53 protein-coding genes (2 of these 53 cut by a window edge) are annotated in these 56,783 nt (G+C 68.8%); 27 read left to right on the plus strand and 26 right to left on the minus strand.

All coding sequences use genetic code 11. From position 1 onward, the window contains the following. Both glgX and ASF26_RS03955 read right to left on the minus strand, forming a co-directional pair. A protein-coding gene (gene glgX / locus ASF26_RS03950; protein ID WP_056250022.1) for a glycogen debranching protein GlgX crosses the window boundary here: on the minus strand, positions 1-832 show its start. It extends 1,268 nt beyond the left edge of the window; the window shows 832 of its 2,100 coding nt (coding positions 1-832); it begins with the start codon at positions 830-832; its stop codon lies beyond the left edge, outside the window. Between the two features lie 160 nt (positions 833-992). After that, positions 993-2,417 carry a trehalose-6-phosphate synthase gene (locus ASF26_RS03955; RefSeq protein WP_056250024.1) on the minus strand — a complete coding sequence of 475 codons (1,425 nt, stop codon included), beginning with the start codon at positions 2,415-2,417 and terminating at the stop codon, positions 993-995. 407 nt (positions 2,418-2,824) lie between these two features. Between ASF26_RS03955 and ASF26_RS03960 the strand changes: the two genes are divergently transcribed. The 6 genes from ASF26_RS03960 to ASF26_RS03985 all read left to right on the plus strand — a co-directional run bounded on the left by ASF26_RS03960 (position 2,825) and on the right by ASF26_RS03985 (position 6,779). Next, a complete protein-coding gene (locus ASF26_RS03960; RefSeq protein ID WP_056250025.1) occupies positions 2,825-3,334 on the plus strand; it encodes a hypothetical protein in 510 nt (169 codons plus the stop codon). A gap of 10 nt (positions 3,335-3,344) precedes the next feature. Further along, on the plus strand, positions 3,345-3,740 hold the full coding sequence (locus tag ASF26_RS03965) for a phage holin family protein (protein ID WP_018042238.1): 396 nt from the start codon (positions 3,345-3,347) through the stop codon (positions 3,738-3,740). Beyond that, entirely contained in the window at positions 3,737-4,126 is a 390-nt protein-coding gene (locus ASF26_RS03970) for a DUF3618 domain-containing protein (protein ID WP_056250028.1), read from the plus strand. The genes ASF26_RS03965 and ASF26_RS03970 overlap by 4 nt, the downstream gene beginning before the upstream one ends. An 80-nt stretch (positions 4,127-4,206) precedes the next feature. After that, positions 4,207-4,917 (plus strand): hypothetical protein, encoded by a 711-nt coding sequence (locus tag ASF26_RS03975; protein WP_056250031.1) that lies wholly within the window; start codon positions 4,207-4,209, stop codon positions 4,915-4,917. 111 nt (positions 4,918-5,028) lie between these two features. Further along, complete coding sequence (gene pxpB, locus ASF26_RS03980; protein WP_056250034.1) at positions 5,029-5,757, plus strand: 5-oxoprolinase subunit PxpB; 729 nt, start codon at positions 5,029-5,031, stop codon at positions 5,755-5,757. Continuing rightward, the gene (locus ASF26_RS03985) at positions 5,754-6,779 is read left to right on the plus strand and encodes a biotin-dependent carboxyltransferase family protein (RefSeq protein ID WP_056250036.1); all 1,026 of its coding nucleotides are present in this window, start codon (positions 5,754-5,756) and stop codon (positions 6,777-6,779) included. Before pxpB ends, ASF26_RS03985 begins: the two co-directional genes overlap by 4 nt. A gap of 232 nt (positions 6,780-7,011) precedes the next feature. Here the strand turns inward: ASF26_RS03985 and ASF26_RS03990 are convergent, their stop codons facing one another. Then, the gene (locus ASF26_RS03990; protein WP_056150188.1) at positions 7,012-7,239 is read right to left on the minus strand and encodes a hypothetical protein; all 228 of its coding nucleotides are present in this window, start codon (positions 7,237-7,239) and stop codon (positions 7,012-7,014) included. A gap of 193 nt (positions 7,240-7,432) precedes the next feature. Between ASF26_RS03990 and ASF26_RS03995 the strand changes: the two genes are divergently transcribed. After that, on the plus strand, positions 7,433-7,984 hold the full coding sequence (locus ASF26_RS03995) for an alpha/beta hydrolase (protein ID WP_018042231.1): 552 nt from the start codon (positions 7,433-7,435) through the stop codon (positions 7,982-7,984). A gap of 1 nt (position 7,985) precedes the next feature. On the opposite strand, the gene ASF26_RS04000 is transcribed toward ASF26_RS03995, so the two are convergent. The 10 genes from ASF26_RS04000 to ASF26_RS04050 all read right to left on the minus strand — a co-directional run bounded on the left by ASF26_RS04000 (position 7,986) and on the right by ASF26_RS04050 (position 17,109). Beyond that, a complete protein-coding gene (locus ASF26_RS04000) occupies positions 7,986-9,017 on the minus strand; it encodes a TIGR01620 family protein (RefSeq protein ID WP_056250038.1) in 1,032 nt (343 codons plus the stop codon). Positions 9,018-9,225: 208 nt separating this feature from the next. Continuing rightward, positions 9,226-10,665, minus strand: a complete 1,440-nt coding sequence (locus ASF26_RS04010; RefSeq protein WP_056250045.1) for a YcjX family protein — start codon at positions 10,663-10,665, stop codon at positions 9,226-9,228. A 95-nt stretch (positions 10,666-10,760) separates the two neighbouring features. Further along, positions 10,761-11,882: a hypothetical protein gene (locus tag ASF26_RS04015; RefSeq protein WP_056250047.1), complete on the minus strand. Its 1,122-nt coding sequence runs from the start codon at positions 11,880-11,882 to the stop codon at positions 10,761-10,763. A 73-nt stretch (positions 11,883-11,955) separates the two neighbouring features. Further along, entirely contained in the window at positions 11,956-12,480 is a 525-nt protein-coding gene (locus tag ASF26_RS04020; RefSeq protein ID WP_056250049.1) for a histidine phosphatase family protein, read from the minus strand. A 12-nt stretch (positions 12,481-12,492) separates the two neighbouring features. Next, complete coding sequence (locus tag ASF26_RS04025) at positions 12,493-13,473, minus strand: aldo/keto reductase (RefSeq protein ID WP_056250051.1); 981 nt, start codon at positions 13,471-13,473, stop codon at positions 12,493-12,495. Positions 13,474-13,603: 130 nt separating this feature from the next. Further along, positions 13,604-14,455, minus strand: a complete 852-nt coding sequence (locus tag ASF26_RS04030; protein ID WP_056250053.1) for a MoxR family ATPase — start codon at positions 14,453-14,455, stop codon at positions 13,604-13,606. A gap of 120 nt (positions 14,456-14,575) precedes the next feature. Continuing rightward, positions 14,576-14,977, minus strand: a complete 402-nt coding sequence (locus tag ASF26_RS04035; RefSeq protein ID WP_056250055.1) for a DUF2442 domain-containing protein — start codon at positions 14,975-14,977, stop codon at positions 14,576-14,578. A 106-nt stretch (positions 14,978-15,083) separates the two neighbouring features. Further along, complete coding sequence (locus tag ASF26_RS23315; RefSeq protein ID WP_244475818.1) at positions 15,084-15,200, minus strand: DUF4160 domain-containing protein; 117 nt, start codon at positions 15,198-15,200, stop codon at positions 15,084-15,086. Between the two features lie 65 nt (positions 15,201-15,265). Beyond that, positions 15,266-15,910: a hypothetical protein gene (locus ASF26_RS04045; RefSeq protein ID WP_056250056.1), complete on the minus strand. Its 645-nt coding sequence runs from the start codon at positions 15,908-15,910 to the stop codon at positions 15,266-15,268. After that, a complete protein-coding gene (locus ASF26_RS04050) occupies positions 15,907-17,109 on the minus strand; it encodes a hypothetical protein (RefSeq protein ID WP_056250058.1) in 1,203 nt (400 codons plus the stop codon). Before ASF26_RS04050 ends, ASF26_RS04045 begins: the two co-directional genes overlap by 4 nt. 362 nt (positions 17,110-17,471) lie before the next feature. On the opposite strand from ASF26_RS04050, the gene ASF26_RS04055 reads away from it, so the two are divergent. Next, entirely contained in the window at positions 17,472-19,325 is a 1,854-nt protein-coding gene (locus tag ASF26_RS04055) for a cation:proton antiporter (protein WP_056250163.1), read from the plus strand. Between the two features lie 261 nt (positions 19,326-19,586). Here ASF26_RS04055 and ASF26_RS04060 read toward each other — a convergent pair whose 3' ends face one another. Further along, positions 19,587-20,039, minus strand: a complete 453-nt coding sequence (locus tag ASF26_RS04060) for a hypothetical protein (RefSeq protein WP_056250059.1) — start codon at positions 20,037-20,039, stop codon at positions 19,587-19,589. Positions 20,040-20,349: 310 nt separating this feature from the next. Between ASF26_RS04060 and ASF26_RS04065 the strand changes: the two genes are divergently transcribed. Further along, on the plus strand, positions 20,350-21,525 hold the full coding sequence (locus ASF26_RS04065; protein ID WP_056250061.1) for a VWA domain-containing protein: 1,176 nt from the start codon (positions 20,350-20,352) through the stop codon (positions 21,523-21,525). Then, complete coding sequence (locus ASF26_RS04070) at positions 21,522-21,974, plus strand: VOC family protein (protein WP_082477506.1); 453 nt, start codon at positions 21,522-21,524, stop codon at positions 21,972-21,974. Before ASF26_RS04065 ends, ASF26_RS04070 begins: the two co-directional genes overlap by 4 nt. Here the strand turns inward: ASF26_RS04070 and ASF26_RS04075 are convergent. Then, entirely contained in the window at positions 21,952-22,272 is a 321-nt protein-coding gene (locus ASF26_RS04075) for a 2Fe-2S iron-sulfur cluster-binding protein (RefSeq protein WP_056250065.1), read from the minus strand. The two genes, ASF26_RS04070 and ASF26_RS04075, sit on opposite strands and share 23 nt — an antisense overlap. 157 nt (positions 22,273-22,429) lie before the next feature. Beyond that, complete coding sequence (locus ASF26_RS04080; protein WP_056250067.1) at positions 22,430-22,756, minus strand: Hpt domain-containing protein; 327 nt, start codon at positions 22,754-22,756, stop codon at positions 22,430-22,432. A gap of 292 nt (positions 22,757-23,048) precedes the next feature. Here ASF26_RS04080 and ASF26_RS04085 point away from each other — a divergent pair, with 292 nt between their 5' ends. Then, complete coding sequence (locus ASF26_RS04085; RefSeq protein WP_056250070.1) at positions 23,049-31,109, plus strand: hypothetical protein; 8,061 nt, start codon at positions 23,049-23,051, stop codon at positions 31,107-31,109. 58 nt (positions 31,110-31,167) lie between these two features. Here ASF26_RS04085 and ASF26_RS04090 read toward each other — a convergent pair whose 3' ends face one another. Then, positions 31,168-31,608, minus strand: coding sequence for a DUF1489 domain-containing protein (locus ASF26_RS04090; RefSeq protein ID WP_056250073.1), 441 nt, complete (start codon positions 31,606-31,608; stop codon positions 31,168-31,170). Between the two features lie 52 nt (positions 31,609-31,660). After that, positions 31,661-32,743 carry a hypothetical protein gene (locus ASF26_RS04095; protein ID WP_082477509.1) on the minus strand — a complete coding sequence of 361 codons (1,083 nt, stop codon included), beginning with the start codon at positions 32,741-32,743 and terminating at the stop codon, positions 31,661-31,663. Positions 32,744-32,913: 170 nt separating this feature from the next. Between ASF26_RS04095 and ASF26_RS04100 the strand changes: the two genes are divergently transcribed. The 5 genes from ASF26_RS04100 to ASF26_RS04120 all read left to right on the plus strand — a co-directional run bounded on the left by ASF26_RS04100 (position 32,914) and on the right by ASF26_RS04120 (position 38,255). Further along, complete coding sequence (locus ASF26_RS04100) at positions 32,914-34,107, plus strand: MFS transporter (RefSeq protein ID WP_056149981.1); 1,194 nt, start codon at positions 32,914-32,916, stop codon at positions 34,105-34,107. Positions 34,108-34,173: 66 nt separating this feature from the next. Continuing rightward, positions 34,174-35,343, plus strand: a complete 1,170-nt coding sequence (locus ASF26_RS04105; protein ID WP_056149984.1) for an MlaE family lipid ABC transporter permease subunit — start codon at positions 34,174-34,176, stop codon at positions 35,341-35,343. A gap of 14 nt (positions 35,344-35,357) precedes the next feature. Further along, positions 35,358-36,176: an ABC transporter ATP-binding protein gene (locus ASF26_RS04110; protein WP_056149987.1), complete on the plus strand. Its 819-nt coding sequence runs from the start codon at positions 35,358-35,360 to the stop codon at positions 36,174-36,176. Positions 36,177-36,484: 308 nt separating this feature from the next. After that, positions 36,485-37,567, plus strand: a complete 1,083-nt coding sequence (locus ASF26_RS04115; RefSeq protein ID WP_018042210.1) for an MlaD family protein — start codon at positions 36,485-36,487, stop codon at positions 37,565-37,567. Positions 37,568-37,676: 109 nt separating this feature from the next. Beyond that, positions 37,677-38,255, plus strand: coding sequence for an ABC-type transport auxiliary lipoprotein family protein (locus ASF26_RS04120; protein ID WP_018042209.1), 579 nt, complete (start codon positions 37,677-37,679; stop codon positions 38,253-38,255). A gap of 25 nt (positions 38,256-38,280) precedes the next feature. Here the strand turns inward: ASF26_RS04120 and ASF26_RS04125 are convergent, their stop codons facing one another. The 3 genes from ASF26_RS04125 to thiE form a co-directional block, all read right to left on the minus strand. Beyond that, on the minus strand, positions 38,281-38,910 hold the full coding sequence (locus ASF26_RS04125) for an XRE family transcriptional regulator (protein WP_018042207.1): 630 nt from the start codon (positions 38,908-38,910) through the stop codon (positions 38,281-38,283). 106 nt (positions 38,911-39,016) lie between these two features. After that, positions 39,017-39,823: a bifunctional hydroxymethylpyrimidine kinase/phosphomethylpyrimidine kinase gene (thiD, locus tag ASF26_RS04130; RefSeq protein WP_056250077.1), complete on the minus strand. Its 807-nt coding sequence runs from the start codon at positions 39,821-39,823 to the stop codon at positions 39,017-39,019. Positions 39,824-39,952: 129 nt separating this feature from the next. Continuing rightward, positions 39,953-40,663: a thiamine phosphate synthase gene (gene thiE / locus ASF26_RS04135; RefSeq protein WP_156462857.1), complete on the minus strand. Its 711-nt coding sequence runs from the start codon at positions 40,661-40,663 to the stop codon at positions 39,953-39,955. Between the two features lie 135 nt (positions 40,664-40,798). Between thiE and ASF26_RS04140 the strand changes: the two genes are divergently transcribed. Beyond that, positions 40,799-41,371, plus strand: coding sequence for a sugar O-acetyltransferase (locus ASF26_RS04140; RefSeq protein ID WP_056250079.1), 573 nt, complete (start codon positions 40,799-40,801; stop codon positions 41,369-41,371). 82 nt (positions 41,372-41,453) lie between these two features. Then, complete coding sequence (locus ASF26_RS04145; RefSeq protein ID WP_056250081.1) at positions 41,454-42,455, plus strand: hypothetical protein; 1,002 nt, start codon at positions 41,454-41,456, stop codon at positions 42,453-42,455. Positions 42,456-42,512: 57 nt separating this feature from the next. Here ASF26_RS04145 and ASF26_RS04150 read toward each other — a convergent pair whose 3' ends face one another. Continuing rightward, complete coding sequence (locus tag ASF26_RS04150; RefSeq protein WP_056250083.1) at positions 42,513-42,857, minus strand: MerR family transcriptional regulator; 345 nt, start codon at positions 42,855-42,857, stop codon at positions 42,513-42,515. 76 nt (positions 42,858-42,933) lie between these two features. On the opposite strand from ASF26_RS04150, the gene ASF26_RS04155 reads away from it, so the two are divergent. From ASF26_RS04155 to ASF26_RS04175, 5 genes are all read left to right on the plus strand, one after another. After that, complete coding sequence (locus ASF26_RS04155) at positions 42,934-43,746, plus strand: aminotransferase class IV family protein (protein WP_056250084.1); 813 nt, start codon at positions 42,934-42,936, stop codon at positions 43,744-43,746. Between the two features lie 193 nt (positions 43,747-43,939). Further along, entirely contained in the window at positions 43,940-44,950 is a 1,011-nt protein-coding gene (gene nadA / locus ASF26_RS04160; protein WP_056250086.1) for a quinolinate synthase NadA, read from the plus strand. Beyond that, the gene (locus ASF26_RS04165) at positions 44,947-46,488 is read left to right on the plus strand and encodes an L-aspartate oxidase (RefSeq protein WP_056250088.1); all 1,542 of its coding nucleotides are present in this window, start codon (positions 44,947-44,949) and stop codon (positions 46,486-46,488) included. Before nadA ends, ASF26_RS04165 begins: the two co-directional genes overlap by 4 nt. A 207-nt stretch (positions 46,489-46,695) precedes the next feature. Beyond that, positions 46,696-47,556 carry a carboxylating nicotinate-nucleotide diphosphorylase gene (gene nadC / locus ASF26_RS04170; RefSeq protein WP_056250090.1) on the plus strand — a complete coding sequence of 287 codons (861 nt, stop codon included), beginning with the start codon at positions 46,696-46,698 and terminating at the stop codon, positions 47,554-47,556. 274 nt (positions 47,557-47,830) lie between these two features. Further along, a complete protein-coding gene (locus ASF26_RS04175) occupies positions 47,831-48,505 on the plus strand; it encodes a L,D-transpeptidase (RefSeq protein WP_018042198.1) in 675 nt (224 codons plus the stop codon). An 85-nt stretch (positions 48,506-48,590) separates the two neighbouring features. Here the strand turns inward: ASF26_RS04175 and ASF26_RS04180 are convergent, their stop codons facing one another. Next, positions 48,591-48,938: a DUF6460 domain-containing protein gene (locus ASF26_RS04180; protein ID WP_056150012.1), complete on the minus strand. Its 348-nt coding sequence runs from the start codon at positions 48,936-48,938 to the stop codon at positions 48,591-48,593. A 252-nt stretch (positions 48,939-49,190) separates the two neighbouring features. Here ASF26_RS04180 and ASF26_RS04185 point away from each other — a divergent pair, with 252 nt between their 5' ends. The 3 genes from ASF26_RS04185 to pdeM are packed head-to-tail and all read left to right on the plus strand — an operon-like array spanning position 49,191 to position 53,503. Further along, a complete protein-coding gene (locus tag ASF26_RS04185; RefSeq protein WP_056150015.1) occupies positions 49,191-50,153 on the plus strand; it encodes an alpha/beta hydrolase in 963 nt (320 codons plus the stop codon). Positions 50,154-50,159: 6 nt separating this feature from the next. Continuing rightward, positions 50,160-52,757, plus strand: a complete 2,598-nt coding sequence (locus ASF26_RS04190; RefSeq protein WP_056250092.1) for a ligase-associated DNA damage response DEXH box helicase — start codon at positions 50,160-50,162, stop codon at positions 52,755-52,757. Between the two features lie 32 nt (positions 52,758-52,789). Next, positions 52,790-53,503, plus strand: a complete 714-nt coding sequence (pdeM, locus tag ASF26_RS04195) for a ligase-associated DNA damage response endonuclease PdeM (protein ID WP_056250094.1) — start codon at positions 52,790-52,792, stop codon at positions 53,501-53,503. Positions 53,504-53,529: 26 nt separating this feature from the next. Here pdeM and ASF26_RS04200 read toward each other — a convergent pair whose 3' ends face one another. Further along, positions 53,530-53,838, minus strand: a complete 309-nt coding sequence (locus ASF26_RS04200; RefSeq protein ID WP_056250096.1) for a hypothetical protein — start codon at positions 53,836-53,838, stop codon at positions 53,530-53,532. Between the two features lie 331 nt (positions 53,839-54,169). On the opposite strand from ASF26_RS04200, the gene ASF26_RS04205 reads away from it, so the two are divergent. Next, positions 54,170-55,636, plus strand: a complete 1,467-nt coding sequence (locus ASF26_RS04205; RefSeq protein WP_056250167.1) for an FAD-dependent monooxygenase — start codon at positions 54,170-54,172, stop codon at positions 55,634-55,636. A gap of 4 nt (positions 55,637-55,640) precedes the next feature. On the opposite strand, the gene ASF26_RS04210 is transcribed toward ASF26_RS04205, so the two are convergent. Both ASF26_RS04210 and ASF26_RS04215 read right to left on the minus strand, forming a co-directional pair. Continuing rightward, positions 55,641-56,078, minus strand: coding sequence for a DUF3429 domain-containing protein (locus tag ASF26_RS04210; protein WP_056250097.1), 438 nt, complete (start codon positions 56,076-56,078; stop codon positions 55,641-55,643). A 217-nt stretch (positions 56,079-56,295) separates the two neighbouring features. Beyond that, positions 56,296-56,783 carry the 3' end of a hypothetical protein gene (locus tag ASF26_RS04215; RefSeq protein ID WP_244475819.1) on the minus strand. It continues 3,034 nt past the right edge of the window, so only the last 488 of its 3,522 coding nucleotides appear in the window; its start codon lies beyond the right edge, outside the window; the stop codon is at positions 56,296-56,298.

The raw sequence follows: 56,783 nt of genomic DNA on the forward strand, positions 1-56,783 counted from the left end.
GATCGGCCTCGCAGGTATGGTTGTAGACGACGTCGAGGATGACCTCGATCCCGGCGGCGGCGAGTTCGCGGATCGCCGCCTTGAGGCCGCCGATCCCGGCCGCCCCGAGATAGCGCGGCTCCGGCGCGAAATAGCCCAGCGGCGAGTAGCCCCAGAAATTGACGAGCCCCTTCTCCACCAGGAACCGGTCGTCGGCGAAGGCCTGGATCGGGAGGAGCTCGATCGCCGTGACGCCCAGCTTCAGCAGGTGCTCGATGATCGCCGGATGGGCCAGGGCGGCGTAGGTGCCGCGCTCCGCCTCGGGGATGGCCGGGTGACGCTGGGTCAGCGCCTTCACGTGCGCTTCGTAGATCACCGTCTGTCCCAGGGGACGACGGATGGGCGTGATCGCGAGTTCGGGCAGGTCGGACGTCGTCACCACGCCGCGCGGCATGAAGGCCGCGCTGTCACGACGGTCGATCTGGTCCTCCCGCTGGAGGCCGCGACGGTGCCCGTAGAGGGAATCATGCCAGCGGATGCGGCCTTGGATTTCCCGCGCATAGGGGTCGAGCACCAGCTTGGCCGGATTGAAGCGATGGCCGTTGGCGGGGTCCCAGGGGCCGTGGACCCGGTAGCCGTAGAGCTGGCCAGGATACACGCCGCGCAGATAGCCGTGCCAGACGTCGTCCGTGCGGCAGGGCAGCGGGACGACATGGCTTTCATGACGCTCGCCCGGCTCGAACAGGCACAGATCGACGCCGGTGGCGTTCTCCGAGAACAGCGCGAAATTGACACCCCGGCCGTCGAAATGCGCCCCGAGAGGCCCGGGCACGCCATCGTCGATGCCGATCATAGACGTCTTTCGCAGGTGCATCGGCTCGCAGAACGCGAGCCGGAAATCGGAACGGGGCTACGCAAGAACGATACCCCGGTCTCCCGCCCGCTGCCTATCCCGGCACGCTGCCAAGGGAGACAATCAGGCCCTCCCTGTCGTACCGACAGGGAGAAAACCGCTACTCGGCGGCGGCGGCGGCCGCGCGGGGTGGCTCGCGTTCGATGGTCCGGAAATTCTCTAGATCGGTGAGGAAATTGCGCGCCCACCAATCCACGTCTTCGCGGGTCATGCGGTCGACCATGGGCTTCCAGCGCTCGATCCGCTCGCCGCGCGGCATGTAGAGCGCCGTGCGGATCGCCTCCGCCACCTCGAACCGATCGTAGGGATTGACCAGCAGGGCCTCGGGCAATTGCCGGGAGGCGCCGGCGAATTTCGACAGGACGAGGACGCCCGGATCGTCCGCCGTCTGGGCGACGATGTATTCCTTGGCGACCAGGTTCATGCCGTCGCGCATGGGCGTCACGAGGCCGACGCGGGCGGCGCGATAGAGACCCGCCAGGACGGGGCGCGGATAGGCCTTCGTCACATACTGGATCGGGGTCCAGTTGGGCTCACCGAGGGCGCCGTTGATCTCGCCGACAGTCTCGTTCACCTCGCGGCTGAGCTCTTCGTATTCCGGCACCTCGGTGCGGGATTTCGGCGTGATCTGGAGGTAGACGACGTTGCCGCGCTGGTCGGGATTCGAGGCGAAAAAGCGGTCCACCGCCTCCATCCGCTCGGGCACGCCCTTGGAGTAATCGAGCCGGTCGACGCCGATGAGGAGCTTGCGGGTGCGCAGGCCAGCCATGGTCTCACGGACGGTCTTGTTGGCGCCGGCATTCTCCGCCGCCTCCTTAAACCCAGCGACATCGATGCCGATCGGGAAACTGCGGATGCGGGTGCGGCGCCCGTCGACCATCAGCGAGCCGCCGCCGAGGGGGATCGCCCTCAACTCGTCGATGAGGTTGCGCGAGAGGTTGTGCACGTCCGGGTCGGTCTGCAGGCCGATCAGGTCGTAATCGGCGATGCCGCGCAGGAGGTCGTTGCTGGCGGGAAGCGTGTTGAACACGTCCGCGGCCGGCCAGGGGATGTGGTGGAAATAGCCGATGGGGTTGGCGATGCCGAGGCCGCGCAGCTCAGAGGCGAGCGGCAGCAGGTGATAGTCGTGGACCCAGATGATGTCGTCGGGCTCGATCAGCTTGGCGAGTGCCCGCGCGAAGATGCGATTGACGCGCTGGTAACCGGCATAATCCGAACGGGAAAACGCACCGAGACCGAGCCGATAATGCATGATTGGCCAGAGGGCGCGGTTGGCGAACCCGCTGTAATATTCCCGGTGGTCCTGAGGCGAGAGATCGACGACGGCGTACTGGACACGCCCACGATCGATGAGCTCGGGCTCCTCGGACGGATCCTCGACGACTTTGCCGCTCCACCCGAACCACAGACCTTCATAGGAGGTGAAAGCCTCCTTGACGGCGACCGCCAAGCCTCCGGCGGCAACGGATTTCCCGCTGTCCTCGGGGATGGCCACACGGTTCGATACGATGACAAGGCGTGCCACTCAGCGGGCTCCGGTCCTCAGCGTGCAGCGCGCCAGGGGCGCGCCGGACAAGACATTCCGATGTTCAACGCGCGTAACGCGACCGTGATCCGTCCGATACAGCCACGTCTGTTCATATTCCTTCAGCCAACCTAACCGACCGCGCCGCCCACGGCCAGGGCAGGCGAGGACGAATGTCGGTTCCGTAGTGGATCAACCCGACCCGTCCCCCGCCCGACGATGCCGGTCCGTCATCGGTTTTGCGACGCCGAACGGTCTTATGGGAAGGCGGCTTGGCGCGCATCGGCGGGGATGTCGCGGCCGGTCCCTCGCCCACCGTTCGACGATGAGCATTCCTTGCGGAACCGCGTCTGTTTCCATGTTGTTGAAGAGCCACAAGTGACACAGCCCACAAGTGACCGAGGAGTATGCGCGTGAACGCAAATCAACCCACTGGCCCGGCATCCGCGGCGAACGCCCCCGGGATCGGCTCCGGCGAGGCTGCTACTCCAACCGGTGATTGGCGTGCGCTGAAGGGCGATGTCGAGGGCATCGCCGACGTGGCCGTCGAGCGCGGCCGGGGCTTCGTCGCCGCCGCGCGGGCGCAGGCCACCGATTATGCCGACCGCCGGAAGGGCGACGCCGCCCAGTCGGTGAACGATATCGCCCAGGGCTTGCGGGATTCGAGCAAGTCCTTCGAGGAGCAGCCGAACATCAAGGCGTTCTTCGACAGCGCCGCCGAGGGTCTCGAACAGCTCGGCACCTCCATCGAGAACCGTAGCTTCGCCGAGTTCTACGACGAGGCGGAAGCCTTCGCCCGTCGCGCTCCCGTCGCCGTTGCCGTCGCGACTTTCGTGACCGGCTTCGTCGTCTCGCGCTTCATCAAGTCGTCGAGCATCGCGCCCCACCGCGATGCCCGCGACGCGTTCCGCAGCTAGGCCGGACGTCATGTCGAACGGCCCGCAATCCAGCATTCAAAGCCTCGTCGGCGATGCCCTGCGCGAGACCAGCGAACTCGCGCGCAAGGAGATGGCGCTCTTTCGCACCGAGATGACGAGCAACGTCCGCACGCTGTTCATCGGCCTCGCGCTGATGGTCGGCGCCGGCGTGTTCGGGGTCGTCGCCCTGTTCGTCCTCGTGGACGCGCTGGTGAAGTGGCTCGCCACGGTGGTGCATTCGGAAGCGCTGTCCGCCCTCATCGTCGGCGGCGTGCTTCTGGTGGTCGCCATCGTCTTCGCCCTGATCGGACGGAACGCCATGTCCCTCTCCACCCTGGCGCCGACCCGCACGACACGGCAGATGCGCCAGGACGCGCGCGCATTGTCGGAAAGGGTATCGGGATGAGTGAATCGTTGAACGATCTCGAAAAGGACATTGAGGCGAGCCGTGCCCGCCTCGACCAGACCATCGACCGTATCCAGGACAGGCTCTCCGTACCCAGCATCGTCGACGACATGCTGGGCAATGTCCGCCGGACACCGTTGAGCGGAGCCTATGACGGCGCCCTCGATGCGATCCGCCGCAATCCCGTTCCGGTCCTGCTCATCGCGGCCGGCATCGGCTGGCTGCTGCATCGCACCGGCAAGGATCGGCAGACGCTGACCAAGCGTCCGCTCATCGATCCCAACGGTGCGCTGCCGGTGACACCGGGCGCGGCCGGCAAGGCCTACGACCCCGACCAGCCGACCCGTCAGCCCGTGAAGGAACTGGCGGAGGAAACACAGATTTAGGCCTGCAAAGGCCGATCGAAACCTGACCGACCCGGCAGCGGCATCGCCGCTCCATCTCCCATCCGACAGGAGCCGTTTCCATGAGTCACAGCAGCATACCGGGCGAGCCCAAGAGCTCCCTTCCCGACGACATCGCCCTCGCCGCCGGCCTTCCCCATGGCGCCGCCAGCCTTCCTAATAGCGATGAGACCAACCGTTCGCTCCATGACATTTCCGACCGTGCTCGCGCCGAGACACGGGCGACGGCGGGCAGCATCCGCGACCAGGCCGGCGACCTCGCCGACGATGCCCAGGCGAAGGCCGAGGGCTATGCCGACCGCGCCAAGGCGGCCGCACTCGATGCGCGTGACACCGTGAAGGACAAGGCGGAAGCGCTGATCGACCGCGCGTCGGAGACCTATGACGACGCGCGCGGCTGGGCGTCGGACACTCACCGGTCCACCCGCCGCAGTATCGGCGAGTTCGCCGAGCGCGGAAGCCAGCGCCTCGACCGCGGCAAGACCAATGTCGAGCAGTTCGTCACCGAGAACCCGCTCCTCGTGGGCGTCGTCGGCCTCGCGGCGGGCCTGCTTCTCGGTGCCCTCCTTCCCAGGACGCGCCGCGAGGACGAAACGGTGGGGCCGTGGGCCGACGAGGTGAAGGATCAGGGCATCCGCTACGCCCGCGACTTCGCCGACCGCGGGCGTGAATTCGTGGAAAGCGCCCTCGACCCCGAGAACCTGAACGCGGCGACCCAGGGCGGTTCCGAGCCGTTCCGCAAGCCCGACGTATCGCCGGGGCGGTCGCACTGAGACCTGGTTTCCCCAAGGGGTTACAGGATGAAAGAGGGGGCGGCGCTCGACAGCGCCGCCCCTTCGTGTTGGGACTGGGGAGACGATCCGACGAGCGAGGCCTTGCGACCCGTGGCAGCCCCTCAGCCCCGCCTGCTCTGGTGCGGCGATACCGCGATCACCGTCGAGTTCGGTGAGACCATCGACCCCGAGGCCAACGCGCTGGTCCTGGCCCTCGACCGCGCCGTGCGGGATGCCGGCATACCGGGGCTCATAGAGGCCGTTCCCACCTACAGGTCGCTCACCGTCCACCTCGATCCCTGCGCGGTCGAGCCCGGCGCGCTTGAATCCGCGCTCCTCGCCCTGGTCGGTACGGTCCCCGCCGGGACGACGCCGCGCCGACTCTGGCGCCTTCCCGTGGTCTATGGCGGTGCGTTCGGCATCGACCTCGCCGATGTCGCCGCCCATCACGGGTTGAGCGCCGACGAGGTCGTATCCCGGCATGCGGCCGCCGATTACCGTGTGGCCATGAACGGCTTTCTGCCGGGCTATGCCTATCTCTCCGGCCTCGACCCGAGCCTTGCTCTCTCGCGCCGGGAGAGCCCAAGGCCGGTGACGCCGGCCGGGACCATCTCCATCGGCGGCGTGCAGGCTCTGGTGGCGAGCATCGCCGCCCCCAGCGGATGGCATCTCCTCGGCCGGACCCCCGTCCGCTCGTTCCTGCCGGGGCGCGACCCGGTCTTCCTGTTCGAGCCCGGCGACGCGATCCGCTTCCTGCCCATCGAGCCGGAAAAATGGGACGAACTCGACCGGGCCGCGGGGGCCGGGGAGCGCATCGTCGACTGCGAGACAACGCCGTGAGCGGGCGTCTCGTCATCGCGCGATGCCACGGCGCGCTCAGCCTTCAGGATGGCGGACGACGGGGCTACCAGCGCTACGGCCTCTCCGGCTCCGGCGCCATGGATCGCCTCGCCATGGCGACCGCGAATGTCCTCGTCGGCAATGCCCCCGACGCGCCGGTCCTCGAACTCGGCTTCGGCGGCGGTCGCTTCGTCGTGGAGGCGGGACGGGGTTGGTTCGCCTGTGCCGGCGCGCCCTGCACCCTGCGTATCGACGGAGCCCCCCTCACCGGCCACCGCACCGCGACTCTGGCGGAAGGCGCCGAACTCATCGTGGACCCGCCCCGTGAGGGAGCGTTCGCCTACCTCGCCGTGGCCGGCGGGTTCGAGGCGGGCGCCGTGCTCGGCAGCGTTTCGCTCCATCTCCGCGCCGGGATCGGGGGTGCCGACGGCCGGCTCTTCCAAGCGGGCGACCATCTGACCTTCGCCACTGCGGAGGGCAACACACCGGGCGACCGGACCACCGATGCCGTTCCCCTCGACCGCGACGCGCCGATCCGCGTCATGCTCGGCCCCCAGGCCGACCGCTTCCCGCAAGGCGGGATCGACACCCTGCTGGGCTCGACCTTCACCGTGTCGCACCGCGCCGACCGGATGGGGTACCAACTCGACGGCCCCGCCATCGCCCATGGCGAGGGGGGCTACAACATCGTCTCGGACGCCACCGTCATGGGTTCGATCCAGGTGCCGGGCAACGGCCTGCCCATCGTGCTGATGGCGGATCGGCAGACCACGGGCGGCTATCCGAAGATCGCCACGGTGATCTCGGCCGATCTGCGCCGCCTCGCCCAAAGCCGGCCGGGCGATCCGATCCGGTTCGAGGCCGTCACCCTGGCAACGGCGCGGGAAGCCGGCCTCCGGCGGCAGCGCGACATCGCCGACCTGCCGGGCCGCATTCGGCCGCTGGGGGGCTTCGACGCCGAGCGGCTCCTGGGGGCCAACCTCGCCGGTCACGCCGTCGATGCCCTGCGGGAAGGCCCATAGGGCGCGATCTCTTCTGTCTCGTCCCTCTGCGATGCGCGATGAACACCACCGGCTGCACGGAGCGGTTCACGGTGTGGAGCGGCCCGGGCCTGGTCCATTTCCGGAGGCCCTTCCTCATGGCCGTGTCGGGGCTGGCCGATGGTCTGGGACGGCGGTGGTCGGGCGCAGTTCTAGCCAATGAAAGCCGCGCCGGAATCGAGGGGAGCCGTCGCCCCCTCGTCTCGTTCACGCTTCACGGGGACTGCCATTCGACGCCGGCATGCTCGCGGATATCACCCGGCGCGGACCCGGTATCGGCATCGCTGACCCAGTCGCTCGGCTCGACCACATCGACGATCTCGTCGTCGGGATAGGCCGCGGCGAGAAAGACCTTGGCCTCACCTTCGGCGGCAGCCCGGACCGTGACCAACGGGCGAAAGCCCTTGGCTGCGCGGATATTGGCGATGAAGAGCTTCGTCATGTCCATCCTCCTGGGCACGCCTGAGCGCGCGACACTCGGCTAACGCGGGAAACCGTGATCCGCGCGGGCGCTCGATGAAAATGATGGGCCGCCGCCTCTCGCAGCCCGGAGGCATCTCACTCGGCGCGGTGACGCCTGCCCAATTCCCCTCACCCGTCTCGACGCCGCGCGAGCGAGCCGCTATCGGGGCAGAATGAAGCTCGCCGATTGCGACATCCTCATCCTCCCCGGCTATGCAGGCTCGGAAGACGGCCATTGGCAGGCCGGCTGGGCCGCCCGCATGGCCAATGCCCGCATCGTCGAGCAGGACGACTGGCACCATCCCGAAGCGGCATCGTGGCGCGCACGCATCGTCGAGGCGGTGGAGGCGGCGACGCGGCCGGTGATGCTCATCGCCCACAGCCTCGGCGTGGTCGCCTCCGTCCAGGCCGCGCCCGCCTTTCCCGAGGGCAAGGTGCGGGGCGCCCTCCTCGTGGCGTTCCCGGACGTGGAGCGGACGCCGGACCTGCCGTCCAGCGTCACGGATTTCGCGCCAGTGCCGCGCGATCCCCTGCCCTTCCCGTCACTGCTGGTGGCGAGCCGCAACGACCCCTATTGCGCCTATGACCGGGCCGAGGACTTCGCCTATGCCTGGGGCTCCGCCCTGGTGGACGCTGGCGAATCCGGCCACATCAACGTGGCGAGCGGGCACGGTCCGTGGCCGGAAGGTCTGATGCGCCTGGCGGGGTTCCTCAAGGGGCTCTGAGTCACACCTTCTCGGCACCGCCCATCGGCTTCAGCAACTCCCCGGCCACGTCCGACAGGCGCGGAGGTTCCTCCCTGACGAAGGGGAGCGGGCGGCAGACCGCCAGGGCGGCGAGGCCGAACCGGGCGGTCATCAGGCCGTTGAGCACGCCCTCTCCGAGCTTCGCCGAGACCCGCGCGGCGATGCCGAGGCCGAGCACCTGCTGGATCATGCTCTCTCCCACCGCCATCCCGCCCGTGACTGTGAGATGCGCGAAGGCAGCGCGGGCAAGACGCAGGAAGCCGAGGAAACCCGGCCGCCCGCCATAGATCGTCGCGATCTGGCGCAGGAGACGCACGGCGGCGAAGACCACGAAGGCCACGTCGACGATGGCGCGCGGGCTGAGCGCCGTCACCGCCGAGACCTGCTTGGCGGCCGAGGCGATGGCATTGCGGGCCTGCCGGTCGAGGGGTTCGAGCAGTTCGTGCTCGGCGAGCCCGATTCGGTCGTCCACGTCGAGAATCGTATCGCCCAGGGCTTTCAGGCGCTGGCGGCCGGCCGCGAGCCCGGTCCTCGTGGCGTAGAGGTCGCAAAGCTCGGCGACCACCGCCTGCGCGCCGGTGTGATCCCGCGTGGCGATGGCCTCGATGGCCTTCGCCCGGAGCTTCTCGATCCGGCGCTCGCGCCAGATGCCCGCGAGTTCGCGCATCACCAGGGCGAGGAAGGCGATGGCAGCGAGGACGAGGAGAGCCAGGGCGACCCCGCCGAGCCAGGGCGCGGCGGAGAACAGGTCGGCGATCATCCGCTCCAGCGACAGGCCGACCCCGAGCGAGACGAGGCCGCCCAAAGCCAGCATCAGCACCGACAGCCAGGGCGCCCGCGATTTCGGAGCCACCGGCACGGCGGTGCCGTCCGCCGCCTCGACGATCTCAAACGGCTCTTCGACGATCCTGACCGCGTTCGGCGGCACCGGCGGCGGAACGATGCCCTCCAGTCCCTCGGCCGGCTCGGCGGCGGGGATGCGGAAGGCGCGGGGACGGTTCGGAGAGGTCATGGGTGGACCCTGTCTGAGGCGTAATAGGCAAACTGCGAGACCGGCCTTCCCCCATCCGCCCACCTCATCCTGAGGTGCCGGAGCGGAGCGGAGGCCTCGAAGGAGCCCTCCAGTTCGCGCAGCGGAGCCTGGAACCCTCCTTCGAGGCCGCTGGCGCGGCACCTCAGGATGAGGTCGGCGGGCGGGATGGGATGACGAACGGCGGCGCTCACGTCAGCTTGTCGCCGATGAGGAACTGCATCGCACGGTCGAGGCGGATCTGCGGCAGGTGGCCGGGGCGGCCATGGGCATCGGGCCGGACCAGCGGGGGGCGAAAGCGCGGGAAACGGAGCGATCCGGGGGGTACCGCGCCCTCAAGCACGGATTCGGGCCGGGACGGCAACTCACCGGGGAACACCGCCGCCTCACTCCGCCCGTCGAAGATTTCGTCGCCCACATGCTCGCCCGCCTCGGGCGTTCCCGAGACCGCACGCAGGGTCATGCCGTCGTCGTGGACGGTGGTCTCCCGCGTGGCCCGCACGGAAGCCAGCGCAACGGTGCCGACGCGGGCACCGGCCGCCTCGGTCCGGCGCATGGCGCGGGAGACGAGGAGCCGCAGCAACGCCTCCAGCCGGTCGTGGCTGGTCTGGTGCAGGTGATCCGCCTTGGTGGCGGCGAACATGATGCGGTCCGCTCTCGGCGCGAAGAGACGCGACAGGATGGTGTTGCGGCCGATCCGGAAGCTGAGGAGCACGGTGTCGAGCGCCTCTTCCAACTCGGCGAGGGCGGCCGGCCCGGCATCGACGGCGGCGAGCACGTCCACGAGGACGATCTGCCGGTCAACCCGCTGGAAATGGTTGCGGAAGAACGGCTCCACGACCTTGGCCTTGTAGGCCTCGAAACGCCGTTCCATCAGCCCCGCGAGGCTGTTCGGGACGATCGTCTCCGGGAGCGCGTCGAGGGGCGCGAAGGTGAGAGCCGGCGATCCGGCGAGGTCGCCGGGCATGAGGAAACGGCCCGGGGGCGTGGTCGCCACCGATTCCGGCCCGGCGCGCAACGCGGTGAGGTAGGCGGTGAAGGCGATGCTGGCGCGCTCGGCCACGACCTCGTCGAGGGGGCCGGACGGGTCGAGGTCCTTCAGTACCGCCAGCCAGGGCGCCGCGATGGCGGCGCGCCCGGTGCGGCGGGTGCCCGCGATGGTGGCGGCGGACCATTCCGCGTAGCTCTGGTCGATCAGCGCGAGGTCGAGCAGCCATTCGCCGGGATAATCCACCACGTCGAGCATCAGCGTGCCCGGCCCGGAGCGCCAGCCGCCCTTGCGCTCGTACTCGATGGCGAGGCGGAACTGGCTGATCCGGTCGGTGGAGCGAGGCCACAGGCGCTGCTCCGTCAGGGCCGCGAAATGATCCTCGTAGGGGAAGCGCGGAACGTCGTCGTCGGGTTGCGGCACGAGGCGGGCCCGGCGCAGCCGTCCCTCATGCGCGGGCGCGAAGGCCGGCAGCGCATGGGTCTCCACCAGATGATGGATCAGCGCCGTCGTGAACACCGTCTTGCCCGACCGCGCGAGACCGGTGACGCCGAGCCTCAGGGTCGGCTGGATCAGGAGATCGCTGGATGCCTCGGCGAAGGCCTGGATCGCGGAGCCCGCGCGCGAGGCGAAGCTGATCATGAAGCGAGGGTCTCGTTTGGCAGGAGGGGGAGGATGGGTGGCGAATGCAGGGGTGAGGTGGCGCGCGTCTCAGGCGAACGCAAGAACCGGACGCGTCATCGCTCCACCGCGCCGGGATCGACTTGGCCGGGATCGACCTGGGCGGCGGCGAGCCGTGCGATGGCGGCCTCGACCAGATCCGGTCCTGCCCGCAGCACGCCGAGTTCCACCGCCGACATGGCGAGCATCACCGGGGCGAGACGGGGCGAGGGCCGGCCATCCGCATCGAACAGAGCGAGATCGTCCTCGACCTTGAGGCCGACGCTGGCGGCGATACGGGCGGCGTAATTGCGGATGCGGACCTCGTCATTGCCGCAGAGGGGCGCCGGTGCCGCCAAATCCTGCAGCCGAAGGCCCGGCATCCCGGCCGCGAGGGCGGGCAAAGCCGCGGATTCTGCTGCGAACCGGTCCGCCAGCCGGGAGGACGGCGATGTCGCCCCGGTCTCGGACGGACTCGCGATGATCGGCGTGATCGCCGGCCTGCCGATCGTCTCGGCCGCCCCGGCGACGCGGATGGGCCGGGGCTTCGGCCCACCCGCCATCCTCGCCAGCGGCGACCAGGGCTGGACCCGCAGCGGACCGCCCCGCGCGACCGTGCGGGGCTTGCGCCCGCCTCCCCGCGCATGGCGGGCGAGGTAGCGGGCGCGAACCGTCTTGCCGAGACCGAGCGGCGCGAGGCCGGTGGAGACCTTTCCGCCCGATCCCCCGCCGCTGGAAATAGTGCATTCCGCCGGCGCCCAACGGCGGACGATGGACAGGGCGTTGCGGCGGCCGAATTCGCGGTAATAGCGCCGCAGCAGGGAGGCCGCCGCATCGGCGCCGTCACCGGCGGTGGCGAACCCGGTATGCCCCTCGGCATCGCTGCCGATCTCGCCCCGCCACCGGGCGCTCTTGATGCACCAGTAATTGTTGAGCTTGACGCAGCGCGCGACGAAAGCGGGCGGGACCGGCGCATAGCGGGCCACCAGGGCGAGCGAAGCGGGACGCAAGGTCGTCCCCGCCTCCGCGCGCCAGTTCGACACCGCCCTCTCGCTGGCGAGAAAACTCGGGGTCTCGGAGGGAGGGGCAACCATCGCCGCGGCCGATTCCGCGCGAGCGAGGCCGGACGTCACGGCGTCGAGGCCGATACCCATGCGCGGCATCAGGGATGTCAGGACGAGAAGCGTGGTGACGAACACGGGATCAGCGGTGGCGGGCCATGGCACTGAGCAACGGCCCAGCCGGTGATCCGTTCAATCGATCGACATAGCCTCAGGCGGCGTCGTCGCGGTCGAGGCCCTTGGGCGTCACGAACCGATCGAGCCGGCCCGCACGGTGACGGAACCCGGTCCAGGCATCGCCCTCGATGTCGATGACGGCGAGCGCCGCGGTCGGGAATTCCACCGAGAGCCGTGCCCTCGCCTCACGGGGACCGTCGCCCACGAGATCGAGGGAGAGATCCTGCAGGCCGGGATTGTGCCCGATCATGAGCAGGGTCCGGATGTCGGCCGGCGTCGCCCGGATGACCTCGAGCAGCGCGCTGTCCGGTGCCTCGTAGATCGCATCGACGATCTCGGTTTCGGGGTTGCCGAGGGCGGCGGACATGCCCTCCCAGGTCTGTCGCGTCCTCAAGGACGGAGAGACGACGACCTTCCGGGGGATCAGATCCTGCGCCGCCAGATAGGCCCCCATCTGCGGCGCGGCCTTGACTCCGCGCGGGTTCAGCGGACGGTCGATATCGCGCACGCCCGGCGAACGGTCGGACTTGGCGTGGCGCAGGAGCATCAGGCGGCGCATGGAGGATGGACCTTACTGGAAGCCGACGACGGGGTGCGGCGTGTAGAGCGCTTCGAGGGCGGACATCTCGTCGGCATCGAGCGCGAGGTCGAGGGCCGCCACGGCATCGGTCAGGTGGGTGGGTTTCGATGCCCCGATGATCGGCGCGGTGACGATCGGCTTCTGGATCACCCAGGCCAAAGCCACCTGCGCCCGCGACACGCCGCGCGCTTGCGCGATCTCCGCCACCTTGCCGACGATGGCCCGGTCCGCCTCCTCTGCGGAGGCATAGAGCCGCTTGCCGACCTCGTCGGAATCCTGGCGGGCGCTCCGCTCGTCCCAGTCGCGGGTCAGGCGCCCGCGCGCCAGCGGACTCCAGGGCAGCACACCGATACCCTGATCGGCGCAGAGCGGCAGCATCTCGCGCTCCTCCTCGCGGTGGAGGAGGTTGTAATGGTCCTGCATCGTCGCAAACCGGGTCCAGCCATGCAGATCGGCGGTGAACAGGGCCTTGGCGAATTGCCAGGCGTACATGGAGGACGCGCCGATATAGCGGGCCTTGCCGGCCTTCACCACGTCGTGGAGCGCCTCCATCGTCACCTCGATGGGGGTGCCGTAATCCCAGCGATGGATCTGGAAGAGATCGACATGGTCGGTGCCGAGCCGCTTCAGGCTGGCATCGATGGAGGCGAAGATCGCCTTGCGGGAGAGGCCGCCGGCATTGGGCTGGTCCTTCAGCGGATAATAGCACTTCGTCGCGAGCACGACGCTGTCGCGGTCGGCGAAGTCCTTGAGGGCGCGCCCGACGATCTCCTCGCTGGTCCCGTCGGAATAGTAATTCGCCGTGTCGAAGAAGTTGATGCCGAGTTCGATCGCCTGCCGGATGAGCGGGCGGCTCTCGTCCTCGCGCAGGGTCCAGGGATGGGGGCCGCGCTCAGGAATACCGTAGGTCATGCAGCCGAGGCAGAGCGGCGACACGTCGAGGCCGGTCCGGCCGAGTTTCTTCGTCTTCATGGGAGCGGTCCGCTTGCAGGATGGGGACGCGAGGTCAGGTTTGAATGGCGCCGGCGAGCGCAGCTCGGCCGGAGGTGGTCCTCAGCAGGTTTTAGAACGCAGAACCGGTGACCATCTTTGCTATGCTTGCTTAGCCGCCCCGCCCCTCGCGACGCATCATGAAGGCCAGTTTCTCGAACAGGCCGACATCCTGCTCGTTCTTCAGGAGTGCGCCGTGCAGCGGCGGGATCAGCTTGCGGCCATCGCGCTCGCGCAAGGTTTCGGGGGAGACATCCTCCGAGACGAGGAGCTTGAGCCAGTCCAGCAATTCCGACGTGGACGGCTTCTTCTTTAGGCCCGGCACCTCCCGCGTCTCGAGGAAGACCCGCAGGGCCTCCTCCACGAGGCGGTGCTTGATGCCGGGGTAATGCACCTCCACGATGGCCTTCAGCGTCTCGGCGTCGGGGAACTTGATGTAGTGGAAGAAGCAGCGGCGCAGGAACGCGTCCGGCAATTCCTTCTCGTTGTTCGAGGTGATGATGACGATGGGGCGGCGCTCGGCGCGGATCGTCTGCCCGGTCTCGTAGACGTGGAACTCCATCCGGTCGAGTTCGGTCAGCAGGTCGTTCGGGAACTCGATATCGGCCTTGTCGATCTCGTCGATGAGGAGAACCGGACGCTCGGCATGCGTGAACGCCTCCCACAGCTTGCCGCGCCGGATGTAGTTGCCGATCTCCGACACGCGCGGATCGCCGAGCTGGCTGTCGCGCAGGCGCGAGACCGCGTCGTATTCGTAGAGGCCCTGCTGCGCCTTGGTGGTGGATTTGACGTTCCAGGTGAGGAGCGGCGCGCCGAGCCCCTTGGCGATCTCCTCCGCCAGCACGGTCTTGCCGGTGCCGGGCTCGCCCTTCACCAGAAGCGGCCGCTCCAGCACGATGGCCGCGTTGACGGCGGTGGTGAGATCCGAGGTGGCGACGTAATCGGCGGTACCGGTAAAGCGCATGAGGCGTAGGCTTTCTGGAAGAGGCTCTGTGACCGGTAATCCTGGCGAGAGCGAAGGTACAGATCGTCATCGGATCGACCGATGCGGTAAGGATGAGCCACTTGACCCGACACCGCCCTGTCAGGCCGATTTTCGTGGACGCCCGCCCTTTGCGCCGTTGGACCGGGCGGCGGCAGCCTTGGCCAGGGAGGTCGAACGACCGGCATGGGAAGCGAGGTAGGACCTCGTTCCGAAAATCCCCGCCACAAGTCCCGGAACGGAGATGTCGATATCGAGCCTATCCCAGCGGAGGCCGTATCCCGCCCCGAGGACCTCGATCTCCGCGATGGTCGCATCGTCCGCGTCTGCCAGACCTTGGACGAGATGAGGCGGGAAAGCGAAGGTACAGCCATTCGTCAAAGCCAGGACCACCTGCCTGCGCTCGCGATCGTAATGCACGGATGCGGCCCGTGGTTCGGTCGATTGTGCGAGACGGCCCCGCTCCAGGGCGGCGTCAACTGCGTCGTCGGTCAGCTCAGCCATGGATCTCCTTCCACCGAATGAGAAACGCGTCACGATGCTCCAGGACCAGTTTCATCGCCTTGCGGACCTCGCTTCGGGTCATCCCCTCGGCGGAAACCAGGGCTGGCTAGGGCGCGAGGTTGATCTTGGCATGCCCGTCCCCAAACACGTGAACGTGAGCCGGTTCATGGTCATCGACGAAGATGATCACGCGCAATCCACCCGAGCGAAGAACCGTGACCATCGATAACCCATCCGGATGGGTTATCGATCTAGCAGGCCGTTCTCACCCCGTAAAGCGCTCCGATCTCAGAGCGACTTCCCGTCGCTCCACACGCAGTTCGAGGCCAGGATCGCGAGGTTCACGTCGGATTTCTGCGGTTGCGGCAGAACCTTGCCGTCCATGGCGAGATCGATCTTCATCTCGACCTGCCCCTTGGCCTCGTTGGTCCGGCGGGAGAAGTAGCAATATTGCTGGAACGGCACTTCCTCGTTGGCGCGGAAGTTCCAGCCGGTGACGATCTGGCCGTCCATGTAGGGCACCTGCTTGAACACCGTGAAGGTGGTGTTCACCGTGGCCTTCGAGGCGGGTGCCGCGTCCTTGCCGAGCTGGGCCTGGGTCGGCGCCGGGGACGAGCGGACGGGGCCGCCTTCCAGTTTCAGGACGTTGTCGGTGAGCGTCACCTCACCCTTGGTCTTCAGCGTCACGTCGGACAGCGCGGCCTGCATGGCGGCGGCGATCTTCTCGGCGGCCGAGTCGAACTGGTTCATGTAGGCGTAGCCATAGGACGCCGCGCCGATGCCGATGCCGGCGAGCGCCGCGAAGGCTCCCGCCCCGATGGCCCGGAACAGGAAGGCCCGGGCGGCGGTGATCCGCGTCTCGGCCCGGAGGCGGCCGTTGACGCTCTGGGCGAGAACCACGTTCTCCGGCGTCCCCGATGCGTGGATGCTCATGCGCCGGCTCCCGCGCTGGCAACGGGCGGAATGTTGGTGTTGGGCGCGCTGCGGCGATCCAGCGGGATCACTTCACCCGTTGGCGTCACCTCGCGCACGGGCTTGGGCGGCGCCAGCCCCATCTCCTGGCGAATGGAATCGGTGATCGAGTCGAGCATGTAGGGCGTCGCCTCGAGGTTCACGGCCGCGCCGAGATCGTCTTCGTCCATGAAGGTCTTGCGCACCGAGACGGCGCAGAGCGCCAGGATCGTCGAGGCGAAGGCGGCGCAGAGGGCCGGCACGAACACGAAGATGCGCAGGAAGGCGTGGACCTGCGCGTCCGTCACGTCGATCGGATCGACGCCGTAGACCATGGCGGTGAAGGAGTGAAGCTGCGAGCGGTTGACCGAGTTCCGATAGGCCTGTTCGGCATCGGCGACCTTGCGCTCGGCGGCGCCCCGGTCGAGTTCGGCACGCGCCTTGCGCGCTTCCTCGAGGGATTTCGTCACCACCGCGCGGTCGGCGCCGGCCTTGCCGACACTGGCATTCAGGGTGGCGGTGCGCGGATCGGTGACACATTTCAGGTTGGAATAGCGCTGGCCTTTGCTGTTGGTGCCCGAGACGCGCTCGCAGCGCTGGGCGGGCAGGGCCGAGAGCTGGCTCGCATTCTCGGCGGCGCGCTTCTCGATCTGGTCGAGTTCCGTCGTGTACTGGGCCACGCGCGCGTCGGCGGAGGCGATGCGGTTGTCGATGGTCGAGCGGTCGGCCTGCGCGTCCTTGAGGGCGGTCTTGGCCTTGGCCGCATCCATGAGGCGGGGGTGGAACATCATCTCGCCGAGCTGCGACACCGACTTGGTGGTGACGCCTGCGGCGAAGATGATGCCGACGATGGCCAGCGCCCGGATGAAGTAGGAGCGCTGGGTTCGCGCCAGGATGCCCAGCGGCACGCGGCAGAGTTCCACCGCCGCGTAGACCAGCGGCGCCAGCAGCATGAAGTAGAAGGCCTTGTCGTCCCCGTCGCTGTAGACCCCGGCGAACAGCCAGGCGCCCCAGAGGGACGCGCCGATGACCATGAACTCGACGAGATACGCGATCCCGACATAGCCCCACTTGATCCGGTAGCCCTTCTCGAGATGGCGCTCGTGCGTCCAGCGCTCGGACTCACGGATCCAGTCACGTCGTTCGCGCTGAACATCCCGGTTGGGCGGCGACTTTCGCATGAGGCACTCGTGTCTTCAAAAAACGCGACGAACGACGCAATAAACCGTGAGGTAAGCCGGGGCTTAACCGATCATTAAGTTCCGCCCTATGCGGCCATTGTGCCGTTTTTGCGCCATTCCGTATCGCAGCGCAAAACCCCTTCCGCGCCAGCGCGTCCCGCATGCATGGCTGAGTGCGGCGAAGGATTAAATCCGCATGGGCCGGCAAAAAGCCGGTTGCCCAGGCGGCACATGGGCTTGCATGGTCTCATCGCTGCCGGCGACCCGATGGATTCCCGCGGCCGGAGTTCCCTGTGCAGAACTTCGGCTGCCCCGTCTCGGCCAGCGTCGCGCGCACCACCCTCGGGAGATTGCCCAGCTCGATGACGGACGTTCACGCCGGATCCTACAAGGAAGCGATCATCTTTCTCGTCACCGCAGGCGTGGTGGTGCCGCTGTTCCACCGGCTGCGCATCAGTCCGGTGCTGGGCTTCATCGGAGCGGGCGCGATCCTCGGGCCGTTCGGCCTGGGGCGACTGGCCGACACGGTGCCATGGGTCTCGATCTTCACCATCGGGAACCGGTCCGAGATCGCGCATCTGGCCGAATTCGGCGTGATCTTCCTGATGTTCATGATCGGCGTCGAGCTGTCATGGGAGCGGCTCCGCACCCTGCGCCGCCTCGTCTTTGGGCTCGGTTCGGCCCAGGTGCTCGCCTCCTCCCTCGTCATCGGCATTATCCTGTTCGCCCTCGAAGTGCCGTTGGCCGCCTCCGTCATCGTCGGCCTTGCGCTCGCCCTGTCCTCCACCGCCGTGGTCCTGCCGGTCCTGGCCGAGCAGAAGCGCCTGAACACACCTTCGGGCCGGGCCAGCTTCGCCGTGCTGCTGTTCCAGGATCTCGCCGTGGCGCCGATGCTGTTCGCCATCGCGGTGCTCGGCCGCAGCGACGGGGCGGATGTCGGCGGCGCGCTCGCCCTGGCGCTCGGACAGGCGGCCATCGCCCTCGTCCTCATCGTGGTGGCGGGCCGCCTCGCGCTACGGCCCCTGTTCCAGCTCGTCGCCCGGACGCGCTCGCCGGAACTGTTCATGGCCGCCTGCCTCCTCGTCATCGTGGCGACCGCCCTGACGGCGGCGGCCAGCGGCCTCTCGATGACGCTCGGCGCCTTCGTCGCGGGCCTGCTCCTGGCGGAGACGGAGTATCGCCGGGCGATCGAGGCGACGATCGATCCGTTCAAGGGGCTGCTGCTCGGGGTCTTCTTCGTGTCGGTGGGCATGAATCTCGACCCGGCCCAGCTCATGGCGGCGCCGAAGACCATCCTCGGCCTGTCCATCGGCCTGATCCTGATCAAGGGCGCGGTGATCCTCGTGGCGGCCCGGTTCCTGCGCATCCAGCGCAGCGTCGCGCTCGAAGCCGCACTTCTCCTCGGCCCCGGCGGCGAATTCGCCTTCGTCCTCATCGGCGGCGCCATCGCGGGCGGGCTCGTGCCGGATGGCCTCGGACAGGCGGCGCTGATCGTCACCACGGTGACGATGATCGCAATTCCGAGTTTGGCGAGCCTCGCGCGGCGCCTCGGCAAGCGGATGTCCCGCTCCAATCTCGGCCGCGCCCGCGCCGAGCCGGTGCCGGACAAGCAGCAGAACCGCGTCATCATCGCCGGCTACGGCCGCGTCGGACGGCAGGTCGGCGAGATGCTCGCCCGCCACAAGATCCCGTATCTCGCCCTCGATGCCGATGCGGCCCGCGTCTCGGAGCACCGCCGCCTCGGTAACCCGGTCTATTTCGGCGATTCGTCCAACCCGGAACTGCTGCGGCGCTGCGACATCGCCAATGCCCGCGCCCTGGTCGTCACCCTCGACAACCCCAGGGCGGTGGAGGCCGTGGTGGAGGCGGCGCGCGCGGAGCGCCGCGACATCACCATCGTCGCCCGCGCCCGCGACGCCCGCCACGCCACGGCGCTCTACGAGATGGGGGTCGACGACGCCGTGCCCGAGACCATCGAAGCGTCCCTGCAGCTTTCGGAAGCCGTGCTGGTGGATGTGGGCGTCCCCATGGGACTCGTCATCGCTTCGATCCACGAGCGGCGCGACGAGTACCGCGCCATGCTCAAAAGCAAGGAGACCGAGGTCAGGCCGGCGTTCCGCGCGCGGCGGACCGTGGGCAAGAATATCGACGCGGGGAAGGTGACGGAGACCCGCGAAGCACCTGCCAAAGAAGAGCAGCCCGCGAAGAGTGCCTGATCGATCCGGCGTTGTGTCTTATTCCGGACAGAGCAACGCCGCAGCAATGTCGGAGAAGTGGATAACTCGGTAGAGTGCCTGAATTCAGGCGCATCAACCAACGAATGCTATTGCGGTCGTCGGAGTGATGGATAGTTTTAAGGTGTCGATTGTCTTCAAGACGCTGGTTTGAAGCCGGGATGGTCTCAAAGACGTAGCGTTGGCCGGACGGTTCTTACCAACCGATCACGGATCGAGACGGCTCACGATGAGCGGAGAAAGTCAGAACAGGCGGCCCTGGCCGCGTTCGGGCATGGTGGGGGTCGGCTTGTCCCCCGGCGATGCGGGCGCGGGATCGACGGGCTTGGTACGGGCGGGTGCACGGGCCTTCGGCTCCGATCCCGGCGCGAAGCTGCAGCGATAGACGATCTCGTCGGGCGGCCCAACGCCGGTATTCAGCGGGACGGTCAGGGTATCGTCGGAATAGCGCCAGTTGCGCGTGCCCTTGTCCCAATAGAGCCAGACCGTCGTCGGATGGCCCTTGATGGCGAAGACCGCCGCCTTCTTCGAGATCGCCTGGACGGTACGCGGCTCGTACATGCCCTTCTGCCGATAGGCTTCCTGAAACGAGGCGGGCTGGCGCTCGATGAAGGTGTTCCGCACGATCTGAATCGTCGCGCCCGGCTTCGCCAGAAACCGCTTGAAATCACTCAAGGAGCGCAAGACGAGCGCCATAACGTCCACCCTTACTCTGCCAAATACCCCGGCCCTGACTTGGCGTACACTCTGTCTCCCAGCTGTTTGATTTCAATGACAATGTTGAAGGTGCGAAGAACACAGTAGGCGGTGATATCAACAGAAAACCGGACTTATACCCAGCTTCGTCGGCGCCGAAGGGGTAAAGCGGTGCCCATGTCTCACTGAATTCAGGATTATTTCCGTTATCCGGCTCACGAGTCGGCGTCGTTGACCGACCCTTCCGGTAGGCATGACCGGTGCGCGGACACCCTTGACCCGGACGCCCGGTTCGCGCGTTCTCTGCCCCATGCTACTTCACTTCTTCACGGCCCTGCGCGACGCCAAGATCCCCGTCACGCTCCGAGAACATCTCACGCTCCTCGAGGCCCTGGATCGCGATCTGGCGGACAAGCGCGTCGAGGAGTTCTATCTCCTCGCCCGCACGGCCCTGGTGAAGGACGAGCGCCATCTCGACCGGTTCGACCGGGTGTTCGGCACCGTGTTCCGGGGAATCGAGACAATCGGCGAGGCCATGGCGCCGACGGCGATCCCCGAGGAATGGCTGCGCAAGCTCGCCGAGAAGTACCTTACCGACGCTGAAAAGGCGGAGCTGAAGGCGCTGGGCTGGGACAAGCTCTTCGAGACGCTGAAACAGCGGCTCGCTGAGCAGAAGGAGCGCCATCAGGGCGGCAACAAGTGGATCGGCACCGGCGGCACCTCACCGTTCGGCGCCTATGGCTTCAACCCCGAAGGCATCCGCATCGGCCAGGACGGCAACCGGAACTTTCGCGCGGTGAAGGTCTGGGACAAGCGGGAGTTCAGGGATCTCGACGACGGCGTCGAACTCGGCACCCGCAACATGCGGGTCGCCCTCCGGCGCCTGCGCCGTTTCGCCCGCACGGGCGCCGCCGACGAACTCGATCTCGACGGCACGATCCGCGAGACCGCCAGCAAGGGCTATCTCGACGTGAAGCTGCGCCCGGAGCGTCGCAACGCCGTGAAGGTCCTGCTCTTCCTTGATGTCGGCGGGTCGATGGACTGGCACGTTGCGCTCGCCGAGGAGCTGTTCTCGGCGGCCCGCGCCGAGTTCAAGTATGTGGAGCATTTCTACTTCCACAACTGCCCTTACGAGCGTGTCTGGAAGGAGAACCGCCGGCGTCACGACGAGGCGATCCCGCTCCTCGACGTGCTGCGCACCTATCCGTCTGATTACCGGGTCGTCTTCGTCGGCGACGCCTCCATGAGCCCCTACGAGATCGCCATGCAGGGCGGTTCGGTGGAGCATTGGAACGAGGAGCCGGGCCAGGTCTGGCTGGAGCGGGTGATCGAACGGTTTCCGAAATCGGTCTGGCTCAACCCGGTTCCCGCCGAGCACTGGGCCTACACCCAGTCGATCGGCATGATCCGCAAAATCGTGTCGGACAGGATGTTCCCGCTGAACATTGAGGGGATCGACGGAGCCATGCGAGCCCTGGTGAGATGATGGGCGACAGGCTGCCCGCCGGCGGGTTCAGCCCCCTCGTGCCGGAACTCGACGTCCACGACCTTCCGGCCAGCCTCGCCTTCTGGTGCGGATTGCTGGGATTCTCGCTCGCCTATTCTCGACCGGAGAACGGCTTCGCCTATCTCGAGAGGGGCGGAGCGCAGGTGATGCTCAACGTCGCCAACGGGAACTGGCTGACGGGCGCTCTCGAACCGCCGCTCGGTCGCGGGATCAACCTCCAGATCGGGGTCGATGCCGTTGATCCGATCCTGGCGGCCCTCGATTCCGCCTCATGGCCCCTGTTCCGGCCCGCGCACGAGGCCTGGTACCGGGTCGGCGAGGTGGAGGTCGGCGTCAGGCAATTCCTGGTTCAGGACCCCGACGGGTATCTGCTGCGCTTCGCCGAGAGCCTCGGCCGACGCCAGCTCAGCCCTGGCGAGCCGGCGTGATGACCTTCAGGCCGTCGAGTTCCGGCTTGATCCGGATCTGGCAGCACAGGCGGGACGTCGCCCGCACGTCGGAGGCGAAATCGAGCATGTCCTGCTCCATCGGTTCGGCCGGTCCCACGGCATCGACCCACTCGGAATCGACATAGACGTGGCAGGTGGCGCAGGCGCAAGCGCCGCCGCATTCCGCGTCGATCCCCGGTACGTTGTTGCGGATCGCCGCTTCCATGACGGTCGATCCTACGTCGGCTTCCACGGTCCTGGCCGTTCCAGCATGGTCGACGTAGGTGATCTTGGGCATCGAAGACTCCAGGCTCGTACAACGCGTCTGCGGCCGGTTGTGCGGCGCGACTGCCTTGAAGGCGCGGCCCGGTGAATGCAAGCGGCACCGGCCTCATCGCCTCACATTCCTGCGCTTACGCCGCAGACGCCGACCCGTTCCGTCCCTGCGGCCGAGATCAGGCGGGTGCGTCGATTTCCGACAGGGTCGCTTCCACCACATCGGTCAGGGCGACATAGGCCGAGGCCGGAACGCCGTCCCCCCGCCTCAGGCCGTCCTCGATGGCGGCGCTGAGTTCGGCGACCCGCGCGGCGCCGACGCCGAGGGCGGACCCCTTCAGCGTATGCGCGAGGTCGGCACGATGGCATTCATCGAGACCCGGATCGGTGATCCCCGGCAGCAGCCGGCGGCATTGGCCGGCAAAAAGCCCGAGCAGTTCGTGGGCAAGGTCTATGTCGCCGAACGTCTGCTGGGCGAGGTAGGCGTGATCGATCAGACTGGTCACCCGCCGCCTCGCCTTAACCCAACCGGGCGTTCGAGCGCCCCTCCACCGGTCTATCCACAGGAGCGTCCGAGATCGTTCGCTTCCGTTTAAGCCTTGCGGCATCATGCATAAAGCCAACGGGACGAAACCGGCCACACGCTTGGTAACCATTCCGTTAAGGTTTTTTGGACGGTTCGATCCACTCGGGTATCCGGGTCTCGCGCCGAGGTCTAAAGTTCCTTGGTAAATTGGTAAAAATGTCGTCGATCACCGGATGCGGCCGGCTTCGACGACCTGCGTAACGAGGCGTTGGATGGCCACGGAAAAGAAGCTCAAGGACCCGGCCGAGGCGGCTCTTTCCGCCATCGAGCAGGCCCTCAACCTGGACTTCCCCTCGACGAAGGCGACGGAACCGCGCGTCGAACCGCGGCTTCCGGATGTCGGCGACAACGATCCCCTGAGCGACCCCAGCGGTCGCCTCGCTCCCCCGCGCCTCGATCTCGACCAGCCCCTCGCTTCCGACCTGCCGCCGCCGGACCGCAACCGGCCGCGCCGCGAAGGAGGCCTGCTGCCACCCGACCGCTCGATGGTGGCCAATGACGACCGCCAGAATATCGGCATCCTGCAGCAGACCCTGCGCGTGCGACCGTCCGGCACGCCCTACGTCGTCGCCGCCATCGTCTCCGCTCTCTGGTTCGCCGCCCTCCTCGCCCTCGCCTGGAACCAGTCCGGGGGCGAGCTGAAGGGCTTCATCGCCGGGATGACCGCGCTTCAGGCCGCCGTCGGCGCCACCGCCATCGTCGGCCCCATCGTCCTGTTCGCGATCATGGCGATGCTCGCCGTCCGCGCCCAGGAGATGCGCCTCGTGGCGCGCGCCGTCGGCGAAGTCGCGATCCGCCTCGCCGAGCCTGAGAACTTCTCCACCGATGCCGTTCTCACCATGTCGCAGACGGTCCGGCGCGAGGTCGCGGCCGTGGGCGACGGCGTCGAACGGGCGCTGGCCCGTGCCGGCGAGCTGGAAACCCTGGTTCGCGGCGAGATCGCCACCCTCGAACGCGCCTATTCCGACAACGAGATCCGCATCCGCTCCCTGGTCGACGAGCTCGTCGCCCAGCGTGAATCCATCGTCGCCAATGCCGAGCGCGTTCGCGGCGCGATCACCGGATCGCACCAGAACCTGACGCAGGAGCTCGACGGAGCGGCCGAGCGCATCGTCGCCGCCGTCACCGGCGCCGGCGAGCGCGTGACCGGCGCCCTCGACGCGCGCGGCGAGGCCATCACCTCGGCGCTGGGCAACCGCGGTGACGCGATCACCGCCGCCCTCGGCGAGGCCGGGGACCGCGTGGTCGGGCTCGTGACCGACCGTGGCGACGACCTCGTCCAGCGCCTCGCCAGCACCAGCGAAGGTGTGCGCAGCAGCCTCACCGAAGTCGGCAACACCCTGACGCAGTCCCTGGAGAGCCGGGCGGCGGACGTCACCCTCGCCTTCGAGCGCACCGGCGGCATGCTCACCGCGACGCTGGCCGACAATGCCGGCCAGGTCGCCCGCACCCTTGCGCAGACCGGCATGGAGGTGATCGAGAGCCTGAACCGCCAGGGCAGCGAAGTCCGCCAGACCTTCGAGGCATCCGCGCGCGGGCTCGAGAGCACCTTCCTCGCCCGTGGCACCGAACTCACCACGACCTTCTCCCATACTGGCGGCGAGATCACCGCCCGCTTCGCCGAGACCGGCACGGCGCTGCGCGAGCATTTCGCCGCCACGGGGGCCACGCTCACCGATGACATCGCCGCGCGCGGCGCCGCCCTGCGCGCCGAGATCGAGGCCGCCGGCAGCGGCGTGTCCGAGGCGATCGAACTCCGAACCCGCGAGGCGCAGGCCGGTCTGGCCCAGGCCTCCGAGGGGATCGTCGAGACCTTCGCCGCACGGACGGGCGCCCTGCGCGACGACCTCGTCCGCTCCATCGAGACCGCCGGCAACGGCATCGACGATCGCGCCGGTCTCCTGGCCGAGCGCATCGATACGGTGGCCAACCGCCTGCACGAGACCCTCACCGTCCAGGGCGGTTCGCTCGAGAGCAACCTCGCCTCCGCCGGGGAGCGGATGGGGGACCTCGTCACCCAGCGCGCCGAGGAGGCCGCGCGAGCCATGGATGCGGCGCTCGCCGCCCTCGGCACCCATTTCGAGACCCGGGCCATGGGCACGGTGGAGAACCTCCGGGGTACCGTGGCGGGCCTCAACGGCGAGATCGATGCCCGGTCGGCCGAGGCCGCGACCGCTCTGCGCAACAGCGCCGAGGATACGGCCTCCGTCGTCAACACCAGCATCCGCCGCCTCAACAAGGCCGGCGAGCAGGTCGGCGGCCTCGTGACCCAGCGCGTCGAGGACGCGACCCTCACACTGACCGGCGCCTTCGGGGTTCTCGGCAGCACCTTCGATTCCCAGTCGGGCAGCGCGATTCAGAGCCTGCGTGCCGTCCTCGACACCCTGGCCACCGAGATCGGCTCGCGCACCAGCGAGGCCGCCGACATCTTCCGCCGCAGCGCGGAAGAGACCACCGTGGCCCTCGGCGCCAGCACGGCGGAGGCGGCCCAGGCCCTGCGGCGTTCCTCGGCGAGCGCCACCGGCGAACTCGAGGCCCGGACCGTGGAGGCCGTGCAGATCTTCGAGCAGCGCCTGTCCGCCACGTCCGCCGAACTCGCCGCCCGCACGCAAGAAGCCGCACAGCTCCTGCAGCAGGCCGCCAGTGGTCTCAGCGGCGAAGTTGGAGGACGCGCTCAGGACGCGATGGAGGCCCTGCGCCGCACCCTCACCGAGATCGACGAGACCCTGCTCCACCGCGCCACCGAGGCGACGGGCTCCATCGCCCGCGCGGCCGAGAATGTCGGCGGCGAACTCGCCGCCCGGATCAAGGATGTCGAGGCCTCCTTCGGCACGCATAGCCGTGGCCTCACCGACCTCATCGCCACCCATGCCGAAGAGGCGCATGGCCAGCTCGCCAATACCGGCCGCGAGATCGTCCTGGCGGTGACCGCCCAGAGCGCCCGCGTGAGCGACGCCCTCGCCCAGAGCGGCGCCACCTTCGCCGATACGACGGAAAGCCGGGCGAAGGCCATCGACACCGTGCTCAACGACCGCCTCGCGGCCCTGCAGGAGACCATCGCCCGCGGCGACATCCTCGCCGACCGCATCGCCCGCGACACCTCCACCCTCAGCGAGACCGTCACCGGACAGCTGCAGGAGATGGACCGGGTCATCACGGTGCAGGGCAAGGCGGTGGCCGACACCATCGCCGAGCGCACCCGGGAAGCCCGCGAGACCGTGGAGAGCCAGCTCGGCGCCCTCGAGGAGCGCTCCGTCAAGCGCACGGCCGAGATCGGCGAGACCTTCACCCATCTGGTGAACCAGATCGACGGTCAACTCGGGTCCCGCGCCACCGCCCTCAACGAGGCCCTGATCCTGCGTACCGGCGAGATGGCGCGCATCATGGTCGAAGGCAGCCGCGACCTTGTGCAGACCCTCGATGCCCGCGCCGACGGCATGGCGCAGGACATCGCCGCCCGCAGCCTGGCCCTGGGCGATACCCTCGGCAGCCGCTCCACCGAGATCGCCGCGCGCTTCGAGCAGCAGGCGACCGACCTGTCACGCCGCATCGAAGAGGGCGTCGGCCGCTTCGACACCAGCGTCGTCGGGCGTCTCGACGCCATCGCCGCCGCGCTGGAGGAGCGCAGCCGCCTGATCGACGAGACCTTCGGCTCCCAGGCCTTCGAGGCGATCCGCCTCATCGAGAGCCGCACCCGCGCCGTGGACGAGGATCTCGCCAACCGGACCCGCGAGCTCGTCGAGATGATCGAGAGTCGTACGGGCCATGCCAACGAGGCCCTGGCCGGACAGGCGGAGGCCATCCGCTCGTCCTTCTCGCACCGCGCGGAAGCCTTGGCCGCCCTCATCGACGAGCGCACGGCCGCCATGGGCCAGGAGCTCGACGAGAAGGGACGCGTCGTGTTCGGCGCCCTCGGCACCCGCATCACCGAACTGGCACAGCTGTTCGATCGCGGCGGCTCCTCCCTGGCGGAGCTTCTGGAACAGCGCGGCGACACCATCATCGCCCGCCTGCGCGACGTCGTCGCCGATGCGGACCGTCTGCTCAGCGAGGGCGAGGGCCGCCTCGGCTCCACCCTGCAGACGCGGACCACCGATATCGGCAGCCTGCTCGACGAGGGCGTGCGCACCGTGCACCAGCTCCTCGACAACCGGACCAACGAGATCCGGACCATGCTGGACGATCACTCGCAGGTCCTCACCAGCAGCCTCGACGACCGGTTGGCCCCCCTGCACGATTCGCTCGGCCAGCATGGCCGGACCTTCGTCGACACGATCGAGGCCAGCCTCGGCGGTGCCGCCGGCGCGGTGGAAGCCCGCACCCGCGACCTCGTCGCGCTGTTCGACCAGCGCATCGGAGCCCTGGACGAGCTCGTGGACGGTCGCGGCGCCAGGATCGCGGAATCGGTGGAAGCCCGCACCCACGGGCTGCGGACCCTGTTCGACGACGTCCTCACCGCCCTCGACGGCCTGGTGGACAGCCGCGCCGAAGCGCTCACCGACCGGGTCGATGCACGCACTCATGCCCTGAGCGCCCTGTTCGACGACCGCCTGCGCGCGATCGACCATCTCATCGAGAACCGTGCGGCCGAACTCGTCCGCACCATCGACACCAAGGGCACGGCCCTCACGCAGACCGTCGACGACCGCACCCAGGCCATGGGCGCACTGTTCGACGACCGGATGCAGGCCCTCGATACCCTCGTGGCGGACCGTTCGGCCGATTTCGTCCGGACCCTGGACACGAAGGGCTCCGTCCTGACCCGCTCGGTCGATGCGGGCACGGCCATGATGAGCACGCTGTTCGACGAGCGCCTGCGCGCCCTCGATCAGCTGGTCGAGAGCCGGACCGCGGACCTCATCCACACGGTGGACGAGCGCGGCGGCAACCTCACCCGGAACCTCGACGACCGCACCGGTTCGCTCCGCGCGCTCTTTGACGAGCGCTTCCATGAGCTCGCCGCCCTCGTCGAGACCCGGACGGCCGAGTTCGCCCATACCGTGGACGACCGCGGCGGCAGCCTGACTCGGTCCCTCGACGACCGCACCGGTTCGCTCCGGGCACTCTTCGACGAGCGGCTCCATGAGCTCAACGCCCTCGTGGAGACCCGGACGGCCGAGTTCGCCCGGACCATGGAGATGCAGGGCAGCGCCCTGTACCGGTCCGTCGACGAGCGCACGGAATCCATGGGTGCGCTGTTCGACGAGCGCCTGCGCGCCCTCGACCACCTCGTGGACAACCGCGCGGCCGAGTTCGCCCGCACCATCGACGGGCACGGCACGTCGTTGACCCGGGCCGTCGAGGCTGGCGCCCAATCCATCGGGACCGTCTTCGACGAACGCCTGCGCGCCCTCGACCTTCTCGTGGACAACCGCTCGGCCGACCTCACCCACACCATCGCCGACCGTGGCGCGTCTCTGGGCCAGGCCGTCGAGGCCGGCACCCAGTCGATCGGCAGCGTGTTCGACGAGCGTCTGCGCGCCCTCGCCGACCTCATCGACAACCGGACGACCCAGGTCACCCACACCATCGACGGCCGTGGCGCATCCCTGGGCCAGGCCGTCGAGGCCGGCGCCCAGTCGATCGGCAGCGTGTTCGACGAGCGCCTCCGCGCCCTCGCCGAACTCGTGGACGGCCGGACGGCGGAGTTCACCCGTACCGTCGACGACCAGGGCGTCTCGCTGGCCCAATCCGTCGATACCCGCACGCAGGCCATCGCGGCCCTGTTCGACGAGTGCCTGCGCGCCCTCGAGCGGCTGGTGGACGACCGGACGACGGCCTTCGCCCGGACCATCGACAATGAGGGCACGGCCCTGACCCAGGCGGTGGATGCAAGAAGCGAAGCCTTCACGAACCGGATCGACAGCCGGATGAAGGTCTTCGCCGCCCTCGTGGCATCGCGCGGCGATGCCCTCGCCAGCGCCTTCGACGACCGCCAGGACGCCTATGCGGCCCTGGTGGACGAACACAGCGCGACGATGCTCGCCGCCTTCGACGAGCGCGTGGACCGTCACGCTGCCCTCGCCCAGGCCCATGCCGACGCGCTCGCCACAGCTCTGGACCAGCGCAACGAGGCCGTCGCCGCCCTGATCGACGGTCGCAACCAGGACATGATCGCCGGCTTCGACCGCCGCTCGACGGCCCTGGCCTCGCTGATCGAGGCACGCGGGCAATCGCTGGCCCGCCGCCTCGCCGAAAGCGCGGAGACCATCACCCGCGCCATCGAGGAGCGGGGAGGATCGATCGTGGAAACCATCGACGGTCGCGGAAACCATATGGTCGAGGCGATGGCGACCCATTCCGAACGCCTCCGCGAGATCGTCGAAGGCCCGGCCTCCCGGCTCGTCGCCTCCCTGGGCGAGCGCAGCCAGGAGATCGCGCGCATCCTCGACGAGAGCGGAACGCCCCTCGCCGAGACCCTGCGCGAGCGGGTCCGCGACCTCGCAGAACAGTCCGACGCGTCGAGGAACGCGCTGCTCGCGGCCATCGACGGCGGCGCCTCCCGCGCCCTGGCGAGCCTCAACGAGGCCAACGACCGGCTCCGCAGTGAGCTCGGCGGCGTCCTGAACCGGGTCGAAGGCGCGAACTCGGCCCTGCGCGAGCTCATCACCGATGCCGGCGAGAATCTCGGCGCCATCGAGCAGGGCCTGTCGGGCCGGGTCGAGCAGGTGCAGGCGACGCTGTCCGCGATTGGAAGCGAGACCGAGCGCGCCAGCCGGAGCGTGGCCGAACAGGTCGATCAGCTGAAGGCGGTCGCCGAGGGCGCCCTGCGCGATGCGGCCGACCTCGCCGCCTCGCTCGACGCCCGCGGAACCTCGCTCACCGAGATCTCCCGCGCCCATTCCGGCACGCTCACCAGCGCGGCGGGCTCGCTCGAGACCGTCGAGACGCGCTTGATCGATCTCCTCACCAGCCGCGACAAGGCGGTGGAGGACGTGCTGACGCGCATCGAGGCACGGTCCGGCGCCCTGGAGGAGCAGACCGCGCGCTTCGACACGCTGATGGCCGAGACCCTTCGCTCCGCCGAGGAGCGGGCGCGCGGCATCGCCGGCAGCCTGTCCGAGGCGGCGCAGAGCGCGGGCGCCAGCGTGACCGGAGCCTTCGAAGGCCTTCGCAAGGATGCCGGCAGCGAGGGCGAGCGTACCGCCACCGCCGTCCGCGCGGCGATCTCCGGCGCGTCCGAGCAGATGATGACGGTGTTCGAGGGCGCGGCCAGTCGCTTCGGCGACTCGGTGGCGGGGATGCGCGAGATGGCGGCCGAGATCCGCCGCGAACTCGAGGCGACGCGGGCGGACCTGCAGCGCGGCGTTCTGGAAATCCCCCGCGAGACCCAGGATGCCACCAGCGAGATGCGTCGGGTCGTAACCGACCAGATCAAGGCGCTGAACGAACTGTCCTCCCTGGTCTCGCGTTCGCGCCGCAGCGTCGACGTGACCGAGGCGGCAGCCCCCGCCCCGCGCAAGGCGGACGTCCAGCCGGCCAAGCAGCAGGACGTGCAGGTCTCGGAAGCCGCTCCTCCCAAGCCGAAGCAGAATGCGGCCAACCCTGTGGCGGCATCGACGAGCGCCAAGCCGTCCGAGCCCCAGGCCCGCGACGACAAGCCGAACGATCCGCGGCCGACTCAGCAAATGACCATCGTGTCCGCACCGGCGGCAGCCGGGCGGGCGGGCAACCAGGCCGCCCTGCGTCCCGGTGAGGCCGCACGCGGCGCCGTCCCGGCTGCACGCGACGGACGCGACAATCGCGGCTGGCTCTCGGATCTCCTGACCCGCGCCTCCCTCGACGACGACACGGACGGGTCCGATCCGGCGAACGCCTCCCCCGCGCCCGCCGGTCAGCCCAAAGCCGCCAAGTCCGGAGCCGCGAAAGCGGAGCCGGCCAAGGGAGCGGCCGGCGCCGAGCCGAACAAGGCCGCCGTCGAGCGGAGCCGCACCGCCCTGGAGACGCTCTCCACCGACATCGCCAAGATGATCGAGCATCAGACGGCGGTGGAATTGTGGGAGCGCTACCGCCGCGGTGAGCCGAACCTGTTCGACCGGCGCCTCTACACGGCCCAGGGCCGGCAGACCTTCGAGGAGATCCGGAGGCGCTACGCGGCCGATGCCGAGTTCCGCCGGACGGTGGACCGCTATGTCGGTGAGTTCGAGCGGCTGCTCGGCGAGGTCTCGAAGAACGACCGCGACTCGCGCCGCGCCGATGCCTACCTCACCTCCGAGACGGGCAAGGTCTACACGATGCTCGCCCATGCGAGCGGTCGCTTCGAGGGGGCCTGACATCCCTCGGCGACGGGGCGGCATCGCCGCTCCGTCGCCGAGCCGAAGCCGAGTCGGATCAGATCAGGCCGAGGACGGAAAGCTCCCGGCGCAACGATTCCGGCATGTCGGCGAGGTCGTCGGAACGGCCCATGGCGAGATCGGCCGGTGCCGACCGCGCCGTGAGGTAGCGCCAGCCCTGGAAGGGCCGGCAGGGGCGCGGATTGACCGGCACCACGACGGGATCGAGGACGAGGCGGCAGCGGCCGATCCCATCGCTATCCGTGAACGGCTCGATCGCCGTGACGGCCTGGCGGCAGCACAGGGTGCCCTTGATGACCCAGTAGATCGAGCCCTGCCCGGCAATGGCGGAGGCGCGCTTCGGAACCATCCGGGTGACATGGGTCGTGGACGGTTCGCGCCCGGCCTGCACCGCCTCGTCCCGGTAATGGGCGATGCGCTGTTCGAGGTCCTCGATCGTCGCGGGTCCGACGCAGAGCTTCAGAAGGTGAAGGGCCATGACGGCCCTCTTATCAGCGCCGGCGAGAATGCGCGCGGGACTTTCGTCTCCCTCAGGAAAACAGGGCGAGTTTCTCTTTCTCGCTCAACCCGTCGATATCCGCGAAGGCCGTGGCGATGTCGGTCTTCTCCGGCGCCGGCTTCTCCTCGTCGGATTCGACGCCCTCGAAAGCGACCTCATTCAGATCGGTCGTGTCCGATTCCTCGGGGGCGAATTCCTCGGGGGCGGAAATCTCGAGAACGGACTCTTCGGGAACGGAAACTTCGGGAACGGAAACTTCGGGATCCGCCTCGGGGAACGCGTCCTCGTCGGCTGGCTCCGCCATCGCCTCGAGCGAGGGGGATTCCGCAGTTTGCGGCTCGTCGTCCACGGTTTCCACAGGAGCGGTGGGCGGCATCGCCGCCTCGGGCTTCACCTCGGACGCCGCCTGGGCCTCCGACCGTAGGGAATCCATGCCGATGAACCGGTCCACATCGCTCTGGTCGAGATCCTGGGCGACGGTCGACGCGGTGGAGCCCGGTGCCGGCGGGATCGGCTCGACCTCGCCGCCCCAGATCGCGATCATTGCCGCGAGGCGTTCTTCCAGATAGCGCAGGGTATGGATGATGCGCGCGGTCCGCTGCGCTGTCAGATCCTGGAACGAGCAGGCGGTGTAGATTTCCGTGGCCCGGCGGTCGAGCACGTCGCAGATCTCGGCATCGGCGCCGGATTCGCGCATGGTCCAGGCGGTCTCCTGAACCTCCTCCGCCGCGCCGAGGATATCGGAGGTGGCGCGCTCGGTGGCCCGGACGATGGCGTCGAGGGCGACGGAGGCAATGCCCAGGCGGCTATGGTCCTGATCCACGGTGCTGATCGCCGCGATCTCGGCCTTGGTGCGGGCGATGGCATGGGCCATGTCCATCAGGTCGCCGCGCATGCGTCCGACCCGCTCGGTCTCCCGGTCGGAGGGGCGGTCCGCCGTCACCGCGCTTTCCAGGCGCGCGATGGCGCCGAGCAGCATGTCCGTATCGGCGCTGCGGTTGCGCCTCGTATATTCGGCGAGGAACCAGCGGCCGCGTTCGCTCTCGCTCATCGCCGCTTCGATCCGGTCGTATTCCGACTCGTCGACCGATGTGAGCGAACGCATGACAGACATGGAACTCGTGTCCTCGATGGTGCCTCGCGCCATTGCGCGAAGTCGCGGGTACCAGCACCGGTAGATTGACACGATGGTTTTAACGCCGCCTTTACGGGTCGAATCGTCATCAGCGGCCGGCAGCGCTTCGCCTTCAGGCCGCTTCGCCCCTCGATCGAGCGGTCCATCCGGTGTCCCAAACCTCTCCGACGGAGCCGAACGCGACGCGCCTGTCGCTGCTCTATGCCGTCGTCTTCGTCGAGATCGGCATCGCCATGCCGTTCATGCCGGTCTGGCTGAAAGCGCTCGGCCTCGATGCGCGGATCATCGGCGCCCTCCTGGCGCTGCCCATCGCCATGAAGATCATCGCCACGGCGCCCCTGGTGGGGCTGATCGACAGGGGCGTGGCCGCGCGCCGTCTCCTGCTGGTCGGCAGCGTGGCGGTGGCCGCGACCTACGCGCTGATGCCCGCCGGTGCCGCCATCGGCTGGCCCATCCTCGCCCTGCTCGTCGCCGTGAACGCGGCGGCCGGAGCGCCGCTGGTGCCGACCATCGACTACCTCACCCTCGCCGCCGTGCGGCACAGCAAGCGGCTCGACTACGCCCGCATCCGCATGGCCGGGTCCATCGGCTTTCTCATCGCCAGCCTGCTCGGAGGCGCGGCCCTCGGCGCCATGGGCGAGCGTCTGGCCGTGCCGGTCCTCCTCACCGGCCTCGCCCTGGTCGCCGCCATCACCATCTTCGCCAGCCCGGTGGACGCTCATGCGGCGCAGCCGCGCATCGCGCCGGGTACACGCCCGAAGCTGCCCCGCGTGCTCTGGCTCTGCATCGGCGCGCAGGCGACGATCCAGGCGAGCCACGCGGCGACCTACGCCTTCGGCAGCATCCACTGGCAGGCCAGCGGCATCTCGGCCTCGTGGATCGGCGTCCTCTGGGCGACGGGTGTCGCCGCCGAGATCGTGTTCTTCGCCACCGTGGGGCGCTGGCCCGCCCATTGGCGCACGCCCTTCCGCCTCATCGGGCTCGGCGCCGTGGCGTCCCTGATCCGCGTGGTCGGCCTCTCCCAGGTGGGAGGCGACCTCGTCCCGGCCCTGCTCCTGCAGACCCTGCACGCGTTCAGCTTCGGCGCGACGCAGCTCGGGGCGATGACGGCGATCTCGGCCTTCGCGCCCGATGGGGCGCGGGGACGCGCCCAGGGCCTGTCGAGCGCCGTCAATGCCTGCGCCTCGGCGAGCGCGACCATCCTCTGCGGTGTCGCCTACGAGGCCGGCGGGGGGAGCCTCGCCTTCGCGCTGATGGCGCCGCTCGCCCTGTCCGGCCTGTGCCTCGTGTCACTTTCCGCGCGCATGGCGGCCGGTGAGCCCTTCACACGGCCTCGTTTGTAGGTCAGCACTCCGGCGTCGGTGGCGGACCTTGACCATTCCGTAACCTTGATCTGCTTTTTCTCAAGCATGAACCGGGAGTCGCGCTTCGTGCGCCACGCTGCTGCCAAGCCGAACCCTGACGCCGCCGAAGCCGCGATTCTCGGTGAGGGCGGACGCGTGGTCCTGAGCGGCCGCTGGACGGCGGATCAGGGCTCGTCCGTGGAGAAGGCCGCAGCACAGATCGCGGCACGCACCAACGGCGCTTCCATCCTCGTCGATCTCTCCAACGTCGCCCGCCTCGATACGCTCGGCGCCTGGGTCCTGGAGCGGACCCGCGGCGAGATCGAGGCATCCGGCGGGACTCTCGCCTATGCGGGCGCCTCGGCCGAGCACCGCATCCTGCTCGGCGAGATGAAGCTGCCGGACGACGGCTATGCCGGCAAGCCGAAGCGCGGACGCCTCGTCGGTTTCCTGCACGATCTCGGGGTCCGGGTCGTCGGCGCCAAATCGGACATGGTGAGCGGCCTCGCCTTCCTCGGGGAGGTGGTGACGGCCTGCATCCGCGTCGCCTCGCGGCCGAGCACGTTCCGCGGCACGGCCCTGGTCAACCAGCTCGAACAGGTCGCCTTCCGGGGCGTGCCGATCATCATGCTGATCTCGTTCCTGGTGGGCGGCATCGTGGCGCAGCAGGGCATCTTCCAGCTGCAGCGCTTCGGGGCGCAGAGCTTCGTCGTCAACCTGATCGGCCTGCTCATCCTGCGCGAACTCGGCGTGCTCCTCACCTCGATCATGGTGGCGGGGCGCTCAGGCTCGGCCTTCACCGCCGAGATCGGCTCCATGCGCATGCGCGAGGAAGTCGACGCCCTGCGGGTGATGGGCCTCGACCCCATCGAGATCCTCATCGTCCCGCGCATCCTCGCGCTGGTGATCGGCCTGCCGATCCTCGCCTTCCTCGCCTCGCTGGCGGCCCTGGCGGGGGGCGGCCTCACCGCCTCGCTCTATGGCGGCATGACCATCGACGCGTTCCTGGCCCGGCTCCAGGCGGCGGTCTCGTTCCACCACGTGGCGGTCGGCCTGATCAAGGCGCCGTTCATGGCGCTGATCATCGGCATCATCGCCACGATCGAAGGTTTCGCGGTCGAAGGATCGGCGGAATCGCTCGGGCGTCACGTCACGGCCTCAGTCGTGAAGTCTATCTTCATGGTCATCGTACTGGATGGACTTTTCGCCGTGTTCTTCGCGGCCATCGATTTCTGACGCCCGTGAATCACATGTCCTCCCCCCCTGCGCGGTTCGACAGCGCCCCGGCCCGCGACGTCATCATCGGCGTCCGCGATCTCGTGGTCGGCTTCGGCGACAAGATCGTGATGAAGGGACTCAACCTCGACATCTATCGCGGCGAGATCCTCGGCTTCGTCGGTCCGTCCGGACAGGGCAAGTCGGTCCTCACACGGACCATCCTCGGCCTCGTGCCGAAGCGCTCGGGCACGATCGAGGTGTTCGGCGAGGACGTCGACGGGATGACGATGACCCGCCGTCGGCAGATCGAGCAGCGCTGGGGCGTGCTGTTCCAGCAGGGTGCGCTGTTCTCGGCGCTCACGGTCAAGCAGAACATCCAGATGCCCATGCGCGAGCACCTGAACCTGTCCGAGCGCCTGCTCGACGAGTTCGCCCGCCTCAAGATCGAGATGGTGGGCCTGAAGCCCGATGCCGCCGACAAGCTCCCCTCGGAACTCTCCGGCGGCATGATCAAGCGCGCGGCCCTGGCCCGCTCCCTCGCCCTCGACCCGGAAATCCTGTTCCTCGACGAGCCGACCTCGGGGCTCGACCCCATCGGCGCGGGCGAGTTCGACGAACTCGTCGCCACGTTGAAGCAGACGCTGGGCCTCACCGTCTTCATGGTGACCCACGACCTCGACAGCCTCTACACCGCCTGCGACCGCATCGCGGCGCTCGGCGACGGGCAGATCATCGCGCAGGGTCCCATCGAGGCCATGCTGGCGAGCGACCACCCCTGGCTGCGCTCCTACTTCCACGGCAAGCGCGCGCGGGCCATCGTCCCGCAGGGAGGCCGGCATGCAGCCGCCTGACGCCGTCGTGACGATGCGGGCGCCGGTCGGTCGGACCGAAGCCTGTGTCATGCTGATCCGGGTCCGGACACGATTCGAGGGCATCGCGGGTCCCCCCTCATGGAAGGGGAGCCTCGTCGTGCTCCCCGCCGATACATCCGAGCCTTCGGAAAGACCTTTGAACCGATCGGCCGGAATGCCTTCCATCCCATCCGCGCGGCGCCCGGGCGGAGCCGTGCGCCACATCGCCCAGCGATCGATCGGGGCTCGCGCACCGCGTGCGTCCCCGCACCGCACTCGCCCCGCCACGCCGAGGTATCGCTGATCCAATGGAGACCCGTGCGAACTACGCCCTCGTGGGCGCCTTCACTCTCGCGGTCGTCGTGGCTGCCTTCGGCTTCGTGTTCTGGCTTCAGGGCGGATCGCGCAGCCAGGAACGGCAGGGCGTGCGCATCGTCTTCTCCGGCAGCGTCGGCGGCCTCGCCAAGGGCTCGACCGTGGCCTTCAACGGCATCAAGGTCGGCGAGGTGATGGACGTGCGCCTTCTCCCGCAGGACCCGCGCCGCGTCGTCGCCATGGTGGAGGTGGACCGCACCACGCCCCTGCGCGCCGACACCCGCGCCCGCCTCGATTCGGCGATGCTCACTGGCGTGTCGACGATCTCGCTCTCGGGCGGCAACGCGGATGCCCCGGCGCTGACGCCGGGCTCGGGCGATCAGACACCCACCATCTTCGCCGACAGTTCCGACATCCAGGACATGATGACGGCGGCCAAGCAGATCGCACAGCGCGCCGACGACATGCTCCAGCGCCTCGACAAGCTGGTGGCCGGCAACGAAGGCGCCATCACCCGCACCCTCGCCAACGTGGAGTCGTTCTCCAAGACCCTAAGCGATGCGGGCCCCGCCGTGAGTTCGCTGGTGAAGGCCATCGACGGGCAGAAGCTCAACCGCGTCATCGACAATGCCGAGCGCTTCTCCGCCGCGCTCAGCACCGCCAGCCCGGACATCGAGGGCGCGGTCAAGGATGCGCGCTCGCTGGCGGCCAAGCTCAACGCCTCGGCCGACCGGGTGGACAACGTGCTGAAGGGGGCCGAGAGCTTCCTCGGCTCCGCCTCGGGCCAGACCGGCAGCAGCACCTTCGCCGAAGTGCGCGACGCGGCGATCTCCGTGCGCGACGCCGGCAAGGCCTTCCGCACCCTCTCCGAGAACCTCGACAAGCGCACCTCCACCATCGCGTCGAGCTTCAGCAAGCTCAGCGGGACCGGACGGCGCGAAGTCGAAGCCCTGTCGTCGGACGGCCAGCGCACCCTCAACACCCTCAACCGGACGGTGAAGAGCCTGGAGCGCGACCCGTCCCAGGTCATCTTCGGCGGCAAGCCATCGTTGCCGGAATACAACGGTGGCCGCTGAACCCGGCAAAGCCTAGCCGCATGTGTCCGGCGTCACGGCACGGAAACCGCTATGGCGTAGTTTATGGTTGCGCGTTCTGCCGCGCTGCACAGGTTTCCAGGCTCTTCGGATGACGTTTCGCTCGCATGCCCTGGCGCTCGCCTGCCTCTCCGCCCTGCTCGGCGGTTGCGGCGGCGGCGCGCCCATGACCTTCGACCTCGCCGCCCTGCCGAGTTCCGGCCGGCCGAGCGTGGCGGCACGGTCGATCTCGGTGGCCGAGCCGGTGGGCCTCCAGCCCTTCGAGCAGGATCGCATCATCGTGCGTCAGGCCGGGGGCGCCCTGTCGTTCCTCGGCGGCGGCCAATGGGCCGACCGCCTGCCGCGCCTCGTCCAGACGCGGCTGATCCAGAGCCTCGAGAATTCCGGGCGCCTGAAATCCGTGAGCCGTCCAGGCGACAAGATCGTCGCCGATTACGCGCTGATCAGCGAGATCCGCGCCTTCGACATCGCCTCGAATTCGGGCGAAGCGGTGGTGGACGTCTCGGCCAAGCTCATCGCCGACGGTACCGGCAAGGTGGTGGCCGCACGCATCTTCACCGCGCGGGTACCCGTGGCCAAGATCGAGGCGGGCAGCGCCGCTGTCGGTCTCGACGCCGCGCTCAGCATCGTGCTCGCCGACATGGTCCGCTGGGTGAATTCCGGGCATTGAGCCCGGGGAGGAGCGCGTCGCGCGCTCACTCCATCACAGCGGCCTTCATGATCACCACCATGATCGCCTTGGCCGGCTCGGTGCCGACGCAGCGCACGGTGTGCGGCCTGTCACAACGGTAGCGCAGCGTCTCGCCCACCCGCGCCCGCTGGAACGTGCCGGCCACCTCGACTTCGAGGGCGCCCTCGGTGACGGTGAGGGATTCCACCGAGCCGCGCTGATGCGGATCGGAATCGAGGACGCCGCCCGGATCGGCCGTGACCTCGTACCATTGCAGCCATTCCACCGTCTTGATCCAGCCGACGATGGCGAGGCGGATCTTGCCATCGTCCGAGAGCAGGATCGGCGTATCCGCGCGGGAGGTCTTCTCGATGAAGGGCTCCTCGTCGCTGGTGGCCAGCACCCGCTCGATGGAGACGTCGAGGGCCTGGCTCAACCGCCAGATGGTCGCCAGAGTCGGGTTGGTCTCGTTGCGCTCGATCTGGCTGATGATCGATTTCGCCACGCCGGACTGCTCGGCGAGTTCGGAGAGCGAGAGATTGTAGGCCTTGCGCAGCCGCTGGATGGTCTTGCCGAGTTGGCCCGAGAGAACCTGTGCCCCGTTCAGGATGTCCCGCTGCCGCCCCCGCTCGGGCGTCGTCGCCTGATCTTGCATCGTCCCAGAACCCATCGCGCCGTTCCGTACATCGAACGATCGTGCGGTACTTCAAACGCAATCAGGCATCCGATGCAAGGCGAAGGAGGCCAACTTCTCCGTTGTCTCAATGCCAAAGGGCGTGGAAATGATGGACCGGGCCGTGTCCTCGCCCCACGTTCACGGAGCCGGATGCGGCGATGGCGGCGGTAACGTAGCGTTTGGCCTGGGCGACGGCCTCCGTCAGGGGCAGGCCGCGGGCGAGTCCCGCCGCCACGGCCGAGGACAGGGTGCAGCCGGTACCGTGCGTGTTGCGGGTCTCGACACGGGCCGACGCGAAGCGCCGCAGCGTCCCGTCTGCGCTCATGAGGTGGTCGACGCTCTCGGTGCCCTCCGCGTGGCCTCCCTTGATGAGGACGGCGCGGGCGCCCAAGGCCAGGAGCTTGCGCCCCTGCACCACCGCCTCGTTCTCGCTCCTCGCCACAGGTGCCTCGATCAGGGTGGCGGCCTCGGGGAGGTTCGGCGTCACCAGATCGGCCAGGGGCAGGAGGTGGCGACGCATGGCCTCCACCGCCTCGTCCGAGATGAGGCGGTCTCCGCTCGTGGCCACCATGACGGGGTCGAGGACGATCGGGATGCGGGAAGCATGACGGCTGAGCCCGGCGGCCACCGCCTCGATCACCGCGGGCGTCGACAGCATGCCGATCTTCACCGCCTTGACGGCGAGATCGGAGAACACGCTGTCGATCTGGGCCGCGATGAAATCAGCCGGCACGTCGTGGATGGCCTGGACACCCAGGGTGTTTTGCGCCGTGAGCGCGGTGATGATGCTGGCGCCGTAGACCTTGAGCGCCGCGAAGGTCTTGAGGTCGGCCTGGATACCGGCGCCGCCGCTGGAATCGGAGCCCGCTATGGTGACGGCGATGGGTGTCATGGCGTGTCTCGTCCCTTGCGTTGCAGCAACCCTAGACCATCGGCTGGGACGAGGAAATCCGGCGCGATTGAAAATGATTTTAGAACAGGGACTTAGAGAATTTCACCGGCGACTCGCTTAAGGCGGAGCCTATCGGCACGCGCCCCTTGCCGCGAGGGCCGAATCCACCCGGAAGCGCAGGTCCCTGGCGCGGGGCTCCACCTCCTCGGTGGAAAACAGGGCGGAGATCAGGGCGATACCGTCGGCCCCCGCCGCGATGATGGACGCGGCGTTGCTGCCGTCGATCCCGGCGATCGCCCCTACGGGAAAGCCGGTGCCCCGGGCGAGGCGCGCCCGGAAGGCGATGCGTGTGAATCCGTCAAGCCCCACGGGCGGATCGGGATTGTCCTTGCTCGTGGTGGCGAACACGCCGCCGATGCAGGCATAGTCCACGGGCAGACGATAGAGTTCGTCCGCCTGGGCCGCCGATTTCAGGGTCAGGCCGATGATGGCGCTTGAGCCCAGAATGCGCCGCGCATCGGCCGGATGCAGGTCCGACTGGCCGAGATGCACGCCCTCGGCCTCGGCCGCCAGAGCGAGATCGCAGCGGTCGTTGACAAGGAGCGGCACGCCGGTGCCCGTGATGGCCGCGCGGATGGCGCGGATGCGCGCCAGGGCCTCACGCGCGTTCTCGATGGATTTTTCGCGGTATTGAAGAAGGGTGCACCCGCCCGCGACGGCCTCGGCCGCCATCTCGGCGAGGTCGGCGCCGTCATCGCCGCAGACGCCCACGTCCAGAATGCCGTAGAGCCTCACGTCGACCGGCACGGTCGAGCCCAAGGCGGTGTCGCGTCCGATCACATCGTTCCTCCGGTAAGCCGCAGCGGCGGCATCCTAGGCGGGCGGCGGTGCCACGGAAAGCCGATCCACGCCGCTTCGCTTGCCGGTCCCGGCCCATCGGCCTACTCCCCGCATCGACGAAGCACGGAGACAGGCATGACCACCGAAGCCGGGCGCACGCCGAAGCAGAAGATGATCGCGGGGGAACTCTACCACCCCGACGACGCGGAACTCGGTGCCGACCTGCGCGCCTGCCAGGTCTGGCTCGCGCGCTACAACGCCATGCTCGGGCGCCCCGCCGACGAGCGCCGGGTTCTGCTGCGCGAGATCTTCGCGGGGGTCGGCGACGGGGCGGTGATCCGGCCGCCGTTCCATTGCGATTACGGCTACAACATCAGCATCGGCGCCAACGTCTTCCTGAACTTCAACTGCGTCATCCTCGATTGCACCACGGTGACGATCGGCGACCGGACGCAGATCGGGCCGGGCGTCCAGATCCTCACGGCGGACCATCCCCGCGAGGCGGAGGCGCGCGAGGCTGGGCTGGAATTCGCACGCCCCATCGCGATCGGCCGCAACGTCTGGATCGGCGGCGGCGCGCTGATCCTGCCCGGCGTCACAGTGGGCGACCATGCGATCATCGGGGCCGGCGCCGTCGTCACCCGCGACGTGGCGCCCGGCGCGACGGTGGTCGGCAACCCGGCCCGGCCGGTGCCCGCCAAGGCGTGAGGCGACGCGCGCACCCTGTCGCGCGTTGATTCCGGCACACAATCTGCCATGAGACCCATTCACGGACCGGGGGGCGGGACAGGTGACGAGGGCGCAGGACGGGTTTGCGGTAGAGGCGACCGGCGCGCTTCCCAATCCGTCGGCGGTCGGGCTCGTCGCCGTCATCGTCGCGGCGACGGACGGTGAGCCACGCGCCCTCACGGTGCGGGTTCCGGGCCAGGCCACGGGCCGTGAGACCGGGTTGCCGGCAGGCCCCCTCGTGCCGGAGCACCCCACGCTGGAGCGCGGCCTGCGCGCCTGGGTGGAACGCCAGACGCAGCAGCGCCTCGGCTATGTGGAGCAACTCTACACCTTCGGCGACCGCGACCGGCAGGGCGACGATTCGGCCGGCCTCCACTCCCTGTCCGTGGCCTACCTCGCCCTCGTGCGGGAGATGCGCTCGGCCTCCCTCCCCGACGCGTCGTGGCACAATTGGTATGCGTTCCTGCCCTGGGAGGATTGGCGCGCCGGCCGGCCCGAGACCCTGGACGGCATCGAGGCCAAGCTCCTGGCCTGGGCCGCCGGGGCGGTGGATTCCAAGATCAGGCGCCGGCGCGAGGACAGGCTCGGGCTCACCTTCGGCATCGGCGGCGGAGCCTGGAACGAGGAGCGCGTGCTCGAACGCTACGAACTCCTGTTCGAGGCGGGGCTGATTCCCGAAGCCCAGGGGCAGGCCGGCGAGGCACACGCCACGGACATCGCCACGACGGGACGCCCCATGACCTTCGATCACCGCCGGGTGCTCGCCACGGCGATCGGGCGGTTGCGCGGCAAGATCAAGTATCGCCCTGTGGTGTTCGAGCTGATGCCGCCGACCTTCACCCTGTTCCAATTGCAGCGCACCGTGGAGGCCCTGTCGGGCGCCAATCTCCACAAGCAGAATTTCCGCCGCCTCGTCGCCCAGCAGGGGCTCGTGGAGGAGACCGACGAAGTCACGAGCGGCGCCGCCGGCCGGCCCGCCCGCCTCGTCCGCTTCCGCCGCGAGGTACTGCTGGAGCGCCCGGCGCCGGGGTTCCGGCTGACCCCATCGCGGCGGTCGACCTGACGCCTCGCGTGCCGGGGCGCGTGTCGGCCTCGGCGATGCGGCAATGGCCCGGCGGGGCTACATCGTGGACAAGATCGATTCCAGCAGGCGGCGGCTCGTCGCCAGTTCGGTGATGCGCTCGTCCACCTGTTCGATGTGCCGACGCAACGTCTGCCGAAGCTCGTCGCAGGGTTCGAATGCGCCACGCCCGGCGAGCGCACAGGGCAGGAACTCACGGATGACGGGCAACGTCATCCCGGCCGCGCCGAGCGTCCTGATCCGCCGGACGATGTCCTCGTCCAGCGGCGTGTAATCGCGATACCCCGAGCCGGTGCGCTCCGGCGCGAGCAGCCCCTCCCCTTCGTAATAGCGCAGCATGCGCACGCTCACGCCCGTGCGCTTCGATAGCGTCCCGATCCGCATTGGCCGTTGACCCTGACAGTGCTGTCACGGATTAAGGCTGCGGCTCTTCGATGGAAACCAATCGAGAGCGTGTTTCATGACAGACGCCTTCGCCACCCGTGCCTGGATCGACGGGCGGACCGCCACCGCCTCCGACCTCGCCCCCCTCGCCTTTGCCGGGTTCGCGCATTTTACTGCCATGCAGGTCCGTGACCGCCGCGTGAGGGGGTTGGACCTTCATCTGGATCGCCTTCGCGACGGGTCGCAGGCACTGTTCGGCCGCATCATGCCGGAAGAGCACATACGACACGCGCTTCGGATCGCCGTGGCGGACGCACCCGGTGACCTGTCGCTCACCGCGACAGTGTTTTCGCGTAGCGGAGAATTCCGCCTCGGCGATGCGACCGATGAGTGCTCGATCCTGGTCCGGACCTTTCCGCCGAATGACGGCCCCGCCGGCCCGCTGAAACTGGCCCTCACGCCGCATGAGCGCTGGCGCCCGGAGGTCAAGCATGTGGGCGAGTCGGCAAAGACCCATCTCCTGCGCGAGGCCACCCGGCAGGGCTTCGACGATGCCGCCTTCGTCGATCGCCAGGGACGGATCGGCGAAGCGACGATCTGGAACCTGGCCTTCTGGGACGGCGCGACAGTGACATGGCCGCAGGCCGGCATCCTCGCCGGGGTCACGATGGGGATCCTCCGCCGGCGATTGATCGCCCTCGGTGTCGCCCAGCGCGAGGCGGTCGTAGCGGCGGACGGACTCGGCGAGTTTTCCGGAGCCGTCGCGATGAATTCGTGGACGCCAGGAGTCGCCGTCGCTTCCATCGGCACCGTCACCCTGCCGCGATCCGGCGACCTCGCCGCCCTGCTGCATCGTGCCTATCGGACCGAACCGGCGCTCGCCGTCTGATCGTCCCTGCATGCGATCAGGAACTATCGCGCTCGACCATGCAGGAAGGGACGGCGGTGGCTGCGGATGACGTTTGCACAATATCGCACTGCAAAATGAATATGCTCAGGCTCAGCATATCTAGACAACCGTATCTCGCGCGCCTACGTTAGTCGGCACAATGCTCAGATTGAGCATATATGAGGACGCGTCCATGGCGGCCACGAGTTTCCCGATCGACCGGGTTTTGACCCTGCCTCTGCCCGAGATCTATGCCCGCGTGAGCCGGCACGTCCCGGCCATCGAATGGCCGGCCCTGGCCGATGATGTCGCGGCGATCCTGGAGCTGAAGAAGACCCGCAATGCGGTCATCCTCGCCCATAACTACCAGGCGCCCGAGATCTTCCACACGGTGTCGGACATCGTCGGCGACAGCCTCGCGCTGGCCCGCGAGGCGATCACCGTGGATGCCGATGTGATCGTGCTGGCCGGCGTCCATTTCATGGCAGAGACGGCCAAGCTGCTCAATCCGGGCAAGACCGTCCTGATCCCCGACATGCGGGCCGGGTGTTCGCTCGCCGACTCGATCACCGCCGCCGACGTGCGGGGCTTGCGCGAAAAGTATCCCGGCGTGCCGATCGTGACCTACGTCAACACCTCCGCCGCCGTGAAGGCGGAATCGGACGTGTGCTGCACCTCCGGCAACGCGGTGGATGTGGTGCGCTCGCTCAATGCGCCGCGCGTCCTGATGATCCCCGACGAGTTCCTGGCGCAGAACGTCCAGGTTCTGGTGCCCGAGGTCGAGATCCTCACCTGGGCCGGCCATTGTGAGGTCCACGAGCAGTTCACCCCCGCCGACATCGACGAGGTGCGCGAGAGCTATCCCGGCGTCACCGTCATCGCCCATCCGGAATGCCCGCCCGACGTGGTGGCGGCCTCCGATTTCTCGGGGTCGACCGCGATGATGATGAACTTCGTCACGGAGAAGCGGCCACGCCAGGTGGTGCTCGTCACCGAGTGCTCCATGGGCGACAACATCGCCGCCGCCAACCCGGACATCGAGTTCATCAAGCCCTGCAACCTGTGCCCGCACATGAAGCGGATGTCGCTGCGGAACATCCGGCACGCCCTGGAGACCCTCACCCACGAGGTGACGGTGGAGCCGGAACTCGCCGAGCGCGCCCGCGCGGCGGTGGAGCGCATGCTCGCGGTGCGTCCGCGATGAACGCGCATTCCCCGCTCTCCTTCACCCTCCCCGGCTCGGACCGTGTGATCGTCGTCGGCGCCGGCGTCGCCGGTCTCGCCACGGCGTTGCGGCTCAGCCCCCGCCCGGTCACCCTCGTCACCGCGTCTCCCCTGGGTAGCGGCACGGCGACCGGCTGGGCGCAGGGTGGCATCGCCGCCGCCATGGCCGAGGACGATGCCGCCACACTGCATGCGGCGGATACGGAAGCCGCCGGCGCCGGCCTCACCGACCCGGCCGTCGCCCTGCGGGTGGCGCAGGCCGGCCCCGGCCTGATTGACTGGCTCGTCGGCCTCGGCGCGCCCTTCGACAGGGATGCCGCCGGCGCCCTGGCGCTCGGCCTCGAAGCGGCGCATTCGCGCCGCCGCATCGTCCGGGCGGGCGGTGATTCCACCGGGCGGATGGTGCTCGATACGCTGCTGAAGGCCGTCGCGCTGACGCCGTCCATCGAGATCCTAGTCGCCAATGTCCGCGGCCTGCTGCAGGACGAGAGCGGCGCCGTCGCCGGCCTGATCTGCGAGCGCGACGGTGCCTTGCTGCGGCTTGCCGCCCGGTCGGTGGTGCTCGCCACGGGCGGGCTCGGCTCCCTCTACGCCTCCACCACCAACCCGCGCGGCGCCATCGGCCGAGGACTGGCGCTGGCGGCCCGCGCCGGAGCCACTTTGCGCGACATGGAGTTCGTGCAGTTCCACCCCACCGCCATCTCGGTGGGGCTGGACCCGATGCCGCTCGCCACCGAGGCCCTGCGCGGCGAGGGCGCGCGGCTGATCGATGCGGATAGCGAGCCGGTCATGGCCGGCATCGCCGGGGGCGATCTCGCCCCCCGCGACGTGGTCGCCAGGGCGATCTTCCAGGCGCGGCGGCGCGGCACCGAAGTGTTTCTGGATTGTCGCGGTGCCCTCGGCGCCCGCATGGCGACGCGGTTCCCCACCGTGGCGGGCCTCTGCGCCGCCTCCGGCATCGACCCGCAGCGCCAGCCGATCCCCGTGCGGCCGGCGGCGCATTACCATATGGGCGGCATCGAGGTGGACGGGTCCGGTGCCAGCACCGTGCCCGGCCTGTTCGCCTGCGGCGAGGTCGCCTCCACCGGCCTACACGGCGCGAACCGCCTCGCCAGCAATTCCCTGCTCGAAGCGATGGCCTTCGCCCCCTGGATCGCCGAGGCCGTCGCCTCCGTGCCCGCCCCCGGTCCGGCGGTGATGGCCGAACCGAGCCGGCGCGACGAGGCCGACCTCGCCGGGATCCGCCGGATCATGGAAGCCGATGTCGGGGTGGTGCGCGACGCCGAAGGCCTGACCGACGCTGTGCGCCGCCTGGCGCCGGCGGCGAGGCAGGGCTCCGACTCGGCCCTCACCGGGTTGATGGTCGCGACTTCGGCCCTGTCCCGCCTGGAGAGCCGAGGCGCCCATTGGCGCAGCGACCACCCGGATCAGGCACCCGCCCGGCACAGCGAAGTGACCCTGGCCGAGGTCTGGCGGATGGCGGAGACCGTCTCGGCCGATGCGGTCGCTCCGGTTTAGATCGGACGACCGGAATCGTCTTGGGATGATCCCACCCACCGATCTCATCCTGAGGTGCCCGCGCCAGCGGGCCTCGAAGGAGAGTTCCAGCTACCCCGTGCGAGATGGAGGCCTCCTTCGAGGGCTCCGCTTCGCTCCGCCACCTCAGGATGAGGTCAGTAGGCGGACCGTCGGCCCCCTTCCAGCGCCTCTCTTACGAGCGACCCCATGAGCGATGACCGTCTCGTCCCCCTCCCCCGCCTCCTCGTGGAGCCGATCGTCCGCGCGGCTTTGCTGGAAGATCTCGGCCGAGCCGGCGACATCACCACCGACGCGATCGTGCCCGCCGATGCGCGCCTCTCCGGCGTCATCGCGGCCCGGCAGGAAGGGGTGATCTCCGGCGTCGATGCGGCCATCATCGCCTTCGGGCTGATCGACCCGGCCGTGTCGGTCGTGGTCGAACGGGGCGACGGCGCGCGGGTCTCGCCCGGTGACGTGGTGATCCGTCTCGACGGTCCGGCGCGCGCCATCCTCACCGCCGAACGGGTGGCGCTGAACCTCCTGTGCCGGATGTCGGGTGTCGCCACGGCCACCGCCGGCCTCGTGGAGGCGGCCCGCCCGCACGGCAAGGCGCGGATCGTCTGCACCCGCAAGACCACGCCGGGCCTGCGCTCCCTGGAGAAACATGCGGTCCGGGCCGGGGGCGGTTCCAACCACCGCTACGGCCTCGACGATGCCGTGCTCATCAAGGACAACCACGTCGCCGTGGCCGGCGGGATCGTTCCCGCCATCGAGCGGGCGAGGGCCTATTCCGGCCACCTCGTGAAGATCGAGATCGAAGTCGATACGCTGGACCAGCTGGCGGAAGCCCTGTCGGTCCGCGCCGACGCGGTGCTCCTCGACAACATGAGCCCGGACCAGTTGCGCGAGGCCGTGCGGATGATCGACGGGCGGGCCATCGCCGAAGCCTCGGGCCGCATCAACCGCGAGACGGTGGGCGCCATCGCCGCCTCCGGTGTCGACCTGATCTCCAGCGGCTGGATCACGCATAGCGCACCGATCATCGATCTCGGCCTCGACGCGGTCTGATCCGGCGGACCACGACGCCCGGCGCGGATCGGGTTCCGCCCCGTCGGAGATTGTTCCCGCCCGACTTGGCCCCCGGATAATAATCCCTGCGAATACGGCTAAGCCGCCACACTGTGGCCACGGAGTCACGACGCCGCCGCAACCATCGCTTCATCGCGAATTCAGCTTGGCTTTGGGGCGGCAGCGTTTACGTCTTGGCGATCGGAAAACGGTATCCTGCGTCGCGTTACCGACCGTGTTTCCCCCAAGTTTCGCCTGCCTTCGAGAGGCTTTGATGCGCCGTATCGCCCCCGCCCTGTCCGGGCTCGCCTGCATGGTTGGTGTCTGGGCTTCGCCCGCCGCCGCCTATGAGATCGACCCCCTCACCCGCCAGCCCCTCGACAACGCGCTGGTGCTGCGCGTGCGTCCGCAGGCGGAGCCCGCCCCCGCCGCCGTGGTGGCGGTGCCCACCGCCAACGCCTCGCTCAACCCGGCCGACCCGATGGCCTCGGCCGTGCCGCAGATGTCGGCGATCCAGCGCGAGCAGGTCGCCTTCGGCGGCAATTACGCTCCCGGCACCATCGTGGTCTCCACGGCCGAGCGCCGGCTCTATTACGTGCTCGGCGGCGGTCAGGCCCTGCGCTACGGCGTCGGCGTCGGTCGTCCCGGCTTCACCTGGGGCGGCACCCAGACCATCACGATGAAGCGGGAATGGCCCGATTGGCGTCCCCCGGCCGAGATGCTGCGCCGTCGCCCCGACCTGCCGCGCTTCATGAAGGGCGGCATCGAGAACCCGCTCGGCGCCCGCGCCATGTATCTCGGCGGCTCGATCTACCGCATCCACGGCTCCAACGAGCCGGAGACGATCGGCACCGCCGTCTCGTCGGGCTGCATCCGCATGACCAACGACGACGTGGCCGATCTCTACACCCGCGCCAAGGTCGGCGCGAAGGTCATCGTCCAGCGCTGATCGTCTTCGACACGCGTCGAATTGAAAAAGGCCGGCGGAAACGCCGGCCTTTTTCATGTCCCTCGGTAGAATGCGGTCCGCTTGCCTATTTCGAGACCGACAGGAACCGCGACAGCAGCCAGAGCGGCACCACCACCACGGCACCGGCCAGGATCCAGCGTCCGAAATCGTGGAAGGTCTCGAACCCGAGGTCGATGAGCGCGCGGCCCGCATCGTAGATGTGCCAGAACAGCAGGCCGGGCGTGATGCCGAGCGTCGCCATGATGGCGCCGACGAGGATGGACAGGAACAGCAGCTTCACCAGCACCGCCATGGGCGAACCGCCGAGGAAGCGCCGCAGGGCCGAACGCGGTTGTCCATCGGAATAGCCACTCCCGACGGGGGGACGGCCCTGGTAGGGTCCCTGTCGGCGCGGGTCGTTGTCGACGATCATGCTGTCATCCTCTGGCCGTGATCCGACGGCTGAACTCTTTCGGACATATGGGGCCTCATCGGCGTCTCTGAAGCCGGCGAACCCGGCGGAAGCGTGACCGATGCGACACACCCGAACGAAACCGTCTGTCCATTGGGGCGTTAGGCCGTTTCGCGCCGGCCCTGCGACTGGCATCGGTGCGGGCTTCGCCCACATTCGACGCGCCAGCCCGAATGCCGCTTCGGCCCCACACTGGATGAGACGAACCGTTCCATGATCGACCACGCCCTCTTCGACCCGGCGACGATCGATCCGGAGACCCACCGCCTCAACGCCGAGATCGTCGCGGCCCATGCGGCCCAGGCCGATCCCTGGTCGATCCCCCTCTCCGAGGTGCGCGCGCGCCGCCGGCAGGGCACCCAGGCCTCGCCCGCGATGCCGCGCAGCGCCCGCGCCGAGACGGTGGTCATCGACGGCCCCGACGGGCCGCTGTCCCTGAGGCTGATCCGCCCCGACGCCCGGAAGTGGAAGAAGCTGCGCGGCGCCTATCTCCACATCCACCGCGGCGGCTGGGTCTGGGGTGCCGCCGACGAGCAGGATCCTTGGCTGGAGCGGATCGCCGATGCCTGCGGCTTCGTCTGCCTCTCCGTGGAGTACCGCCTCGCCCCCGAGCATCCCTATCCGGCGGCTTTGGAGGATTGCGAGGCGGCGGCCCTGTGGCTCGCCGGTCCGGGCAAGGCCGAGTTCGGCATCTCGGCGCTCACCATCGGCGGGGAATCGGCGGGCGCGCATCTCGCCGTGATGACGCTCCTGCGCCTGCGCGACCGGCACAACCTGCCCCGCGCCTTCCGCGGCGCCAACCTCAATGCCGGCTTCTTCGATCTCGGCCTGACGCCCAGCGTCCGCAACTGGGGCGAGACCCGCCTCGTGGTGAACACCCAGGATCTCACCACCTTCGCCAACGACTACGTGCGCGACGGCATCGACCGGCGCCGCCCCGACGTGTCGCCGCTCTATGCCGAGCTGAAGGGCCTGCCCCCGGCCCTGTTCTCGGTGGGCACGCACGATCCGCTGCTGGACGACACGCTCTACATGTCGTCGCGCTGGGCGGCGGCCGGCAATGGCGGCCACACCGCGATCTATCCCGGCGGCTGCCACGTCTTCGTGCGCTATCCCGGCGCCATGACCGAGCGCGCCCTCGAACTGATCGACCGGTTCCTCATGGCGCTCGCCTGATGACTCTTGCCTGAGGGCTCCCTCCCCGCGCGGTTCGAGGCCTGGTTCGCCTCGCGCGGATGGGCACCCCGGCCGCACCAGACCGAGCTGCTCCGGATCGTCGGCGACGGGCGCTCGGCCCTGCTGGTGGCGCCCACGGGGGCGGGCAAGACGCTGGCGGGCTTCCTGCCGAGCCTCGTCGCCCTGTCCGAGCGCGCCCCATCGCGAAAAACGCGGGGGCTCCACACCCTCTACATCTCGCCCCTGAAGGCGCTCGCCGTCGACATCGCCCGCAACCTCGAAGCGCCCATCGCCGAGATGGGCCTGCCGATCCGGGTCGAGACGCGCACCGGCGACACCCCCTCGCACAAGCGCACGCGCCAGATCGAGCGCCCGCCCGACATCCTGCTGACGACGCCGGAACAGCTCGCCCTGCTCATCGCCCATCGCGAGGCGGCCGAGCTCTTTGCGAACCTCTCCTGCGTGGTGCTCGACGAGTTGCATGCGCTGGTGACCTCGAAGCGGGGCGACCTGCTGTCCCTCGGGCTGGCGCGGCTCCACCGCCTGAGCCCGAACCTCACCGCCATCGGCCTCTCCGCCACGGTGCGCGAGCCGGACGATCTGCGGCGGTATCTGGTGCCGCAGACGAGCCCCCCCTCCCCCTTGTGGGGAGGGGCCGGGGGTGGGGGTGGTGCCGGAGAGGTCGCGCCATATCCGGAGCCACCCCTACCCCTCCCCACGAGGGGGAGGGAGCCCGTGCCTGCCATGGCCGACCTCGTCGTGGTGAAGGGCGGGGCGGCACCCGACCTGCACCTCCTCGATACCGGCCTGACCCTGCCGTTGGCCGGCCACACCGCCTCACAGGCGATGCCGGCGATCTACGACCTGATCCAGGCGCACCGGACGGTGCTGGTCTTCGTCAACACCCGGCTCCAGGCCGAGTACACCTTCCAGGAACTCTGGCGGATCAACGAAGACTCGCTGCCCATCGCGCTCCATCACGGCTCCCTCGACGCCAGCCAGAGGCGGCGGGTGGAGGCGGCGATGGCGGCGGGGCAGCTGCGGGCCATTGTCTGCACCGCCACCCTCGATCTCGGCATCGACTGGGGCGATGTCGACCTCGTGGTGAATATCGGCGCGCCGAAGGGGGCGAGCCGGATCATGCAGCGGATCGGGCGGGCCAACCACCGCATGGACGAGCCGTCGAAGGCCTATCTCGTCCCCGGCAACCGCTTCGAGATCCTCGAATGCCAAGCCGCCCTCGATGCGGTGGAGGCGGCGGCCCAGGACACGCCGGATGCCCGCCTCGGCGCGCCGGACGTCCTCGCCCAGCACGTCCTCGGCATGGCCTGCGCCGATGCGTTCGATCCTTTGCAGCTTTACGACGAGATCGTCTCGGCGGCGCCCTACGCCACCCTGTCCTGGGAGGATTTCGAGGCGGTGGTCGATTACGTGGCCACCGGCGGTTACGCGCTGCGCGCTTACGAGCGCTTCGCCAAGATCCTGCGCGGGCCGGACGGGCTGTGGCGGGTGCGCGATGCGCGGACCGCCCAGCAATACCGGATGAATGTCGGCACCATCGTCGAATCCGCCAAGGTGAAGGTGCGCCTCGCCCGCGGGGTGCGCGGCAAGCCGGGCGCCATCCTGCCCAAGGGCGGGCGCGTGCTCGGCGAGATCGAAGAGGATTTCGCCGACACCCTGACGCCGGGCGACACCTTCCTCTTCGCCGGCGAGGTGCTGCGCTTCGAGGGCCTGTCCGAGGACGAGGCCCTGGCGACGAGGGCCGGCCCCGGCACCGACCCGGCGATTCCCTCCTATGCGGGAGCGAAGTTCCCGCTCTCGACCTTCCTCGCCGCCCGTGTCCGCGCCCTCATCGCCGATCCGTTCGAATGGGACCGGCTGCCGAAGCAGGTGGCGGATTACCTCCTGCTCCAGCGCCAGCGCTCGATCCTGCCCGGCCCCGAGGGCTTGCTGGTGGAGACGTTTCCGCGGGGCGGCCGCCATTACCTCACGGCGTTCCCGTTCGAGGGCCGCCTCGCCCACCAGACCCTCGGCATGCTGCTCACCCGGCGCATGGAGCGCGCCCGCCTGCGCCCGCTGGGTTTTGCCGCCAACGATTACGGCATCGCCGTCTGGATGACCCGCGACGTGAGCGAGGCCATCGCCCGCGAGCCCGGTTTCCTGGCCGACTTGTTCGCCCAGGACATGCTCGGCGACGATCTCGAAGCCTGGCTCGACGAATCCTCCATGATGAAGCGCACCTTCCGCCAATGCGCCGTCATCGCCGGGCTGATCGAGCGGCGCCATCCCGGCCAGAAGAAAACCGGGCGGCAGGTCACCATGTCCACCGACCTCGTCTACGACGTGCTGCGCAAGCACCAGCCCGACCACCTGCTCCTGCGCGCCGCCCGGCAGGATGCGGCAACCGGACTCCTCGACGTGGCCCGCCTCGGCATGATGTTGAGGCGCATCCAGGGGCGAATCACCCACAAGGCGCTGGACCGCGTCTCGCCGCTCTCCGTCTCCGTCATGCTCGAAATCGGGCGCGAGAAGGTCTACGGCGAGGGCGCGGACGAGATCCTGGCGGAGGCCGAGGCGCAGCTTCTCGAAGAGGCGCTCGGGTGACGCGCCCCCTTCCCGGAATAGAGGATGCGATCTTGGCGCTCGGCCAGAAACTCGAACGGACCATCAAGACCCCCGGCCTGACGCTGGCCGGCGAAGCCCTCACCCTCGACCTCTGCGGCGGTTTGTGGCTCGCCGCACGCCGGACCCTGATCGTCTCCGACCTGCATCTGGAGAAGGGCTCGGCCTTTGCCGCGCGCTCGGGCCAGTTCCTGCCGCCCTACGATACCCGCGAGACCCTGGCCTGCCTGCACGAGGCGGTGGCCCGCTTCGACCCGGCCTGCGTCGTGGCCCTGGGGGATTCTTTCCACGATGCGCGCGGCCCCGAGCGGATGGAGCCCGGCGACCGCGCCATGATCGCCGCCCTGCAGGAAGGCCGGGATTGGGTCTGGATCGCCGGCAACCACGACCATGCGGTGTCGGAGGGCGTCGGCGGGCGCTATGCCGAGACCCTGACGCTGGGCGGGCTCACCCTGCGGCACGAGCCGTCGCTGGATGCTCCGGAGGGCGAAGTCGCCGGCCACCTGCATCCCTGCGGCAAGGTCGCCATGCGCGGCCGGGCGGTTCGGCGGCGCTGCTTCGTCACCGACGGGACGCGCCTGGTGATGCCGGCTTTCGGCGCCTATGCGGGCGGCCTGAACGTGCGCAACCCGGCCTTCGATCCGCTGTTTCCTGCCGGCTTCACCGCGCATCTCTTAGGCGACGGCCGGGTCTTCGCCATCGGCAAGGCGATGCTGGCGCGGGACTGAGCGCCGACCGATAGGGAGCCGCCCCGTCAGGCCTCGATGTCGGTGATGACTCCGACGGCCTTCTCCTGGCTCTGCTTCATCAGTTCCTCGATCTTCTCCTTGATGATGTCATTCACCCTCTGAATTTCCTTCGGCGGCATCGCGGACAATTGTTCTTCCGTCAGACGCATAGACTTCAAGATTTGCTCGCGGATCTTCTCTCCGAGCGTCATCTTTGCGTGTTTCAGGAACTCCTCCTTCACGTCCCTGACTGACGCCGCCTTCGAAGCAGACGATGCCGCACCGAGCGGATAGCTCGGGTTCAGATGGGAGATCCCAGTGAGACCGATGGACATGGCGGCACGACTTTTCCAGCGACACACGCTTGGATTGCAAAAATGCAGCCATGAGACGGGGTATTGAATTCGCTGTCAGATCAGATGCTTACGAAAGTACCGACCATGCCGGATCGGCCGGCGCGGCAAATCGTGCCGGGCCGGCTTTGCCGAAGACGGCCCCGAGTTGGAGGGCTGGCTTTCCGCAATCTTGGTCATTGAACAAGCACACCCGTCCTAAGCGGGCGATGAGTTTCGGCGGGACTGTGATCGGGCCCGACATCGGACTTCCGGGGGCGATCGAATCTTTCGTAGAGTCGGGATGGTGAGTCGCCGCGGAGATTGGCCGGTCATGCTTCAAGCGCTCATCGTCGGAGCCGGCCCGGTCGGCCTCACCCTCGCCGCCGAACTCGCCCGATACGGGATCGGCATCCGCCTGATCGACAAGAGCGCTCGACCGACTCAGACGTCGAAAGCGCTCGTGGTCTGGGCGCGCACCCTCGAACTCATGGACCGGATGGGGTGCAAGCAGGCCTTCCTCGCTGCCGGCCTGCGCGCCCACGGGGCGAGCCTGCGCAGCAGTGGCGCCATCCTCGGCCATGCCCGGTTCGACGCGATCGCCAGCGCCTACAACTTCGCCCTCATGATCCCGCAGCGGGAGACCGAGCGCCTGCTGATCGAGCATCTCGCCACCTTCGGCGTCGCGGTGGAGCGCGAGGTGGAACTCGTGGGTTTCGTTCGGACGGACGATCAGGTCGAGGCGACGCTGCGCCACGCGGACGGTGCCGAGGAGACCGTGTCCGCATCCTGGCTCATCGGCTGCGACGGCGCGCACAGTACCGTGCGGCACGGGCTCGATCTCGCCTTCAAGGGCGAGGCGCAGGGGGACGATTGGCTCCTGGCCGACATTCGCGTGGAGGGCGACGGCGCACCGCCCGGCGACGAGATCGCAACCTATCTCCACCGGGACGGCCCGCTGGTGGTCTTCCCGATCCCCGGCGGCCGCGCGCGGGTTATCGCGCAGGTCGGCAAGACCGATCCGGCGCATCCGCGCCCGGACCCGACCCTCGAGGAGGTGCAGGCCCTGGCGGACCGGCGCGCCGGCGGCTTTCGTGTCGTCGATCCGGTCTGGCTCACGCATTTCCGCATTAACGAGCGCAAGGTTTCGCAGTATGCGCAGGGGCGCGCGGTCCTGGCCGGCGACGCGGCGCATATTCACAGCCCGGCCGGTGGCCAGGGCATGAATACCGGCATGCAGGACGCCATCAACCTCGCGTGGAAACTGGCCATGGTGCAGCGGGGGCAGGCCGCCCCCTCGCTCCTCGACAGCTATAGCCCCGAGCGCAACGCCGTCGGCGACAGGGTGCTGCGCAATGCCGCCCGGCTCACCGACATGGCGACGCTGTCGAACCCCGTGGCGCAGGAAGTACGCAACCTCGCGCTCCGGTTCATGCTCGGTTTTCACGTCGTGCAGGACAGGATGGCGGCGACGATGAGCGAGGTGGAAATCGCCTATCCCGACAGCCCGCTGTCGCACGGCCCGCAGGCCGGGATGCGCTGGGCACCGGCGCAGGATGACGGAAAGCCCCCCGGGTCCGGATCGGTGCCGCTCTTCGTCCTCTATGCGGCGGATTCGGAGCGAGGCGCCGCCTTCGCCGCGCGGTTTCCCGCCCTACTCGAACCGGCGCCCCGCCACTCGCCCGAAGGCGACCGTCTGATCCTCGTCCGGCCCGACGGCTATGTCGGCTTTTCCGGCACGGCCGGATCCTGGGACGAAGCCGAGCGCTACCTGTCGCGGCTGAGCCCGGACCGGCCCTGACCCCTCACGCCGCGATCAGTAGGGCGCAGCCGGCCACGACCGACAGGACTAGCCGCAGGCGCCCGAGCCAGCTCGGAACGAGCCCGCGCCGGACAAGGTCGAGATCGACGAAGCCCCAGCCGAGGACGAGCAACCCGAGGACGCGCAGGTCCCACGGCATGGGAAAGGCCAGGGCCGCCCAGGCGATGAGGGAGGGCAGGATGGCGATGACGTAGTCGCGCCCGCCCGCACCGCCGGAGGCGGCAGCCCCCCAGCGGATACCGCCGAGGAACGAGGCGATGACCGCGCCGTAGGTGGAGAGGATGGTGCGCGGGGCCAGGCCGACATTGCCGAGGCCGCCATCGCTGCCGCTGAGGGAGAGAACCGCGAAACCCAGAAAGGGAATGAGGCCGGCGACGCCGAGAACGAGGGCTGACGTCGGTATGGGCGTCACACGCGCCATCAAATCTCCGGCTCCGTTATCCGCGATCCGGGAGGCTGGATCGCATCGATCTCGATCATATACACGGTTGCGACGGCCCGGGACGCCGACCAGACGCCACGCCGCAGACCAAGGAGAGTCTCGCCAAACCCCGGATAAGCTGTTGTCACGAAACACCGTTTCGCTGCGGAGCCGCGTTCTTACCGACCATGCGCGTCGCTATCACGCGCGGTCCCTGTCATGCGCCCGTGCTGCGGCGCGGCGCCGGCGCCGGCGCGGCGGGGGGCGGAGCGCCGATCAGGCTCATCGATCCGTCCACCCCGGTGCCGGTCGGCGCGGGGGGCTCGTTCACGGCCGGGAGCGCCGCCTTCGGTTTGAAGGCGGTGCTCAGGCTCTGCGCCGTGACGAGGTCCTTCGGCGAGAGCTTCGCGGCGACGTCGTCGCGCTTCCGGCCCGCATCGTCGTCGCCCTGGGCCGCGGCGGCGGAAAACCAGAGGTAGGACTGGACGAGGTCCTGCTGCACACCGAGGCCGCGCGCGTACAGGACGGCGAGGTTGTACTGGCTGTCGCGCATGCCGTATTCCGCGCCGCGCCGGAACCATTGCGAGGCCGTGGTGTAATCCGGCTTGCCGTTCGCGGCGGGGTTCTCGGCATAGACCACGGCGAGGTTGTGCATCGAGCGGGCATGGCCCTGCTCCGCCGCGCGCCCGTACCAGAGCTTGGCCT

The organism is Methylobacterium sp. Leaf93, assembly GCF_001422345.1.
Classification (GTDB): domain Bacteria; phylum Pseudomonadota; class Alphaproteobacteria; order Rhizobiales; family Beijerinckiaceae; genus Methylobacterium; species Methylobacterium bullatum.

What these genes read in the sequence shown, in the direction of transcription:
- ASF26_RS03960 (WP_056250025.1), top strand. Translation starts at nt 2,825, where the DNA reads ATGCGCGTGAACGCAAATCAACCCACTGGCCCGGCATCCGCGGCGAAC.
- ASF26_RS03965 (WP_018042238.1), top strand. Translation starts at nt 3,345, where the DNA reads ATGTCGAACGGCCCGCAATCCAGCATTCAAAGCCTCGTCGGCGATGCC.
- ASF26_RS03970 (WP_056250028.1), top strand. Translation starts at nt 3,737, where the DNA reads ATGAGTGAATCGTTGAACGATCTCGAAAAGGACATTGAGGCGAGCCGT.
- ASF26_RS03975 (WP_056250031.1), top strand. Translation starts at nt 4,207, where the DNA reads ATGAGTCACAGCAGCATACCGGGCGAGCCCAAGAGCTCCCTTCCCGAC.
- ASF26_RS03990 (WP_056150188.1), bottom strand. Translation starts at nt 7,239, where the DNA reads ATGACGAAGCTCTTCATCGCCAATATCCGCGCAGCCAAGGGCTTTCGC.
- ASF26_RS03995 (WP_018042231.1), top strand. Translation starts at nt 7,433, where the DNA reads ATGAAGCTCGCCGATTGCGACATCCTCATCCTCCCCGGCTATGCAGGC.
- ASF26_RS04000 (WP_056250038.1), bottom strand. Translation starts at nt 9,017, where the DNA reads ATGACCTCTCCGAACCGTCCCCGCGCCTTCCGCATCCCCGCCGCCGAG.
- ASF26_RS04010 (WP_056250045.1), bottom strand. Translation starts at nt 10,665, where the DNA reads ATGATCAGCTTCGCCTCGCGCGCGGGCTCCGCGATCCAGGCCTTCGCC.
- ASF26_RS04020 (WP_056250049.1), bottom strand. Translation starts at nt 12,480, where the DNA reads ATGCGCCGCCTGATGCTCCTGCGCCACGCCAAGTCCGACCGTTCGCCG.
- ASF26_RS04025 (WP_056250051.1), bottom strand. Translation starts at nt 13,473, where the DNA reads ATGAAGACGAAGAAACTCGGCCGGACCGGCCTCGACGTGTCGCCGCTC.
- ASF26_RS04030 (WP_056250053.1), bottom strand. Translation starts at nt 14,455, where the DNA reads ATGCGCTTTACCGGTACCGCCGATTACGTCGCCACCTCGGATCTCACC.
- ASF26_RS04035 (WP_056250055.1), bottom strand. Translation starts at nt 14,977, where the DNA reads ATGGCTGAGCTGACCGACGACGCAGTTGACGCCGCCCTGGAGCGGGGC.
- ASF26_RS23315 (WP_244475818.1), bottom strand. Translation starts at nt 15,200, where the DNA reads ATGGTCACGGTTCTTCGCTCGGGTGGATTGCGCGTGATCATCTTCGTC.
- ASF26_RS04045 (WP_056250056.1), bottom strand. Translation starts at nt 15,910, where the DNA reads ATGAGCATCCACGCATCGGGGACGCCGGAGAACGTGGTTCTCGCCCAG.
- ASF26_RS04050 (WP_056250058.1), bottom strand. Translation starts at nt 17,109, where the DNA reads ATGCGAAAGTCGCCGCCCAACCGGGATGTTCAGCGCGAACGACGTGAC.
- ASF26_RS04055 (WP_056250163.1), top strand. Translation starts at nt 17,472, where the DNA reads ATGACGGACGTTCACGCCGGATCCTACAAGGAAGCGATCATCTTTCTC.
- ASF26_RS04060 (WP_056250059.1), bottom strand. Translation starts at nt 20,039, where the DNA reads ATGGCGCTCGTCTTGCGCTCCTTGAGTGATTTCAAGCGGTTTCTGGCG.
- ASF26_RS04065 (WP_056250061.1), top strand. Translation starts at nt 20,350, where the DNA reads ATGCTACTTCACTTCTTCACGGCCCTGCGCGACGCCAAGATCCCCGTC.
- ASF26_RS04070 (WP_082477506.1), top strand. Translation starts at nt 21,522, where the DNA reads ATGATGGGCGACAGGCTGCCCGCCGGCGGGTTCAGCCCCCTCGTGCCG.
- ASF26_RS04075 (WP_056250065.1), bottom strand. Translation starts at nt 22,272, where the DNA reads ATGCCCAAGATCACCTACGTCGACCATGCTGGAACGGCCAGGACCGTG.
- ASF26_RS04085 (WP_056250070.1), top strand. Translation starts at nt 23,049, where the DNA reads ATGGCCACGGAAAAGAAGCTCAAGGACCCGGCCGAGGCGGCTCTTTCC.
- ASF26_RS04090 (WP_056250073.1), bottom strand. Translation starts at nt 31,608, where the DNA reads ATGGCCCTTCACCTTCTGAAGCTCTGCGTCGGACCCGCGACGATCGAG.
- ASF26_RS04095 (WP_082477509.1), bottom strand. Translation starts at nt 32,743, where the DNA reads ATGTCTGTCATGCGTTCGCTCACATCGGTCGACGAGTCGGAATACGAC.
- ASF26_RS04105 (WP_056149984.1), top strand. Translation starts at nt 34,174, where the DNA reads ATGAACCGGGAGTCGCGCTTCGTGCGCCACGCTGCTGCCAAGCCGAAC.
- ASF26_RS04110 (WP_056149987.1), top strand. Translation starts at nt 35,358, where the DNA reads ATGTCCTCCCCCCCTGCGCGGTTCGACAGCGCCCCGGCCCGCGACGTC.
- ASF26_RS04115 (WP_018042210.1), top strand. Translation starts at nt 36,485, where the DNA reads ATGGAGACCCGTGCGAACTACGCCCTCGTGGGCGCCTTCACTCTCGCG.
- ASF26_RS04120 (WP_018042209.1), top strand. Translation starts at nt 37,677, where the DNA reads ATGACGTTTCGCTCGCATGCCCTGGCGCTCGCCTGCCTCTCCGCCCTG.
- ASF26_RS04125 (WP_018042207.1), bottom strand. Translation starts at nt 38,910, where the DNA reads ATGCAAGATCAGGCGACGACGCCCGAGCGGGGGCGGCAGCGGGACATC.
- thiD (WP_056250077.1), bottom strand. Translation starts at nt 39,823, where the DNA reads ATGACACCCATCGCCGTCACCATAGCGGGCTCCGATTCCAGCGGCGGC.
- ASF26_RS04140 (WP_056250079.1), top strand. Translation starts at nt 40,799, where the DNA reads ATGACCACCGAAGCCGGGCGCACGCCGAAGCAGAAGATGATCGCGGGG.
- ASF26_RS04150 (WP_056250083.1), bottom strand. Translation starts at nt 42,857, where the DNA reads ATGCGGATCGGGACGCTATCGAAGCGCACGGGCGTGAGCGTGCGCATG.
- ASF26_RS04155 (WP_056250084.1), top strand. Translation starts at nt 42,934, where the DNA reads ATGACAGACGCCTTCGCCACCCGTGCCTGGATCGACGGGCGGACCGCC.
- nadA (WP_056250086.1), top strand. Translation starts at nt 43,940, where the DNA reads ATGGCGGCCACGAGTTTCCCGATCGACCGGGTTTTGACCCTGCCTCTG.
- ASF26_RS04165 (WP_056250088.1), top strand. Translation starts at nt 44,947, where the DNA reads ATGAACGCGCATTCCCCGCTCTCCTTCACCCTCCCCGGCTCGGACCGT.
- nadC (WP_056250090.1), top strand. Translation starts at nt 46,696, where the DNA reads ATGAGCGATGACCGTCTCGTCCCCCTCCCCCGCCTCCTCGTGGAGCCG.
- ASF26_RS04175 (WP_018042198.1), top strand. Translation starts at nt 47,831, where the DNA reads ATGCGCCGTATCGCCCCCGCCCTGTCCGGGCTCGCCTGCATGGTTGGT.
- ASF26_RS04180 (WP_056150012.1), bottom strand. Translation starts at nt 48,938, where the DNA reads ATGATCGTCGACAACGACCCGCGCCGACAGGGACCCTACCAGGGCCGT.
- ASF26_RS04185 (WP_056150015.1), top strand. Translation starts at nt 49,191, where the DNA reads ATGATCGACCACGCCCTCTTCGACCCGGCGACGATCGATCCGGAGACC.
- ASF26_RS04200 (WP_056250096.1), bottom strand. Translation starts at nt 53,838, where the DNA reads ATGTCCATCGGTCTCACTGGGATCTCCCATCTGAACCCGAGCTATCCG.
- ASF26_RS04205 (WP_056250167.1), top strand. Translation starts at nt 54,170, where the DNA reads ATGCTTCAAGCGCTCATCGTCGGAGCCGGCCCGGTCGGCCTCACCCTC.
- ASF26_RS04210 (WP_056250097.1), bottom strand. Translation starts at nt 56,078, where the DNA reads ATGGCGCGTGTGACGCCCATACCGACGTCAGCCCTCGTTCTCGGCGTC.